The sequence below is a fragment of the Lacrimispora sp. genome (assembly GCF_046972725.1).
Taxonomy (GTDB): domain Bacteria; phylum Bacillota; class Clostridia; order Lachnospirales; family Lachnospiraceae; genus Lacrimispora.
In genome coordinates, this window is record NZ_JBKVXF010000008.1 from 30,107 (window position 1) to 87,777 (window position 57,671).

Consider the following 57,671-nt stretch of genomic DNA (forward strand, 5'->3'; position numbering starts at 1 on the left):
AACTGTTCAATCAAGCGATAAAAATACAGTCTGACAACCTGGCTCGTTAGAACTACCGGTTTTTGATTCAGATCACTGAATTTCTTAATCTGCTCACCCATCTGTCCGATTACCGATTGCATCACATCAGGGCTTAGGGCAAGATACACGCCCTGTTCTCCCTTAGCCATACTGCTGATAATATTTTTTTCCAGATCCGCGTCCAGGGTCAGAACTTTCATCTGCCCTCCTTCGCAGAACATTCTGGTAATTGTTCTTTTCAAGGCGATTCGAATGTTTTCAGTTATGACATCAATATCCCTGGTTGTGGGAAGTGAATCGACGATCGTTTCCAGAATCGTCTCCATGTCCTTAATTGGAACTCCTTCTTTTACCAGGTTATTAAGGATCTTTTGGAGATTTCCATAGGTGAATTGATTGGGAAACAACTCGTCCACCAGTTCTGCTGAATGTTTCTTTACATTATCCAACAGCTGCATCACCTCCTGCCGTCCCAGAAGCTCATGCGCATGCTGCTTAATGGTTTCAGACAGATGTGTAAGCATTACGGAAAGCGGATCAATAACCGTATATCCATAGATTTCTGCCATTTCCTTATTCTCCGGGCGAATCCACTTGCTGGGGATTCCGTAGGCAGGTTCAATGGTCTCGATACCGTCTACTTCACCAGCAAGCACCGGCGGTTCAAGAGCGAGATAATAATCCACCAGGATTTCTCCTTTGGACACTTCTTCGCCTCTGATCTTAATGACATACTGGTTCGTGTTTAAACTGGAACTGTCTCTAAGCCTGACAGAGGGAATGACAAACCCCATATCCTGAGCATACTGCCTCCGGAAAATAACAATCCGGTTAATCATCTTACCGCCGCTGCTCTCATCAATCAGGGGAATCAGACTGTATCCAAACTCCATTTCAATAGGTTCCACATGAATCAAAGAATAAACATTATTCACATCCCGGTAATAGGATTCTTCATCTGAAGGAGGCTGAGCCATTTCTTCCATAGCTTGTGCAGCCTCAGAAACTTCCAGCTTGACAGCTGCCTGTTTCACTTTCCGTTCCAACTGGATCCCGCTTGCAACAAGTACGACTGCCATAACTGCAAGCTGCAATTTAGGCATTCCAGGAACCAGCATGAGCACTACCATAACGATACCGGTAAGCATGATTGCCTTGGGCTGAGCCAAAAACTGTGCCGACACATCCTCATTTAAGCTTCCTTCTGATACGGCTCTGGTTACAATCATACCCGTGGCAGTCGCAATCAAAAGAGAAGGAATCTGAGAAACCAAACCGTCACCTACCGTAGCAATGCTGTAAATCGTCATTACTTCAGTAAAAGGCAGATTGGACTGTACCATACCGATAACGGCGCCACCGATAAAGTTAATGAAGGCAACAACGATGGCCATGATCGCATCACCTTTTACAAACTTGGTCGCACCATCCATAGCACCGTAAAAATCGGCTTCCTTCTGAATCTTATATCGTCTTAGTTTTGCCTCCTGCTCATTGATCAGGCCGGAACTTAAATCTGCATCAATGGCCATCTGCTTACCTGGCATGGCATCCAGAGTAAATCTGGCAGCAACCTCTGATACACGCTCTGTACCCTTGGTGATGACAAGAAAGTTCACCAAAACAATGATTATAAATATAATAAAACCGACAACGATATTCCCCTGTAATACGAAATCTCCAAATGCCTTGATTACCAGACCGGAGGATCCCTGATTTGCCAGAATATTACGTGTGGAAGATACATTTAATCCCAACCGTAATAATGTAGTAATTAAGAGCAGGGAAGGAAATATGGAAAATTCCAAGGGCTCTTTAATATTCATGCTTATCAGTAAGATAATCATGGATAGGGCAATATTTATGATAATCATTACATCCATGAAAAATGGTGGCAATGGGATAATCAACAGAAGTACAATCATAATGACAAATACTACAACGGAATTTTTCAGTAAATTCTTCATTCTTTTACACCATTTCTTTCAAGTATCTCTTCTGCTTTTTTCTATTCTATGATTTTGTTATTCATACGGTATACGTAAACCAGAATTTCTGCAACCATACCATAATACTCCGGAGGTATCTCCGCCCCCACTTGCGTACTGGCAAAAATCCCTCTGGCTAAAGGTTTATTTTCCAGTACATATACTCCATGTTCCTCACCAACCGCAACAATCCTAAGTGCCAGCTCATCTTGTCCTTTTGCGACCAGCATGGGAGCGTTATCTTTCTCAAGATCATAGCGCAAAGCCACTGCATAATGGGTTGGATTACGGACAATTACATCTGCAGTAGGAACCGCCTGCATCATACGAGATCTTGCTCTTTCCCTCTGCAGGTTACGGATTCTTCCTTTGATTTCCGGATTTCCTTCTGTCTGCTTATATTCTTCTTTTAGCTCCTGCTTGGACATCTTAATCTGGCGTTCATAGTCCCACCATTGATAGAGATAGTCAAAAGCAGCAACACCCAGAAATATGATAGAAACTTTAAAGACCATGCTCATAACTGAATTGAGAATATAGACTGCAGAATCCTTAATATCCATGTCAATGGTTCTGGCTACCCCTCGCAGTTCTCCCATTATAATCTGATAGAGAATGGTTGCTAGAATTAGAATTTTTATAATACTTTTCAGCAGTTCTACCAGACTCTTTAATGAAAAAAGCTTTTTTATTCCGCTTATGGGATTCAGCCGGCTAAACTGAGGCTGAAGATTTTTCTTTGTAAATATAAATTTCGTCTGTAAACCGGTTCCGATAATTGCCAGCAACATGGATACAACAAGAATCGGTACTGCTCCCTTTAAAACAGCAATTATACTATCTTTGTATGCACTGGTCGTATAATCAGACAGCGTCTCGACTGCAGGCGCAAGGCTTAAATACTTTACCATATAATCCCGCATGGTCCGATAGATAAGTGGAAACAGCATCTTAAGCATCACAAAGATTCCAAGCAAAGAACCTATCATGACCACATCTTTACTTATTGCAACATGTCCCTTTTTTCGCTCATCCCGCCGCTTTTTCGGGGTGGCCTTCTCGGTCTTTGATCCTTCAGCCATTTACCTTCCTCACATCCTTTGCATTCATAAAAGTCTAATCGTACTCTCCACTGTCAAAAGCATCTGACTTATAATATCTCCCAGATAATCCGACATAGGGGAAAACAGGAAAACAAGCATCAGTAAACCAATGAGGAGCTTTGCCTGTATGTTAATAACAAACACATTGATCTGAGGAATGATTTTCATTAATATTCCAACTGCAATTTCTGTCAGAAATTGAATGGCCATAATCGGTAAAGCAAATTTGACAGCCATAACAATACACTGGATAAAAATTTCCACCATAGCCCAGGCGACCTGAGTGCCAAAAACCACCTGCCCATAGGGAACCGCTTCCGCTGATGTTATGAGAAGCTTAAAAAGTGCCAAATGACCATCTACGGCAAAAAACAACAGCATAAAATAGGTGTGGTATATACTGCCGCTCAAAGCAATCTGAGCATTGCTTTGAGGATCGAAAATTGTAGCCATTGACAAGCCCATCTGGTAATCAATAATGGAACCGGCGAAGGTAATGACCAGAAAAAACAATTCCATTACAAACCCGATAACATAACCCATGGCAAATTCTTTAATCAGTAGTACTGCATATTCAATGGAATTGACCGGCTCCGGCACCTGAGCAGAAGAAAATGAATAAACGAGAAGCGTGAATACAATAACCATTCCACCCTTCACCTGTACCGGAATGTTCTTTCTTCCTAAAATGGGATTGAGCAGGATAAATCCTGACATTCTCATCAAAATCAGGGAAAACAGCATCATTTGTTCTATGTCAGGCATTTAAATCTTCCTTTCCACTGCTTCCACTCATCCCAGCATAGTATTAAAAATATGTATCGTATAATCACAAAGCATCTCCATCATATTACTTCCCATAATCAAGAGTATCAGGCCTATGACCAACAGTTTTGGCACAAAGGTAATGGTTTGTTCATGAATCTGGGTAGCTGCCTGCAAAATAGATATTAAAATACCAACAATCATACTAACGATTAAAACCGGGCCGGCAAGCCTGACCGCTGCCCCAAACATCTCATACATCATGCTGCTAAGCGCAACTTCTGTCATTTATATTCCTCCTGTCAGTAATGAAAGCTTTTAACCAGATTTGTAAACAACAGTTCCCAGCCATTAACCGTTACAAATAAAAGAAGCTTGAACGGAAGGGAAATCATTGCCGGCGGAAGCATTACCATACCCATTGACATCAGCGTACTGGATACAATAATATCCACCAGCATAAACGGCAGGAAAATCATAAATCCTGCGGTAAACGCTCTTTTCAGCTCAGAGGTCATAAAGGATGGAATTACAACTGTCATCGGAAGATCTTCTAAATTCTCAGGCTTTTCTATTTTTGAAAGATCCACAAAAACATTTAAAGTCGATGTCTCTGTCTGTTTTAACATAAACCTTTTCATGGGAACCTCTGCCCGCTTCAGTGCCTCTTCCTGCTTTATCTCTTCCCGGACATAAGGCTGGTATGCATTTGTATTAATATCCTTAATCACAGGGTCCATGATGAACAGCGTTAAGAACAATGCGATTCCTACCAAAACCATGTTTGGAGGTGTTTGCTGAATTCCAAGTGCATTTCTGGTAAAAGACAAGATAATGACAATCCTTGTAAAGGACGTCATCATCACTAAAATTGAAGGCATCAATGAAATGATGGTCAGAATGAGAAAAAGCTCCAGGGTTGGCACCCGGCCGCCATTAATATTAATCAAGGCATCTGTATTCATTCTGTTCCTCCTTACTCATCTTTCCTGTGTCTGTCCGTATATTTTTTCAACAATTTCTTAAAATCAGGGTATCCTTCTCCTCCTGCTGGCAGTGAGGATTCAACCGTTTTCAAATTTATGTCTTCTCCTGATACTTCTGCAAGAAGTGTAATCTGTGAAGAGGCGATACCAATGAGGTAATAACGACTGCCCAGCCGAACAACAGCGACCGCTTTATCCTGTCCCAGCGGTAGCCTGTCCAGCATCTGCATACATGTTCCCCCACGTTTCAATCCGATGCCCTTCCCCAGGCTCTTTGTAAATACATAGCTTAAGTACAGAATCAGAATGGTAAGAATCAGCACTGATGCCAGACTAATCACACTGTTCAACGACTGCCACTTCCTCTCTACTCCATATTGCCTTTAACAATTTCCGTAATCCGAATACCAAAATTGTCATCAACAACAACAACATCACCTTTGGCAATGCAACGTCCATTTACATATAAATCAACCTGATCACCTGCTAATTTATCAAGAACGACCAGAGATCCTTTTGTGAATTCCAGAATATCCTTTACCAGCTTCCGGGTTCTTCCTATTTCTACGGAAACTTCCAGCGGTACTCCCATAATCAATTCACGGTTTTCTTCCTGCTCCTCATAATTACCTGCTCTGTCCTGTAAATTCTTCTGAGGAACTGGTTTAACATTTATCGTTTTCGGTTCAGGTACATTCTTATTTACGCTCTGCTGACTGTTCTGCAGCTGCAATATCATCTGCTGCATCTGATTCATCATCTGCTGCTGCGCCTGTATCTGATCCATCAACTGCTGCATGGATGATTGATCGGCTCCTAACATCTGTCCTCCTGTTATAGGTGCAGCTGCTACCGGCTGTACCGTATTAGGTTCTTTGGCATTTTTACTGCCGGCCAAAAGTCTTTCGATCTCGTCCTGAGACATCACACCGCCTGATGATCCTCCACCCGGCTGCGATTCCGCTTTTGGCTGCGGTTCTGGCTTTGGGTCCGGTTCTATTTTGGATTCCGGTGCTGCACTACCGGCTAAAAGTTTTTCAATTTCAGCCTGTGACAGCATACCGCTGCCTGATGATGCAGCTGGTTTTTCAGGTTCTTTCACCGGTTCCGGTTCGGAATCCAGAGTTTCCTGAGTGAAAAATCCACCAACCAGTTCTTTTGCAAGGCTCGGAGGCATTACGTTAATAAACTCACTTTCCAGACGGTCCGCAATTTTTAATGTAAAGCCGACTACAACCATTACCTCATTTTCTTCATAATATTTAATCTTAAAATCATCTATATCCCCAATCTCAAACGATGTGGGTGTGGAAATATTTACTGTTTTTGTCAAAAACTCAGACAACGCTGTTGCAGATGAACCCATCATCTGATTCATAACTTCACAGATCGCACTGATATTCAGTTCGTTTAACTCAAACTCTTCTTCAGGGGTTTCCATCCCCATCATCATATCCACGATTATTTTTACATCATGTTTTTTAAGAAGCATAATATTGCTTCCGCTTAATCCCGCAGTATACTGAATCTCCACCCCAACTGCCGGCTCCAGGTTTGAAATTTCAAATTCTTCCCTTGTTAATACCCTAACCACTGGTGTAGTAATATCAACTCTGGCATTGAGCATGGTAGATACTGCAGTGGCTGAGGCACCAAGGCTTATATTTAGTATTTCACCTATGGCATCAATCTCAAATGCGCTAAAATTCTTCGAATCCATACAACTTTTCTCCCTTTATACTCATTTAGCCCTCTATGCCATATTTTGCCTTATTTCCCGATTTCCAATGCCTTGGAAGCCATCATCTTTATGGCATTAAATGCAGTTATGTTGGCTTCATAGGACCTGGTTGCAGACATGCTGTCTACGGTCTCCTTAATTAAATCCACATTAGGCATCTGTACATAGCCATCTTCATCCGCATCCGGATGTTCCGGGTTATAAACAGACTTTAAAGGACTGGTGTCATCCACAATCTGTGATACCCTGGCACCCCCTGTACTTTGCTGCAGACTCTTGCCTGCCGCGTTCATCAGTGCTTTTTTAAAACTATTTTCATTTCTGGCTTCAAGTACTACCATTTTTCTTCGATAGGGGCCGCCGGCTTCTGTCCTTGTAGTATCAATATTGGCGATATTCTCAGATGCGACATCCAAACGAAGGCGCTGTGCGGTCATCGCTGACGCACTGATGTTCATAGAACTTAAAAATGACATATGTACCCTCCTCAAATATCAGCCTTAGCCGATAATGCCAGTGACTGTCTTAAGAATACGGTCTGGCTTAAATGGCTTTACAATAAAATCCTTTGCACCGGACTTAATCGCTTCAATAACCATACTTTCCTGACCCATTGCAGAACACATAACAACAGCTGCATCTGGAGCTTTTGCTTTGATTGCTTTTAATGCTTCTAATCCGTCCATATTCGGCATGGTAATATCCATGATAACCAGATCCGGATTGATTTCGGAAAACATCTGCACTGCCTGCGCCCCATCAGATGCTTCGTACAGATCCGTATAACCGTTTTTAGATAACGTGTCCTTAATCATCATTCTCATAAATGCTGCATCATCTACTAATAATATTTTTGCCATTTCTTTACATCTCCTTTTATTATCCTATATTACTTTATATAATCCCCGACTCAGTTTTCACTGGTCTGGTAATTTCCCTTATCAACTAAATCATTAATCTGTACCGCAACATTCCGTTTGTGGACACCTAACTGGCCTTTGAACCATGGCTGACTCTCTACAAACAATTCCACGTCGGATTCCTTAGGAGTATTCAGATTGACAACATCACCGACATGCAGGTTATAGATATCATCAAGAGTTATCACAGCATCGCCGACTTTTGCACGAACCAGCAAATCAGATCCTTTAATACTGTTAAAGATCTCCTGTCGGTTGTCCTGGCTCTTATATTCATCGCCCATAGCACTGTGTTTCTTCTTATCCATAATAGCAAATATGTTCATAAGCAATGACCCCGGAATACAAACATTCAATCTGCCAGTACATTCCTTTAATTCCACATCGATTACAACGATTACAATGGTTTCATCAACACCAATTTCCTGAAACATTCCCGGGTTCTCTTCCAGCCTGTCCAATTCAAAATTCAAATTGACATAACTGGACCAGGAATCTTTAAGAGCTCCTATTAAGTACTGAATCACCTTTCGGTACAGAGCCATTTCGATCTCTGTATAGGTATAATATTCATCAACGTCTGCTTCTTCCCCTACGCCTCCAAGCATGCGGTCGATAAGGCTTAACATCAGACTCATACTGGCATTTATTAAAAGAGGCGGACTCTGAGGAGCATTGGGCACTGTTACGTTGACAATGGTCAGCACATCATTATCATTGAGCGCATTTCCAAATTCATAATAACGCTGTTCCTCCACCGTAACAACAGATAATTCACTGGAGGTCCGGTATAAGCCGTTAATCTGGGAACCGGCAATTCTGGAATAATTATCAAATATGCTTTTTAATATTTTCAGTTTATCTTTTGTAAACTTTTTAGGACTGTAAAAATCATACTTCCTGTATTTTGCTTCATTTCCTTTTTTATCAATCTTATCGATAGACTCATCAGTTCCCGAAAGGGAATTGAGCAGTGCATCAATTTGACTTTGGGATAATACTTCAGCCATCTGTTTCACTCCCGCTTTTTATTTGATTGTCCGTTTCTAACTGATCCTGATGATATACCTGATTATAGTACTCTTCCAGGGATTTCTCCACTACGTTGCTTTTGGTGATCAAAATCTCCATGCGGCTATTTTGCGCCCTCCCATCTTCTGTGTCAGATGGTGCGACCGGGCGGTACTGGCCGAAACTCATACTCACCAGTTTTTCTGGAGAAACTGCATTTTTACTCTGAAGATATATGATTACTTCCGCAGAACGCTGCGCTGACAGCATTCGGTCATTACGAATATTATTCGGTCTTTCCGGGTTCCACTGAGACGTGTGTCCCAAAACCTGTACTTCTTTTATCATGCCGTCCGCTTTATGAAAAGCAAATGCAAATTGATCCAGTACTTCTTTTCCTTCCTGCCGGAGAATGGAACTGTCTCCGTCAAAAAATACTTTATCACGAAATGATATAAATGTGAAGCCATTGCCAGGAGTAATCTCGACAGAATCCTGTAAATTTCGCGATTCAATTATCTGTTTTAAAACCAGATACAGTTGATTAAAATCTGTAATATCATCATTCTCAGAAGGAGCATATTGAGCGGACTCTCCCTCATTTTCACGAACCGGAGGTATATCTTTACCGTTTTCTTCCGATGCAATGGGTTTAAAGCTTCCAACTAACATCTTCCATTTGTTCTGGTCAACGTAAGAAACAGAATACAGCAGGATAAAAAAGCACAAAAGGAGCGTAACGATTCCACCATATGTATCCAGCCAACCTCCGGATTCTTCCTGTTTCTTATACTTCTTAATCATATAACCACCTGTTTTTAAAATCCCCTAGTTGGAATTCACCCTACGATGCACCATTTCAGCCGGATCCCCCCATACTTTCATTTCTTATAAACTTTTTCTGCTGGCTCTGAGACAGATAAGAAAAAAGCTTTTCCACCAGAAATTTGGGATTATCTCCAGCCTGAATCGACAGTACACCTTCTATTATAATCTGCTTGTATATCACTTCTTCTTCATTACGAATCCGAAGTTTTTTTGCCATCGGCGCAAAAAACAGATGGGCCAGTATGCAGCCATAAAAGGTTGCCATCAGTGCCAGGGACATGTCTGCACCAATGTTTCCTGCACCTTGATCCATATTCACTCCTTTCAGCATTTTGATTAACCCAACAAGAGTTCCTATAAGACCAAAAGCAGGCGCCAGCGAAGTGCATTTTTCATAAATACTGATCTGCTGTTCGTGGCGGTCAATCAACGCATTCACTTCTCCTTCCAGAATCTCCCGGATCCGTTCCGCATCGACTGCATCCACAATCAGCATGACACTCTGTTTCAAAAAGGGATCCTGTATCAAAGCAGCCTGCTCCTCCAGTACCAGAAGCCCCCTTTTTCTGGCAGTCTGAGCCATATCTGAAAACTTATAGATGACCTCACCTGCATTGTATTTCTGGGCCCCCAGCATGATTGCCATATGTTTGGGCATCTGGACCAGCATTCTAAATGGATAACTGGCAATAAGTGCTGCCATCATGCCTCCGATAACGATGATAACACTGGGTACGTCAACAAAATCAACTACCTTTTCCACTCCAATCCCAAAAACGATCAGAATAATCCCCAGTATCCACCCCACTATCAAAGATACATCCATGAATAACCTCCCATGTTCACTTAAGCCCAGCTCATAGCTTCAGCCTCTGAACCTCTTTTAAAATTCGTGCATTGTATTCCACTACCCGGTCAATGATCTCATCCACACTTTCCTGCACCACATAGTGCTTGCCATTCATTAATATGACATTGGATTCCGGTATGGACTCAATACGTTCAATCTGTGCACAGTTGACCACGAAATCCTCATCATTTAACCTCGTTAAATGTATCATTGCATAATCCCCCTAAATCCGGAGAGGCAGTTACTGCCTCTCCAAATCATGATAATGACTACCGCTTCATATTAACCAGTTCTTCAAGCATCTGGTCGGTAACTGTAATGATCTTTGAGTTTGCCTGGAAACCTCTTTGTGTAGTAATCATGTCTGTCATCTCAGTCGCAAGGTCAACCTTTGCCATCTCAAGAGCATTACTACGAATCTTTCCCTGGGTGCCGCCGCCTTCATATACGCTAACATTACCAGCACTGGCACCAACTGTATAATAATAACCGCTGTCCTTTTCAAGACCTCCAGTGTTTGTTACTCCACCCAGTGCGATTTTACCGATGACAACACTTTTACTATCCAATGTTGTTCCCACAACAGAACCATCCTCCAGAACCTTATAGCTGTCAAACTTGGCTAAAGCATCTGCATCTGCTGCACCTTTTTCCTGTGTAGTCATGTTCGAGGTCTGCGCATTGGTATATTGGGTTTCTGCAGCTTTCTGGCTTCGTTCCGCATCATCTAATTTTGCACCAGCTGCCTTTTCTGCTAGGACAGCTGCATCACGCTTTCCTTCAATAGAATCAGGATCAACCTTTGCCAGTTTTTCCTGTATATCATTTAATTCTTGTTTTGCCGTATCCAAAGCACTTTTCAAAGCCGGATAGTCAGGGTCTGTTTCTTTTTTTCCTTCAATAGCTGCATTTGCATTTCTGTATGCTTTAATTGCGTCTGTTAATTCACCAGCCGCATGACTAGCACTTGTAGGTGATTTTCGAAGTTCAAACTGTGCAACAAGAAGGTCTGCATCAGCCAATTCAAATTTGTCTAAAGCCGTTTCATAAACAATTTTTAACGAATCTGCCTTAACTGGGTCTGTCTCACTTTTCCATTTGGAATAAGCTTCATCTGCTGCGTCTTTCGCATCATTACGAATCGTTAACTTATCTAATATTCCATTTTTTTTATATGCTAACTCATATTTCTCCCTGGCATCAATGCTTGCAGCTCTGGCATCCGCCAATGCCAAAGAAGCTGATTGGTAAGCTACTTTCGCTTCCTCTAATTTTTTTCTGGCTGCCTCTAGCTTATCGTTTGAGTCCTTACCAGCCACACTCGCCATATCTCCATTAGTGGGAATTCTTAAAGGAGACAAAGCCCCTTTATCAAAATCTGTGTTTCCGTTTATATCATTGTTTTTAAAACCATATACATAATTACCGCTATCATCAGTCAAGTATCCGTTAGGATCGACCTTAAATTTGCCGACTCTGGATAGATATAAACCGCTGGACTTTATAGCATCTTCTGAATCCAAAGAAACGTTTCCGCCATTAATCATTGGTCCTACAAGGAAAAATCCGGTTCCTTCTATCATGCAGTCCAGACCACTGTTGGAGGGGGATATTCCTCCCGTACTAAAATCATATGAAATAGAGCCGGTAGTTACACCATACCCAATCTGATTAGCATTGACGGCACCATATCCTCCATCTTCCGTACTACCGGAAGATCCTGCTGAAGTAGACTGATACATGGCATCCTTAAAGGACATATTAGCAGCCTTATACCCCCATGTATTAACGTTAGCTATATTGTTACCGATAACATCCATTTTTGACTGATGAGCTCTAAGCCCTGCTACACCAGCGAACATTGATTTGACCATACGCTTTTTCCTCTCTGTACTTTATTCACCATTCTCCTGCGATCAATCGGACCCACAGGATAAGCCTCCATAATGGTCCGGCTATAATAAAACGGCACTGTCAATTTTAGTAAAAATATTATCCTTCATTTCCTTTCCTGACATGGTGGTAACAACCGTATTGTTTGGAACATTTACAATAAATGCCCCTCTTTCACTTATGATCACCACATCTTTTGCACCTTTTGAACGGGCTTTTTCAACAGCGGACTGTAAGTCATTTAAAAATGAATCCGACATCTCGATTCCTCTTTCATTTACCCGTTCTGCCGCATGACGGGAAAATTGAAGATTCCCTTTACTGTTTATGCGGCTATGAAGCAAATCACTAAAGCTGTTGCCGCATTCTGAAATTGCAGCAGAGCTCCGCAGTTTTAACTGCCGGACGTCCTCATATTGGTTTAACTTTTCAATCATGCAGCATCACCTGTCTTAATTATTGTTGCTGGTATCTGCTATATCGGTATCATTTATACGCTATTTGCTTTCACCAGTTTTTTCTGTGCCATCTGTGTCTGTATCTGTATCCGTATTGGTATCTGTATCCGTATTTGTGTCTGTATCCGTATTGGTATCCGTTACATTCTTGTCGTATACGCTCATAATGCCGGAAACAGGGTAACCATTGGTTGAATCATTTTCAAGATAGAGAGTAGGACTGCCATTGTAGATATCTACTCTGGATACGATACCTTCTTTCTTAACCATATTCCCATCTTTGTCGGTAGTGGCAATCAAAACCTTCTTGCCGATCATAGAAGTGCCATAGTTAATGGTATTAACTTTAGCAAAGTCATCCATGGCTGTCGAGAAATTATCCATCGCCTGCATCATGGCAATCTGAGTCATCTGAGTCATCATCTCTGAGTTGTCCATAGGACTTGACATATCCTGATTCTGCAGCTGGGCCGCCAAAAGTCTGAAAAAGCTCTCCGTACTCAGTTCGCTATTTTTTTTGGCCGTGGTTGCTCCGGTTAACGCATTCGTTGTTAAACCACTTACATCAATTGCCATACATTATCTCCTTATTAATCAATTACTCCTCTGTATAACCGCTATCCGCTCCAAAAATCCCAAGCCTCAGTTTCTGAAGGAAGTCCTCTGCATGATCATCGGCCTGTTTCTGCTGTTGCTGATGCTGGTCCTGTCCCCTGTCCTGCCGGTTATCCTGCTGGTTCTGCAGATAATCAGGTTCCTGCTTGTCAACAACAACATGGAACGGGCGTTCCACATTGGCTTCTAATATAGAACCGATTTCAGCGGCTGAATGCGAAAGCAGTTTTAGAGTCTTACTTTCGGAACAGATAATTGACACATTCACCTGGTTTTCTTCATAGGAAACTTTTAAAAGTATCTTTCCTAAATTGTGGGGCTCCAGCTGAAGCTCCAGATTATTTCTTCCTGTTTTTATCTGGCTTAATATTTGCCCGGATAATTTTGCATCCAGTTCCTCCGGATTGCTTTCATTTACGGTTACTGTGACAGCCTTGTCTTCCTCTGTCCGAATCACATGAGTCGGTTCATAGTTCTTTTCCTGAATACTGCCAAAGGTGTTTTCAGATACTTTATCTTCTTTCTCTAAATTTTCCTTTTCGGAAAGTTTACTACCTTTTGCTGCAGCCAGCCCTTCTGCCTCTTTACCGGTTTCAGCCACGACTGCCTCTGTGAATGATTCATCTGATAAAGCAGTAGCTTTCACGGATTGGTCTGCGTTTTGTGACTGGTCCAAAGCTTCTGTCATCGCTGTCTGGTTTCCAGCCTTCTGTAAGTTCAGACCTTTAAGAAGAGATAAACCCGGTGTTTTTTCTGATTTCTCTGGGAAAAGATCAACAAAACCATTACTTCCAGCGATGATGTCTTCCTCTCCATCCGCCTGATCTTTTATGTTCATTGAATGTAACATCTGCATGGGGCTGATGGTGCGTAAAAGATTTGCAGAATCCTTATTAACCGGTACTGCCCCGGCAGTAGTTGTTGTTTCCGACTGTGGACGGAACAATTCCATTCCTGATACAGAAAGGGCTGTTTCTTCATTTGGGACTTCCAATGCCTTGCCATTCATATAAAGCATTGCTGTTTCAGCTGCAGCTGCCTGGGCTTCTGTTCCCTGATCTTCTGCTCCCGTCTGTTTCTTCTGGTTCTTATCCTTTAACAGGTTTTTAAAACCGGAAATACCTTCCTCCGTTTTCCCCTCTTTTTTTCGGGTGCCGGATATCTGCCTGTCAACAAGATCTACATAACCAGTCTTCATATCCATCTCATTTCCCTCCTTTCTTTCCTGCCATAAGGCATTTTTATCTATGGCAACTGTCTGAGTTTCGTCAGACAGATTACCGGCTTCCCTGTACTGACATTTTGTTGGAAACAAATTCCTCAATGAACAGTTCTTCGCTGCGAAGTACCTCTTTGTTATACTGCACAAGCTTCTTCTCTTTTAACTTCTCAATAGAGGCCTTTTCTTTTCTGGCTTCTACCACTTCATTGCGTTTCAGCTCTTCTCTTTTTCTAAGCTTCTTTAATTTTCCTTCCTCTAAAAGGATCCTTTGCTGCATATAAGTGATGTAGCACTCATATTCACGCATAACATTAATTGCCATACCGCAATGGGTTTCTTCCTGAAACCGGATACAGGCAGCTCTCCTTTGTTCTGTAAGGCTGCTGACCTTTTCTTCCTGCTGCGCCACCAGAGCCAGGATCTGGGCATGTTCACTTTTCAAATTATCCAGAGCCTGGTCTTTATAACTTAAAACAGTATCTAGAGGGAAATTAAATTTCTTCATCTGTAGCCCGCTTTCTCAACTTTATGTTAAAATTTCTTTCATTTTGTCAAGTATTTCCTCATAGCTGTCATTTTCCTGCACACCCTGACACAGAAATTCATTGATCTTATCAATCTTTGCGATTGCTATATCCAGCTTCGGATTGGTTCCGCTTTTATAGGCACCAATGGAAATTAAATCTTCATTTTTTTCATACACACTTAAAATATCACGAATCCGGGAAGCCATCGCCCGATGTTCCTCTGAAACGATATTGGTCATCAAACGGGAGATACTGGCACTTATATCTATAGCCGGGAAATGGTTTGCGTTAGCCAGTTTTCTGCTGAGCACCACATGTCCATCCACAATCCCCCGCACCGTATCGGCGATAGGTTCATTGGTATCATCACCCTCCACCAGAACCGTATAGATCCCTGTAATGGAGCCCTGTTCAAAATTACCGCTTCGTTCCAGAAGTTTAGGAAATTCAGCATAAATCGAAGGCGTATATCCACGGGCTACCGGCGGTTCTCCAATGGCAAGTCCAATCTCCCGCTGGGCCATGGCAAAACGGGTAAGAGAATCCATCATAAGCAATACATCCTTGCCCTGGTTTTTAAAATATTCTGCAATCGTCGTAGCAACCAGCGGACACTTCATCCGAAGCATAGCCGGCTGGTCAGAGGTAGCAACTACCAAAACGGAACGTTTCATTCCTTCAGGTCCAAGATCCTTCTCTATGAATTCCCTGACCTCCCGGCCTCGCTCTCCAACCAGAGCCACCACATTGATATCTGCTTTTACATTCCTGGCAATCATACCGAGCAGAGTACTTTTACCAACACCACTACCTGCAAAGATTCCGATACGCTGACCTTTTCCTATGGTATTCAGGCCATCAATTGCCTTAACTCCAAATTCCAGCTTTTCTGAAATGGGCGGCCTGGTCATGGGATTTATGTACGGATTTTCCACATAATAAAAACGGGGTGATTCAAAAGGCCCTTTTCCATCCATCGGCTCTCCTTTTGCATCAATAATCCGCCCTCTCAAAAACTCGCCTACCGGTATCTTCAAACGGCGCTTGGTGTTTCTTACAAAGCTGCCGGCTGCAATACCGCTCATGTTTTCATAAGCCATCAGCTGTATCTTATCATCTTTGAATCCGACCACTTCCACCGGAATCTGTTCCTGCTTGTCCTCATTGTAAATATATGCAATATCACCGATGCTGGCCTTTCCGCCAGATGCTTCCATGGACATTCCTACAATATTCTCAATCTTACCAATATGGTCTATGGTCTCTGTCTTCATTATAAGATCGGAAAGTTCCTTAAACATACGGGCTCCTCCTGCTACAGTCTGGCATTATTCAGTATCCCCTTAATATTTTCAATCTGGGTGTTGACACTGACATCGATAATCTCTTCCGGCAGTTCAATGATACAGGTACCGTCTTCTGCATGATCCATGGAAATGATTTTGATATTACTGGAGATGTGAGACAGCTCATTCAGCAACCCAACATCTCCCTGTATCATCATCCCGGCATCCTTTTGGGATACATAGATTTTTACCCATTGGGTTTTTTTCAGCTTTCCGGCTGCCCCTACAATCATTCGTTTTACGATCTCTCCGCTTGATTTCAAGCTGGTCTGAATTACCTTTTCTGCAATTGTCAAAGTGATCTTCTTTAAATCATCAATATATTTTTCCAGAAGCCGGTCTTTTTCCTGAGTAACGCTCTCAATGGAAGCTTTCATGGCAGAACGAAATTCTTCCAACTGCAAGTCAAGCTCTGTCTTATGATCCCCGTATGCCTTTGCACTTCCTTCCCGAAGTCCTTCCTCATACCCTTCCTGATATCCGCTTTCTCTTGCTTCTACCCGGATTTTTTCAGCATCTTCCCTTGCCTTTGACAGGATCTCCTCTGACTGCCTTAGCGCTTCCTCATATGCTTCTGAAGCCTGTCTGTGCAAATCTTCAGCTTCGGCTCTCAGCTGCTCCGCTATATGATCAGTGACCGGCTCAACGACCAGTTCCTCTACCGGCTCTTCTACCTTTTCTTCTGCCGCTTCCTTCTTTTTAGGAATCATAATGATATCATCAAATGTCTTGTCAAAACCATAGTCCAAAACACGGTCTGCGATCTGCATCCCTTTAATAATATTAGGCAATGATATCATCCTTTCCGCCCTTGCTGATTATCAGCTCGCCTTCTTCTTCCAAACGCCGGATGGTTGCAACAATTCTCTGCTGAGCTTCCTGAACATCCTTCACACGAACGTTAACAGTTACTTCCATATCTGACTTGATGCTTTCTCTCATACGGCTGGACATGTTGGCGAAAATAACATCGGCAATCTGTTCCGTCGTTCCCTTAAGCGCATAAACCATATCCTTTAAATCGCACTCGCGGATAAAACGCTGGATCGAACGGTTGTCCATAGTAACAATATCTTCGAATACGAACATCTTCTTTCGAATGGTATCTGCCAGATTTGCATCCTTTTTCCCCAGTTCCTCGAAGATAAGTTTTTCGTTTCCACGGTCCATGCGGTTCATGACGTTTGCAATATAATCGATACCGCCTACGGTTGTATAATCCGTAGTAATAATTCCTGAGAACTTCTTCTTGATCTCATCCTCTACAATCTTAATGCCCTCCGGAGATGCACTTTCCATTCTGGCAATTGCTTCTACAACCTTAAACCGTTTGTCCGGCGGAAGTTCAGAGATCAGTTCCGCAGTCATATCTTCTGTGGTGTAAGAGAGAACAAGTGCAATGGTCTGCGCTCTTTCATGCTGCAGAATCGAAAACAGATTTTTTGAATCGCTTTTCCGGATAAATCCGAATGATCTGGACTTTAATGATTGAGTCACCTTTTGAAGCAGATTGTTGGCTGTGCTTTCCCCAAAAGCCTTTTCCAGCACCGTTCTTGCGTACTCCAGACCTCCGTCTGTCACAACCTTTTGAGTCAGACAGGTTTTATAAAACTCATCAAGTATTTCCTCTGTTGCTTTCGCTTCCACATGACCAAGCTTTGCCACCTCGACGGTCAGCTTCTCAATCTCTTCTTCCGACAGATACTTGTAAATCTTGGACGCTTTATCTACTCCGAGCGAAACAATGACGGTTGCTGCTTTTTGTTCTGGTCTCATACCAGCTGTCATACTAGTTGTCATTATTGTTCCCTCCGTTCAACCATGTTTTCAGCAGCTGGGCTGAAATCTCCGGATTCTGTTCAGCAAAGTCACGGATGTTCTCACGCAGTTCTGCGCCCCGATCCACTTCCGGAACAAAAATCTCGGGCTCTTCCTCCTTCTCCTCCTCTGCCATCTCTTCCTCTACTTCCTCTACTACTTCTTCTTCCTCTTCTTCCGGAATTTCAGGAAGAACAGGAACATCCTCCTGGCTATCCTCAAAATCAGCAATCATTGCCTTCTTCTTATTTCTGTGTCTTATTGCCAGAACAATTAATAATATAAGCAATAATGCGCCGGCTGCTGCCGCTATGAGTATCCATTGATTAATAATAAGACCATTCCCCCCTGTCTCAACCGGGGTATCCGGCTCTGTCGGGACGTCAACCGTGTAAAACGGAGCTGCTACTGCCGTAATCTTTTCCCCTCTGTCCGCCTGTGCAATACCGGCTGCATTCCCTGCCAGATTGCGAATATCATCTACCGTCAATGTACCAAAATCAGTTCCATTCACCACAACTGAAACCGTGAGGTTCTCAAGACTTCCCGGATTCACCTGCCCCTGTTCTTTAATCTGATTAACAAGAAACTTTCTGTCCAGGCTGCTGGAAGCGTATGCATTATCTGCTCCCGTACCGGTCCCTGCTGCATTATATTCAGGAATGTCAGCATTTGCCTCTGATCCGGCGACACCGGATGCAGTCTGACTGTCTCCGGAAAACTCTCTGCCAATGGATTCTTCTGAAATAATTCCTGTCTTATCTCTTTCATCAATCTTATCCGGAGTATTGTAAACAATGCTCTCGCGGATCAGCTTATCCATATTGACAGTGACCTTGGCAGAAACCTTAACGTTTCCGTTTCCATATACAGGCCCTAAAACATTCATGACCTTTGCGGCTATCTGATCCTCAATAACCTTTGCGATCTCCTCACTGGCTTTTCCATTATCAATGTCATCTTCTTCGGAACTAACAGAGACCTCCCTGCCGTTACCGTCAAATACAGAAACATTATCGATAACCATGCCTGGTATGCTTCGTGAAATCAAAAGCTGGATGGATTTTGCCTGCTCCTCTGTAGGAGAGCCTCCATCCTTCATAACGACAACAGCCTGGGCACTCGCTTCCTTAGCACTGTCCTCAGACAGCGCATACTTAGAAGTTTCTCCCAGGGCTATCGTAACATATGCTTCTTTTACGCCATCGAAAAGTTGAATTGTTGATCCGATTCTTGTCTCCAGATCATAAAGCTTAAACGTCTGACGATCGGAATCCGTGGTCATCAAATTTACATTGTTTTTAAATACATCATAGGTAAAACCGCTTTTTGGATATCCTTCTGAAACCAGTTTTGCTCTGGTAATATCCATTTGCTCTACAGGTACCATGATGTCTCCACCTTCATATTGGTAGGAGACTCCGTCCTCCTGAAGCTTTCCTATGATCTGCTTTGCCTCTTCACTGCCAACACCAGTAAACATTACTTCATAAGGTTTTTCCCTCATTGACAATGCTATGATTACCGATCCTGCTACAACGAAAACACCTACAACTCCAGCTAAAATAATCTTTTTTGTTCTGCTGTTAATATTGCCTAAAAATTCCTTAATTTTTTCCATCGCATTAGTCCGCCCCGTTATCCATCTTAAATACCAATTCTAATGATCTCATTATAAGACTCCAATGCTTTATTTCGTAGCGCGGCCAAAAGATCTACCGATAACTGGGCTTTCGCTGCCGCTGCAGGCACCGTATGGGGATCGTCAATCTGTCCCGTAGACAATAAATATTCCTGTGTCGCCAAATCTGCATCCGTATCTTTTACATTCTGAATTGCTTCTTTGAAGATATCATGAAATGCAGCGCCTCCGGCCTGGCCGTAAGTTACCTTTTTGTCATTTCCTATATCCCCAATGGAATTAAGCGGATTGATGGGTGTTATGAACATCTGTTCCATTTTATGTACCTCCTGTTTTAGCCTTTAATAATCGTTCTAAGTCTGCTTATGTCGCTGTTTAAAGCATTCAGTTCATATTGGTACTGTAACGTAGTCCTGGCCAGTTCCACATTCTCCACGTCCATATTGACGTTATTCCCATCCAATCTTGCAGATTCATCATTCGTATTCCGTACAAGGTGCCTGGAACTTCCTATGATATTGCTTATCTCCTGAGATGTGCCTTTTTTCCCTGCCATCAGACGCTTGCGGAATTCATCTTCAAACGTCACATACTGGGCTTTATACCCAGGGGTATCTCCATTGGCAATATTGTTAAGGGTTATCTTTTGTTTCGACCACAGATAATCCAGACTTTTCTCCGCCATGGAAATATTATTTCCAAATATTGAATTCATCGGATTGTTCCTCGCTTTCACTTCTTTGGTAAAAGTACCTTTCATTCGTACCAGACTGTCAAATTACTAAAATGTAGTTAAATTTCGACAACCTATTCCAAAATTATTATTTTTTTGTAATTTTTAACTTACTTTATTTTACATTTTATTACAAATATTGTCAAGAAAGTTCTAGTAAGCCAATATCCAAATACTGGTTATATTCGGACCTTCTATTTGGCAATTTGTATAATCTTTATTTTACGAAAGCAGAAACAGAAAATCTTTCCCTCTGCTTTTGCATTTCTTCTTCTATTATAGATAAATCACTTCATGATTTCAGAAAGCACCAACCACCTCCAAATCAAATTACATCCCGCCCACATTCTTTTCCTGTCATCTATATTAAACAACTCCATATATTTTTTTGAGGATAATAATTTTTCTTAGTTTTCCTTAAATTCGGTTATAAATTTCAATTTATTACCATTTCTATACATATATCGAAACCTGATTCTAAAATAATAAGTGTTTTTCGTCGAATATTGTCTTTTTATCAAGATTTTTACATCCCGCTTTTTCTGAATAAAAATAAAACAAAACATGGGCTTTCTTATATTAAGGGTAAACTTTACTTTTCACGTTTTTATTTTTTGAAATCTGATTCAAATATTTTTGCAAATTATCCGAAGCCATTCACTGGCTTTCGCCTGAAAACTTCCGGCTGCAAACACACCTTATATTCAATAAATCAAATTATGGTTCATATAATATAACAATAAAGAAAAATCCACCCACAGCAACCTGTTAATTTATATCATTCAGGCATAATGAAAGACACTTATAGTCAAAGGGCTTAGCAACGAGGAAAAGCCATCATTCTGATGATATCTTTGTTTTGAATAAGAGGACGTAAAATGAATACAGAATCTATAACCACAGAAATTACTACCGCAGCAGAAGAGAAAGAATTATATAAAAAGGCAGTCAAGCTCCAGGAACTTCTCATAACCATTGCCCATGAATTGCATATTTCCTTATCTCATCAGGAAATAGCTTACAGCCAAAGTCATTTAAGGATCATATCCATTGTTCTGTCAGAATTACAACCGGTATGCTCCCATCAGAAAGTGCTTGATCTGCCTGTATCCTACCGTGCTATGTACGAAAACATCAAATGGACCATTGATATGATCTCTGAGCAAATAGAGGCAGGACTTATAAGCAAAGCTGAGGATTTTATTGAATTTCAATTGATTCCTTTTTTGAAGGAGTGGAAGGAAGATACTTATTTCTGGCTTCTGATCTATCCGGACAAGGAAAAGATGGCCCACTATTATGAACATGAATTTATACCAAACCACAGAAACACATATGAAAACCGGGGTTCAAAATACTTAGTATCCATATTTATTCCGGTTTATAATAAGGTGGAGTATACAAAAAAGTGCCTGGAAAGCCTTTTTAGAAATACAGACCTGTCAAAAAACTCCTGCGAGCTCATCCTTCTTAACGACGGCTCCACCGACGGGACCGAGGATTATTTCAAGGAACTGGGGATCCGTAAGGTTCTGACATTAAAAGAAAATGTAAAAGCTATGATCTTTTCCCTGATGTATCGCGTCTGCGAAGGAAAATATGCGGCTTTTGTTAATAATGACACCATATTAACAAGCAACTGGCTGGATAATCTACTGACCTGTATCCAGTCTGCCCCTGATATCATTTCCGTAGCACCCAGCACTCCAAACACCAGCAACCGCCAGGGAATGGTGGCGGATTTCACTCCGGAAAACGCAGAAGAAGAAGCAAGGAAACATAATACTCCATGCCCATACTTATGGGAAGAACGCTGCCGGCTCATGCCTGTCATTGCGCTTTACGATATGGATAAGGTGGATACCATTGGTTTTGCAGACCGGTATTTTTTTACCATGGAGTTCTGGGATGATGATTTCAGCCTGCGGGCAAGAAGAGCCGGATACAAACAGATTTTATGCAAAGATACCTGGTGCTATCACTTTGGAAGCATCTCCGGGCGGGAGGATCAGTTAAAAAACCGGACTTTGCATAATGGAAGAAATTTATTTATACAAAAACATGGCGTTGACCCATGGGGGAACAATTTCTGCTATGATCCTTACCTGCTTGATCATCTGGAAACTACATTTGCAGACCAGCCTGTGGATATTCCCATTCTTGGAATCGATCCCGGTTATGGGGCTGATGTCATACAGTTAAAGACCCTTTTAAAAAGACTGGGGAAAAATGTTTCATTGTCCTTTGTGGTCAGTGACCCAAACCTGAAAGAAGACCTAAAACCATTAAATGGCGTGATCTCCCTGCCTGAATCGGTTTTAGAACTGCACAACCATATTCCAGAAGGAAGCTATCAGTATATTATAATAGGAAGAGAATTATCCGTTTATCCGGATTTTGCAGAACTTTTAAAGGAATGTGCCTTACGGCTGAGGGCCGGTGGAGTGCTGGCATTTTATGTAAATAACCCTTATTCTTTTGGCTTTAAAAAAGCATTGGAGGAGGAAAGACTTTTAAACGAAAAGCATTCTGTCACTCTGATCCCTATTATAGAACCCATTTCCATATTAAACGGATTGGGGATCCATACACAGTTAAATGCAATTCTGGAACCCAATCTTCCGGCAGAACTGAGACCTAACCGGACGGAACATTTAAACAGGTATTTTGTCCTCGCCACAAAAAAAGAATAAGTTCCAAACTTTCCTGTAACATAAAAAATCCCCGTTAAGGCAGCGGACGTAATCCACCTTAACAGGGATTCATTTATTTATGCTCTTACATCAATAACCTGTCCCAAACCGCTTCCGGGAGCCTGAACCGGCACTGCCTGATCCATCATGGCAATCAGCCCGGCAGCCTGCTGTTCCTGATTATCCATCGCCTTTTTTGCTACACTGAGACTTGCGCTCTGCTGTATTCTGGAGGTACTCATCTCCATACTGACTGCTGCAATATCCATATTTTCTCCTTTCACAAACGTACACTTTATGGCACTATCTTTTACTTGCCTGTACATAACTATCGGCTTACGGATATCCTATGATAAGAGGAAATATCTAAAATCAATTTTCCCTATAACAATCCAAGGTAAACCAGAATTCCACTCCGCCAACCACATTCCGTACACCGCAGGCCTGCTTATGGGAATCCATGATGGCTTTTACAATAGAAAGTCCAATGCCGCTGCCTCCGTATTCCCTGGTATGCGCCTTATCCACCTTATAGAACTTGGTCCATAATTTTGATAAATCTTCCTCCGGTATGCTTTGACCTGTATTAAATACCGTTACCAGAGCTTGTTCCCCATTCTCCTCTGCAGTTATTACAATTTTCCGTTCACCAGACAGATGATTGAGGGCATTGTTTAAATAATTGGTAATGACCTCCTCGATTTTAAACTCGTCGGCATATACATAGATAGGGCCGCAATCCTCCAGCTTTACGGTTGCTTCCTTATGCTGGATCAAAATTCCGGCAGAACTAATGACTCCCCGGATCAGCTCTGTTAAATCAAACCGTTCCAGCTGAAGGTTATCATTGCCGAATTCAATGGCCGTGAGATTTAAAAGCTGGCGAACCATCTTATTCATCTTATTGGCTTCATCCATGATAACTTCACAGTAATAATCACGGCTTTCCGGGTCTTCGGCCATTCCTTCCGTAAGTCCCTCCGCATATCCCTGAATCAGGGCAATGGGAGTTTTCAGTTCATGGGATACATTGGCAATGAAATCCTTTCGCATCTCATCGATCTTTACTTTTTCTTCTATGTCCTTTTGCAGTTCTTCATTGGCTGTGCGCAGTTTGCCTATGGTATCCTTTAACCGGTCGGACAGTTTATTCATGCTGTTTCCAAGCACGCCGATCTCGTCTTGTTCTGTTCCGTTGTATTTTACATCAAAATCAAGGTCTGACATCTTTTCCGAAAGATTGGCAAGAGTGAGAATGGGGGAAGTGACCCTTTTGGTGGTCAGATATATAATAATACTTCCTATAAAAAGTGCCACAACGCCTACGTAAGCCAGGAACCGGTTGGATAGGGATACGCTTTCCCGGATGCTGGCAAGAGGGATGGATATGAGAAAAATGGTTTTATTGTCCGAAAAATATCCCCAGCTTTCCAGATAGTAGGAATCCGACCGGTGATCATAGGTCTTTTGAATCACATAATTATCATGCTTTTTCAGTACACTGGCATCGGGCATATCCTTTCCAAAGATGTAATCTTCCACCTTGTTTTTCAGAAACTGACGGTCGCCGCTGGTTGACATAAGTGCTTCATCGGTGGTGCTGTCAATCAAAACCAGCATTAAGTTGTATTTCTCCCCCATGGTTCGGAACAGCTTTTGGGCAGGACCTTCATTTTGAAAATCCTGATCATAGGTATCTTTATAATATTCAATGATCCCTTTGCCGCTTTCATTGGCCTGTGTTACCATACTGTCGATCTCTGTATAGGCCTTTTCCAGAATGTGTACCTTATCACTGGTGTAAAAGCGCTCCAGGAACCAGCTGTTGACACACCATGTAGATATAAGAACAAATGCCATCAACCCCACAAAGATGATGGCGTATCGTACTTTTATGGAATGTTTCATTGAGTCACCTCGAATTTATAACCCATTCCCCAAATGGTTTTGATATAATCTCCTTTCTCACCCATCTTGCTTCTTAATTTTTTCACATGAGTATCTATGGTTCTGGCATCTCCAAAATAATCATAATTCCAGACATTATTTAAAATTTTTTCCCGTGACAGAGCGATTCCCTGGTTTTCCAGAAAATAAGCAAGCAGCTCAAATTCCTTAAAACTCAACTCAATGTTTTTTCCGTCAATGGTCACCTGATGGGCCGCTTTGTCAATACAGATTCCTCCGATCTCCACTTCGTCTGCAGGCACTGCATTGCTTCTTCTTAAGATCGCCTCCACCCTCGCTACCAGAATTTTGGGACTGAACGGCTTTGAGATATATTCATCCACGCCCAGATCAAAGCCCTGTAATTCATCCCGCTCTTCTCCTCTTGCCGTCAGCATAATAATCGGAACCTGGGAATACTTGCGGATGGTTTTAAGAGTCTCCCAGCCGTCCATTTTCGGCATCATCACATCAAGGATAATAAGCACAATATCTTTCTGTTCAAAAAATACATCTACTGCTTCTTCCCCATTGGAGGCTTCAGCTACCGTAAAGCCTTTTACACTCAAAAAGTCCTTAACCAGCTTTCTCATTCTTGCTTCATCATCTACTACTAATATTTTTAACTGTTCCATTGCAACCTCCTGAAATCAGATCCTGTTTCAATCAATGTATTTCTGAGACATATTGTAACAAATGAAACTATGAATTTCTACATTTTCACAGAGATTTCACATGATTTAGATAAAAATGACTGTCCATATGATACTTCCCGGAACAATGACCTGCTATTCCGTTTTATGACAATTAGAAGGAATCCGAATGTACGATTCTTTTAGAGGATTTTACCGTATAGGACGAAATTTCCGGTACAAGAAAGAATCCCGTTTGTAGGATTCTCCCGGATTTTTTTATGGTATAGGACGAACTTTCCCATAGCACAAAAAAACAGATGCATCCCGAAGAATGCATCTGCCAATCAAGAAAAACTATCTTAATTCAGTGGTAGGAATGGTATCCATATCATCGAACGCCTGATTCTCTCCGCCCATGGCCCAGATAAAGGTGTAGTTGCTGGTACCTGCACCGGAGTGAATGCTCCAGGAAGGACTGATAACTGCCTGCTCATTCTGCATAACGATGTGTCTGGTCTCATTGCCTTCGCCCATCATATGAAATACTACATTGTCCTTTGGAATCTCAAAGTACATATAGATTTCCATACGTCTCTCATGGGTATGAGATGGCATAGTGTTCCAAACGCTGCCCGGGTCTAACACAGTCATACCCATGGAAAGCTGGCAGGTCTCCAATACGTCCGGATGAATGAACTGGTTGATAACACGTTTGTTGGCTGTCTCCATAGCACCGAGAGGCCTCTTGGCTGCTTTTTCAATCGGAATAAAAGTGGTTTTGCATGCCTTATGAGCAGGAGCACTTACCATATAGAACTTTGCCGGATTTGATGCATCTGCACTGGCAAAGGTAACTTCTTTTGTTCCTTTGGTGATATATAAGCAGTCTTTATATCCCATCTTGAATTCTTCCCCGTCTGCTGTGATAGTTCCTGCTCCGCCAATATTGAAAATACCGATTTCCCTTCTCTCGAGGAAATAACTTGTCCCAAAATTTTTCCAAATATCAATACCCTTGTCAATGGAAACAGTCTCTGTTGTCGGCATGCAGCCCAAGGTAACCATACGGTCTACATGAGAATAAACAGCAACCACTTCATTGGCAACGTATAAATTATCAATTAAAAACTCTTTTCTGGTTTCTTCTGTTGTATAACGCTTAAAATCTTTCTGATTCGCTGAATAACGAATATCCATTTATTAAAACCCTCCTTCTTAATATTTGAAATAACTGACCACTCTCATGGTATCACAAGCAAGTTTTTTATTCAACAGCTTCTTAGATTTATTGTGAAAAAAGTACAAAAAACCACAAGAAAGCCAGTGTTTTTTTCAACACTGGCTGGCTGTAATCTTATATATTATTTGAATAAATTCATATAATTAAACATTTTATACAATCTTGAATTTTTCAACTTCCTCACGCAGTACATTGGCCTGTGCGGAAAGTTCCTCACTGGAAGCAGAACTTTGTTCTGCGGTGGCCGCATTGCTTTGTACCACTGCAGAAATCTGGTTGATTCCATAGGTAACTTCATTCATAGCCTCTGTCTGTTCTCTGGAAGCACGTTCTACGGTTTCCATAAGTACCTTTACCCGGTTCGCCTGACTGGTCACTTCACCAAGAATCTCTGCATTTTCTTTTGCAGTATTCAAACCGCCTTCCACCGCATGGGTTGCATTTTCAATCAGTACTGTGGTCTTTTTTGCAGCTTCCGCTGCTTTTGCCGCAAGGCTGCGGACTTCCTCAGCCACAATCGCAAAGCCTTTTCCTGCCTCGCCTGCACGGGCCGCTTCCACGGCTGCATTTAAGGCAAGCAAACTGGTCTGTGAGGCAATTGCGTCCACGTCCTTTGTGATCTTTCCAATCTCATCGGAAGTGTTTTTGATCTCATCCATAGCGCTTAGCATCTGCTTCATCCTGGCATTGCTTTCTTCCACCCGCATAACGGTCTGTTCCACATATCCGGTTGCTTCTTCAATATGAGCGGTACTCTGTTCCGCCTTGGCAGAAACTTCCGTAATGGAGGAAGACAGTTCTTCTATGGTCCCCGCCTGCTCCGTAGCTCCTGCTGCCAGTGCCTGGGCTGCATCTGCCACCTGAGAAGAGCCTGCATTGACCTGCTCCGCTGACTGCCTGATGGTTTGAAGCGTTCTGTTTAACTGCTGGTAGATCAGAATCAGGCAATCATGGATTGGGGCAAAGTCACCGGCATAGGTTTTGTCTACCGGAAGTGTCATATCTCCCATGGACATGCTTTTCATATGTCTGGTAATATCATTAACCACCTCCCGCATTTCCGAAATAAGCTCACCGGTGGCACGGGACAATACTTCTATCTCATCCCCCGTCTGGCTGATGACGGCTGGAGGTGTATGCACATCTCCTTCCGCCAGCTTCTTTAAACGGCCGGCAATGGGGGGTAAAGGTGCTGTGATCCGGTGCAGTAAGGAAGCCAGGATGAGAAGTCCCAGGGCACATACAGCAGCAGCAGCCACCAGAAGCACCACTACCTCTATGATTTTTTCCTTTTGATGCTCCGCAACGGCCCGGTCAATATCATCGATATAATTTCCGGTACTGATGTACCAGTCATAGGGCTCAAATTTCAAAGTATAAGCCCGCTTTGCAAACATTCCATCCTGACCGGGTTTCGTAAAATAAAAATCCGTATATCCGCCTCCGGATTTGGAACCACTCTCAAGCAGCTTGCGGATATAATAGTCTCCTTTCATATCCTTCTCATCATAGCGCTCCCTGCCCTCGTATTCCGGATTCATATGTACGGCGCAAACACCTTTGGAGGTATCGGCCCAAAAGTAGCCCTTTCCTCCGTCATACCTGGAATCCCTTACAATACTCTCCGCATTTTTCCGGGCTTCCTCTTCTGTAATTTCTCCACTTTCGTACCGCTTATAATTGACTTCCAGCACACTTACCAGATTTTCTACTGCTGTTTTGATATTCTGGTCATAGCTTTTATAGCTTTCATTGATCCAGTTCTGGTATGCCCGGTCCAAACTTACATAAAATATTGCGGTTAATACGAAGACCGTAACAAAAACCATAACACTGACAAATAAAATCAGCTTCCCTTTTAACTGCAATCCATGCTTGCTCCATTTTATCATTTGTATATCCTCCGTGATTGCACAAACGTTTTAATATCCAATATAATACATCTAATATAATTTTCACGCAACGAAAGTTTAAGGAATGCTTGTATGACTTCTCCATTTTTTATGGTATTTTGATAAATTAATTAAACAATATGTCATATTTTGCCAAAACATTAATCCAAAATATTTAATATAGGCTGTTTTTTATATTAATAAATTATAAATATGCATTTTAGACAAATAAGAAATAGATACAATATGTATATAAAATGGAGGATTTTATTCAAAATATAACCACAATAAAATACGCCTTGAGAAAGCTTTCAGCCTAATCAAGACGTATTTGTATCCTCGTCTTTTTCCCTATTTCTTTTTCGCAGAGACGATCAACTTCAAATTATTCTGCAGACGGGGATTTTCCGGTGCATGCTCCAATGCCTTTATGGCATGCTCCTCTGATACCTCCAGCATACCCATCCGATAGGCTGCAATCGCACACAGATCATCAGGCGTATGGTCCCAGGAATATCCCATGTTGACAAAGGTTCTTGATTTCTCCTTGATCTTCAAGGCTTCTTCCGCAAGAAAATAGCTCATGGGCCAGTCTTTCAGTTCATAACAGATTTTAGAAAATTCCACATATGGATCCCTTAGAGCCGGAACCTCTGCAATCGCCCTGAAATACCAGCTGTACGCTTCTTTCGTATTTCCCAGACGATAATAGGATTTTGCAATCCACCGCATGGCTGCACACCTCTCGTCATTCCAGCCTGCGGAAGGAAGATTTAAATAATCTTTTAATGTATCAATGCATTTCTGCCACTCACTTTTGTACATATACTCTCTTCCCAGATAATAACGCATTCTTTCATCTTCCGGCGCTTCTTTTACTGCAAGCTCTAAAAGGGGTAAATAGGAGCCGCGGGATTTTGTGGGGTCCGGATAATGGCTGAGAACCATTCCTTCTATATAAATGGTCTCAAGCGGCGCTTCCCCAAAGTACTGAACAAATTCATGAACGGGACATTTCCACCGGAAGCCTTTGCGTTCATGAACCTTGAAATAATAAAACTGGATATCCGGAGTTCCGTCTGCCTTAAGGCTCCAGTTATAAAGATAGCGTCCGGTTTTCGCGATGGGCCCCTGGTGTGTGGGTTTATGGTTCAGCCATGCCTCCTCCAGCTTCTGCCGCCAGCCTTGGTTAAACCGCTCATCGAGATCGGTACAGACACAAATATCCACATCCTCCGGAACATGATCCAGAGAAATATTTCTGGCTGTATCAAATCTCCATGGCTTAACAATATCCACATAGACGATGGCTCCACGCTCTCTTAACTTCTCTACCGTCCCATCATCTGATCCGGTATCGGTGACTACGATCAAATCAGCCTCACTCATGGAATCCATCCATTCATCCACAAATTTAGCTTCATTTTTACAAATGGCATAAACACATATTTTCAGTTTGCTCATGATGATACCCCCTCACCATGGACTTCTTTTACTTTATTTTCAATCAGCACCAGATTATTTTTAAGCCTCTCATTGGCAGGGTCCGCCTCCAGAGCCTTTTTCGCATATTCCAGGGCTTTCTCATACATCCCCATACGATAAGCGCTGATTGCACAATAATCATATAATGTATATCCCCAGCTTGCCGGGTCCACCAGATAACTTCCGGTGCTTTCTGTGATTGTCAGTCCCTTTTCGGCCATGGCATAAGAAAGAGGCCAGTTTTTTTCCAAATACCCGGCTTTTGCAAGAGCAAGATAAGGCTCCCGGACATTCGGACACTCTGCAAGCGCACGGTACAGCCAGGATCTAGCTTCTTTTTTATTGCCTTTTGCCTCATAGGAGTGCGCAATAAAGCGCATGGAAGCACTTCGTTCTTCCGCCCAGGTTGCTGACGGCATCGTAAGATGATGCTTTAACGTTTCGATTGCTTTGTCATACTCTTTATAAAAAACATATTCCCTGCCAAGCCAGAAGGTGGCCCGGTCATCTTCCGGGTTCTCTTTCACGGATAACTCCAAAAGAGGAAGGTACTGGCTCCTCGGCTTTGACAAATCCGGGTAGTGGTTAAGCACAAGTCCATTTACCCAGCCCGATTTTTCCGGCTTCTCACCGCTGTATGCTAACACTTCATGAACCGGATGGACCCAGCGGTACCCGTGCCTTGCATGGATCTTCTCCATGGGAAACTGCTTTTTGGGAGTACCGTCCGGATTGCTTGTATACGTAAATAAATAACGTGCCCGTGTCTGATCCGGTTTCCAGGATGACTCAAGCTTTTGTCTCCAGCCTGGTTCAAAAACCTCATCAAGATCATTGGATACACAAATATCTGCATCTTCAGGCACATGATCCATCGCCACATTCCGGGCAGTATCAAAACGCCAGGGAGATATGATTTCTTCGTAAACTACAGCTCCTCTTTCCCGAAGCTTTTTTACGGTTCCGTCTGTGGAACCGGTGTCTGTTACGATCACTTCATCTGCTTCGGATACCGCATCCATCCAGCGGTCTACGAACTGCTCCTCATTTTTACAAATGGCATATACACATATTTTGTAACGATTCACTTTGAACAACTCCTTCCGGGGATCTTAGATTCCCTACAGGTAACCGGATTTGAACCCCATTTTATTCTGCTAAATTAAATATATGCAATTAGGACTTGTTCTGTGAACTCCGAGGAACAGATAAGGCTAATTCACCCCGTAAACCATACGGTATATTTCCTTTTTATAAATATCAAATTCTTTTTCCGTAACCGGACTTCCATAACTCATGATCATAAGCTTTATCGGTTCATCTTCCGGCTTCAGCGGCATCTGCAGGTAATCAAAGGAATTCAGATGAAAACCAAGCCTTTTGTAAAATTCTGCCCTGCGGCCTGTCACAGGATTTGCTTCTGTTACAGGTTCGATTTCAAGGAAAACCGGTTTTTCCGTTTCTTTTAGTACCTCCTCAACCAATAGTTTCCCATATCCTTTTCCCCGGCAGCTCTCTAAAGTGGCCAGATGTTCCAGAAAAACGCAGCCCGGCAGGTCCCAATATCCAAGAAAAGCAAGGATTTCTCCTTGTTCCTCTATAATGCGGATTCTGTAATCCGGATTGTAAAAGACTTTTTTCTGTCCCTCTCTGGTCCGGCGCTCTATATCTGGAAAGGATTCCTTGTATATTTTGTATATTTCCTCAAAGCGGGATTGAGGGTTCTTTAAAAACATGATTTCATCTCCTGTGCATTCTTTGCTTATTTCCTTACCAGTGTACCATCCCCCTGAAAAAAGAACAAGCCTGTCCCGGAAAGCCGGAACAGGCAAAGGTATGCTGCGCTTTATTGAATGGTAATTCTTCCCTGACCTGCAGGATTTTTATAAGCCTCTCCTACATTGCCGCCTAACTGATTGCGGATATAGGAGGAGAGAAGATCCACATCTGTAATAACCTCATCACGGAGAATCTTGCTTCCTTTGAACATGGTCATTCCGTCTCCGCCTGATTTTAACATGTAGTTATGGGATGCAACGGTATAAGTCCTGTTCACATCAAGAGGAGCATCTCCTACCATAATATCCGAGACACGGTATGCGCCATTTACTTTAACAAAATTCCCCTTTTCGTCTAGCTCTACATTAGAGGGCACCTGGGAATGAATGGTATAGGTAAGACCGGAAACCTGAAGGAATCCGCCGCTTTCCTTCGGATAATTCCTGGACGCCATTTCAAGTGCATCCTTGATCTGCTGTCCCGTAACTTCTGCCACACAGCCCATGTTGCCGAAGGGAAATACCGTAAGGGTATCGTTATAGGTAATATTTCCTGCTTTTATACTGGCTCTGATGCCGCCGCCGTTTGTCAGGCCAATATCAGCACCCAGTACGTAACGGTATGCGTCCGCACTTAAATCACCCAGATTCGTCTCTCCGTTTCTGACTAAACGGTTACCGGTCGCCGGATCATTCACGGTCAGTTCCACATCCGTGTGTCCGATCACCGTTTTTAAGGTTTCGTTAAACTGTGCCTGAATGGATTTGATGAACTGATCCGTATCATAATCAACGGCTTTCCCCTCTGCTGTTACCGAACGTTTTGCAGGTATTACAAGCTGAGTCCCAACAGCCAGAACATCCGGGTTTTTGATCTTATTTCTGTTTGCTTCATAAATTTCCCGGTAACGGTCATAAGAGCCTAATTCCCTTTTTGCAATACGGCTTAAGGAATCTCCCTTTTTCACCGTATAGGTACTTGTGACCACACCCTCCGGAACCTGGGAGACCAGCTCGCTTGCAATGGTTCCATCTGTTTTAATGGTCAGCTTTCCAATATTTTTCAGTTTTGTACCTGTCTGGGTAAGAAGCACATCCTTACCATCTTTATTTTTCACGTACTTGTTATATTCTTCATGGGAATGGCCGTCAACCAGCACATCGATTCCATTTGTATTTTTAATCACATTGTCGGAAGTCCACTGTTCTGTGGTTCCGTTTTCCCCAAGGTGTCCTACTAAAACCACATAGTCTGCACCTTCTGCTTTTGCCTGATCCACCGAAGACTGGATCTGGGTGTAAAGCTTCTTCCCGCTTTCATCTTCACAGAAACCATAGATATAGTTGCCGTTTCCGTCCTGGAAATATGCCGGTGTGGATTTTGTAAAGCTTTCCGGTGTGGTGGCACCTACAAATGCAACCTTGGTATTTCCATATGTAAACATCTTATATGGAGCAAAGACTGGCAAGCCTGTCCGAAGATCAATAAAGTTGCTGGAATAAAAACCGCAGTTTAACTTACCTGCCAGCTCCATAAAACGGGGCATACCGTAATCATATTCATGATTGCCGGGTACTGCAAAATCATAGCCTACTTTATTCATGATATCAATTAAATTCCCGCCGTCTGACAGCGTTCCGATGGGGGCCCCCTGAATGGCATCACCGCCATCGATCAGCGTCACATACGGGGTCTGGGCCTGCATCTCTTTTTTATAGAGAGCCAGTCCGGCGTATCCAATATTTTCATCGATTCCGCAGTGGACATCATTGGTATAGAGAACCACAATATCCTTGTCCGCTGCCAAAGAAGTGATGGACATGCCTGTTGTTAAAGACAGAACCATTAACAGTGACAGCAAGAATGACAGAAACCTTCTTTTCATACTTCCCTTCATTACCAGAATCCTCCTTTTGATAAGTACTTTTATTTATTATATCAGATATATGTAAAAAGAATATATTATTTTATTAAAATTTACGAGTTATCTGATATCTTTTTGAAGGTATTTTCTAAAGAATGGTAAGTGCCGGGACTGGAATGTAGTTCTTACAAACAAAAAAAGAGTTCCTCTGCCTGGATTATCACTTTTTGCAGAGGAACTCTCTCTATTTCTTATTCACTATCTTCACTGATTCCGATTCCCAATTCCTCCAGCTGCTTTGGATCTACGGGAGCCGGAGCTTCTGACATCAGACAGGAGGCGTCCTTTACTTTTGGGAATGCAATTACATCGCGGATGCTGTCTGCACCTACCATCAGCATGACTACGCGGTCAAGACCGTAGGCAAGACCTGCATGAGGCGGAACTCCATACTTAAACGCATCCAGCAAAAAGCCGAACTGCTCCTGTGCCTGCTCTTTGGTAAAGCCCAGCAGCTCCAGCATCCTAGACTGAATGTCACTCTGGTGGATACGGACAGAACCTCCGCCAAGTTCCGTACCGTTTAACACGATATCGTATGCCTTGGCACGGACAGCCCCTGGATCGCTGTCAATAAGAGCCCAATCCTCATCCATAGGCATCGTGAATGGATGGTGCATGGCTGTATACCTGCCCTGTTCTTCGTTATACTCTAAGAGCGGGAATTCCGTTACCCACAAAAACTTAAAGTCATCCTTTTTAAGAAGATCAAGCTGTCTTGCAATCTCTAATCGCAGATTGCCCAGTACGTCAAATACTACCTTGTCCCTGTCTGCTGCAAACAAAAGAAGATCTCCCGGCTTTCCGTCCATGGCTTCTGCCAGTGCATGAAGCTCTTCTTCGGTCATGAACTTGGAAAAGGAACATTTGTAAGTTCCGTCTTCGTTAATGGCAAGATAAGCAAGGCCCTTTGCCCCGAACCCTTTTGCATATTCCACAAGAGCGTCAATTTTCTTACGAGGCATGGCTCCCTGGCCTTCTGCATTGATGCCGCGGACAGACCCGCCCTGTTCCAATGCGCCTTTGAATACAGCAAATTCTGTATCTTTCACCACATCAGAGACATTTTTCAGTTCCATGCCAAAACGCATATCCGGTTTGTCAGAACCAAAACGCTCCATGGCTTCCCGCCAGGTCAGCCTTAAGAGAGGGCCGTCGATATCATAATTACAGATTTCTTTAAATAACTTTTTTAACAGTCTTTCATTGACTTCTATTACATCATCCACATCAACAAAGGACAGCTCCATATCGATCTGAGTAAATTCCGGCTGCCGGTCTGCACGAAGGTCTTCATCGCGGTAGCATCTTGCAAGCTGGAAATAGCGGTCGTAACCGGAGCACATTAACAGCTGCTTGTAAAGCTGGGGCGACTGGGGAAGGGCATAAAAGGAGCCTGGATGAACACGGCTTGGCACCAGATAATCCCGGGCGCCTTCCGGTGTACTCTTAATGAGGGTCGGAGTTTCAATCTCTAAAAATCCCTCGTCTGCGAGAAATGCCCTGGTCAAGGTCGCAACCTGGCTTCTTACCTTGATATTCCTTTGAATGTCAGGTCTTCTTAAATCCAGATAACGGTATTTTAGTCTCAGTTCTTCCTTTGTCTTGCTGTTCTCTTCAATCGGGAATGGAGGAGTTTCAGATTCGGACAGGATTCTTAAGCTCTTAGCACGCACTTCGATTGCACCGGTAGCAAGATGTTCATTGACACCGCCGGCCCGGTTCTCAACAATACCGGTAACTGCGATAACGAATTCACTTCTTAACTTTTCAGCCTTTGCAAAGCTTTCTGCTCCGCAGTCGCTCTCTTCAAAAATAACCTGCAGGATTCCGGAACGGTCTCTTAAATCAACAAAGATGATTCCGCCCTTATTCCTGCTTTTCTGAACCCAGCCCATAACAGTAACTTCACTGCCTGCATTTGCTGTGGTAACCTCTGTACATCTATGGGATCTCTTTAACCCCAACATTGACTCTGCCATAATTTCCTCTTTCCTGCCCATGTTATTTGGGCATACAGGTATGTCCTTTGGGCGTTCCTCTTTCCTGCCCATGCTATTTGGGCATACAGGTATGTCCTCTGGGCGTTCCTCTTTCCCGCCCATGCTGTTTGAGCATACAGGTATGCCCCAGGGCGTTTTTTCTGATATCCTTATTTCAGTCCTTCTTTGTAAAATTCCTTGAATTGGGTATAGCCTTCTTTTATAAGACTTTCTTTCTGGAATTTTTTATTCTTATTCATCTGGGAAACCAAAACGGTCATTCCCCTGGCGCGCTTTTCCATGGCCTCTTTCATCGCCTGATCGGCCACTTCATCACTTACGCCCTTTTCGATGAGAAATGCTGTTTTTTCACCACTTCCAGGTACGGTAAATCCTTCATCCATCAAGATCGTGATGATCCGTTCAAAACCGATGGAAAAACCGCATGCGGGAGTATCCATTCCGGTAAACTTACCGATCATCTTATCATAACGGCCTCCGCCGCCTACGGAACCCGGGAACCCATCGACCTGGATCTCAAAAATGGTTCCGGTATAATAGGACATTCCTCTTACCAAAGTCGGATCAAACTGAATCTTGAACTGGCTGGTGGATATTGCGGTCACGCTGTCAATAATCGCCGCCAGATTCTCTGCTTCATCCTGCTTTAAAACATCCTTTAACAATGCTCCAAGACTGCGCACTCCTGCAGAATCCATAGTCACAGACTCAAAAAGAGCCAGATACTTCTTTATCTTCTCTTCTTCATATCCTGCCTCAGAAAGCTCCTTTGCAACGCCCTCCATGCCGATCTTGTCCATCTTATCCAGAATGATAAATACCTGTTCATAGGATTCTTCCGGGAAACCGCAGTAAGCCGCCATTCCCTTTAAGATGTTCCTGTCATTGATACGGACGGTATATCCCTTAAAACCGATCTTTCCAAGCAGTGTGGTGGTCGCAAGGATCAGTTCGATCTCTGCCAGTCTGGTGGAATCGCCAAGGATATCGATGTCGCACTGGACAAACTGTCTGAAACGGCCTTTTTGCGGACGGTCTGCTCTCCATACACTTCCCATCTGAAGAGACTTGAAGGGAGACGGCAGACTTGCTGCGTTGTTGGAATAATATCTGGATAAGGGAACCGTTAAATCATAACGGAGTCCGCTGTCTACCAGGTCATTTTCCTCTCTGGCCTCTTCTAAGTTTAATTTTTCTCCGCGCTTCATGATCTTGAAGATCAGCTTCTCATTGTCACCGCCCTGTTTGCTGGAAAGATTCTCAATATGTTCCACACAGGGAGTTTCAATGGAATGAAAGCCAAAGCCACCGTAAGTTTCACGGATCTGTTTGGTTACGTATTCACGTACCTGCATTTCAGCGGGGAGAATATCCTTCATTCCGGTAACCGGTTTCTTTTTTAATGCCATCTTATTCACTCCGTTTTTCTAAATTTATATAGTTATCCTGCCTCTATTGTAAATTACATTTCCAATTTTGCAAGCATTTTTTCTTTTCTTTCCAGCATTTCATCAATCCTTGTAATGTACTGCTCCACATCTTTTACATTTTCCACCCGTTCCAGACGGTTTTCTGATGGAAATACCACTTTTGTGGTGGTTCCTGCCCCCAAAGCTATGATGGTCTGTTTTTCTTCCATGATTAAGATGTTGTAGATACAGGCTTTGCCGGGAAGAGAATATCCCACATTTTCAAAATTCCCTGCCATATTCTTCTGGCGGTACAGGTAATAAGGTTCCTGTCCCATCTCCCTGGCACAGGCAGCTGTTAGATCGATCATCTCCTGGGTATTGGTGATTTTTAAGTCTCCGTATTTGTCCCTGAACATATTGAGACGTGCCGCACGCTTGATGGCAAGGGAATGAACGGTGATGCTGTCCGGGCCTAAGGCTTTTATTTCTTCCATCGTATGCTTTACATCTTCCATATCCTCTTCCGGCAGGCCGATGATCAGGTCCATATTGATGTTGTCAAATCCCAAAGACCTTGCCAGAAAATACTGCTCCTTTACCATATCCACCGTATGCCGCCGTCCAATAATCGAAAGGGTCTCCTGCTTCATGGTCTGGGGATTGATGGAAATACGGGTCACTCCATGATTCTTTAACACCTTTAGCTTGTCCTCTGTGATGCTGTCGGGCCGTCCGGCCTCCACCGTAAATTCCCTGACAGTATGAAAATCAAAGGTCTCTTTCAGCCTTTGAATCAGACGCTCCAAATGGCCGGCGGAAAGAGAGGTGGGGGTACCACCTCCGATATAGACGGTATCCAGCGTCCTTCCTTCCATCTTTGCCGCCGTATAATCCATTTCCTTAAATAACGCCTCCAGATACTCCTCCATCCGTTTTTCCCACTGTGCGATGGGAAAAGAGGTAAAGGAACAGTACAGGCAGGTGGTTGGGCAAAACGGAATCCCCACATATAAACTATACCCGCGGGCATAATCAATGCCGGAAAGAAGTTTCAGTTCCCGCTCTGCAATTTCAATGCTCAAATCAACCTTTGCATCACTGGTTAAGTAGGTATCCTTCATATAAGCTGTGACAGCTTCTTTTGAATATCCTTCCATAAGCTTTGTCATGGCGATCTTGGTGGGCCGGATTCCGGTCAGGGTCCCCCATGGAAGCGTTTTCCCTGTAAGTTCTTTTGCCATGCCGTAAAGCATCCGCTTGATGCGGTTCTTTGTCTCAAACCGGTCCAAGTCATGGACCGGAGTGCTTTCTGAGCATTCCCTCCCGTTTTCCACATCCTTTATCCAAAGCAAAAAGCTGTCCTTACCGGTCTGGCTGCGGACCAGAAGGCGGTAGGTCTCAGTTACATCTTCCTCATGAACAAAGCTCTCTCCCGGGTAAAATGCCATTAGCAATTCCCTGATATCCTGTTCAAAGGACAGGTCATCTAATATTAATCCTATCATGTTCTTATTCCTATCCTTTGTATAATGCAACCGGATTGAAGGCTTTTTCATGGCCGATTGTGGTCATATCACCGTGTCCCGGATAAACAAGAGTATCACCTGGCAGTGTAAACAGCCTTTCCCGAATGGAATTTATGATCACAGACTGATCTCCGGTAGGAAAATCAGTTCTTCCCAGAGACTCTAAAAAGAGAGTATCTCCGCTGATCAAGACCTCCTCCTCTGCAAGAAAGAAGCAGATGGAGCCCACCGTATGGCCCGGCGTATGGATTACCTGAAAGGAGATTCCTGCAACCTCTAAAATCTCCTGGTCTTTTACGTATACATCCGCATCCAAAGAACAGGCTTCTCCAAACCCGGCAGATAAATTAACTGACGGATTCCGTAAGACTTCCTTTTCCTTTTCTCCGGCATAAATGGGGATCTCGGGAAATTCCCGCCTGATATCTTCCACTCCAAGAATGTGGTCAAAATGTCCGTGAGTTAAAAAAATCGCTTCCGGTGTTACGGAAAGTTCCCTGCACCTGGCAAGGATATCGGTTCCCTGTGCGCCCGGATCTACAAGGACTGCTTTCTTATAGGTCTCCCGGTAAAGAATGTAACAGTTCGTACCGATCTGTCCTACCGGATAAGTTTTGATTCTGAAATCACTCATGCTATTGTCTCCTTACTGATATTATCTGCATGTATTCCTGTCTTATAAGGAAAAAACCGGAATATCCGTACCATATTGCAGCTTCACATTATAGTGGTACGCATATTCTGTCCATAATAAATTCTTTTCCTGTCTCGTGGTAACAAAGTAATCTGCTGCTGCAAACAGGCTTCTTATGTCATCTTCTGCGTTTCCTTCCTGTAACAGGATATGGGCACCTCCGTCTTTAAAATCCTTCATAAATTCTGTAATAATATCGTGATATCCTTTTTCCGCCAAAGCAGGCAGAAGATACAAGATAAGCCTTGTGCCCGCCCAAAGCTCCGGAGAATAAGCATACTCTTTGATTACCTTCTGCCAGACCGGAAAGGGCTCTAATGCATCCGGAATAAAAAGTATGTTCTTCCGGTCATCTCTTTCAAATGCCGGAACAGCCTGATTCCAGATTTCGTCTGCTTCCTTTTGATAGGTCTCAATAAAATACTCCACCGGCTGAAAGAAATCCTCTTTCCGTTCTGCCAGCTTATCCGGACTCCAGTTCCACCATGCAATTGCATTCATGGCCTTTCTCTGTTTCTCCGGAAAACGGTATCCGATGATCTTTGCCGGATTTCCTGCAACAATTGCATAGGGCGGAACATCCTTTGTAACCACACTTTCCGCGCCAATGATGGCTCCGTTACAGATGGTGACCCCGCTTATAATGGTAACGCCGTGACCGATCCATACGTCATTCTGTATCAGAACAGAGCCCTTCCGTTTTAATCGGCTTTTCTTACTTCCGCTTATAAATGCCGGACTTCCCTGAAAAACGGATTTATAATCATGATTCAAATTCACCAGGAATGTTATTTGTTCTGCAAGTGCAGAATATTTGCCTATTTGTATACAATGAACACCTTCCGCGTAGTTAAAATTGATTCCTGACTGAACCTCAGCTCCCACAATATAACTGTCTACGTCAATCTGTAACAATGGAAACTGCTGCTCCGATCCAGGAACCGGCAGCGGACAAACCGTTGCCTGTCTGATGGTATAAGGGTTGTAGCGCACACCCTGTATCATCCAAATTCTCCTTTCCATCACGGATCTTCGGCTAAAATTAAGAAAACTGCGCTATCCCGCAGTCCTCTCAATGTCTATAACTCCCTCGATTTGTCTCAGCTTATCTACCAGTTTTCCCAGTTCCTCCACTCCGTGGATATCAAAGGTCATGGTAATGGTAGCCTTGCCCTGTTTGTTGGTCCTGGAATTCATGGAAGTAATGTCGATCTGCCGTTCCGTAAATACCTTGGAGATATCAACAAACATGCCGATTCGGTTATTGGCAAATATTTTGATTTCTGTGGAATACCGTTCTTTGGTATCGTCGCCTTCCTGCTCCTGCCATTCGGCATCGATCAGCCGGTTTCTCTCTTCTTCCGGCAGGTTAAAGACATTGACGCAATCGGTTCTGTGAATGGAGATTCCTCTTCCTCTTGTCACAAAACCAACGATCTCGTCTCCCGGCACCGGGCTGCAGCATTTGGAAAAACGAACCGCAAGATCATGGATTCCTTTCACGACGATGCCGCTTCCGGAACGCCGTTTGATCGGAAGCTTGTTACTCATATCTTCAATATCATTTAAAATGGTATTGTCCGTAACATCCTTCTTTAGTTTCTTATCCCTCTCATCGATCATCTTATTGATGACCTGGCCCTCTTTTAAGCCGCCGTGTCCGATGGAGGCAAGAACGGACTCCCAGTCACGGAACGCATACCGCTTCATGACCTTGGCCTGGTATTCCGGCTTGTTGATATCCGAATAAGTGATTCCCTTTGCCTTGCAGTAACGGTCCACCATTTCCTTCCCGCGGATAATGTTGTCTTCCTTAAGCTCGGTCTTGAACCACTGGTTGATCTTATTCTTGGCCTGAGTGCTCTTTACCATATTCAGCCAGTCCCTGCTGGGGCCCTTGCTGTTTTGTGAGGTAATGATCTCTACCTGATCACCGTTCTGGATCACATACTCGATATTGACAAGCTTGCCGTTGACTCTGGCACCTACCATCTTATTGCCTACCGCACTGTGGATGGAGTAAGCAAAATCAATGGGCGTGGAACCGCTGGGCAGATTCTTTACATCACCGGAGGGAGTAAAGCAGTAAACGCTGTCAGAGAATAAGTCCAGGTCGCCCTTTACCATATTTAAGAATTCCAGGTTATCGGACATATCCTTCTGCCATTCCAGTATCTGACGCAGCCAGCTAAGCTTCTCCTCTTCTTTTGCTGCCGCTACCTGTCCGCTGCCGCTTTCCTTATACTTCCAATGGGCCGCGATTCCGTATTCTGCCGTACGGTGCATCTCATAGGTACGGATCTGAATTTCAAAAGGCTGACCATTGTTGCCGATCAGGGTCGTATGAAGGGACTGGTACATGTTGGGCTTTGGCATGGCGATGTAATCCTTGAAACGGCCTGGAATGGGCTTATACATCTCATGGATCACTCCAAGAGCCGCATAGCAGTCCTTGACACTTTCCACAATGATCCGAACCGCAAACAAGTCATAGATCTGGTCCAGAGTCTTGTTCTGATTCACCATCTTTTTATAAATACTGAAAAAATGCTTCACACGGCCATCCACCCGTCCTTCGATTCCGGAAGTACGCAGATGTTCCTGCACCTCATCAACAATGCTCTTTACAAAGTATTCCCTGGCATCCTTTTTTAGTGATATTTTCTCTGCCAGTTCGTAATAAGTATCCGGGTGAAGATATTTTAAGGATAAATCATCCAGTTCGATCTTAATCTTTGAAATACCCAGACGATGGGCAATGGGAGCATAGATTTCCATGGTCTCCCTGGCCTTATCCTTCTGCTTCTCCGGCTTCATGTACTGAAGCGTCCGCATGTTGTGCAGACGGTCAGACAGCTTGATGATGATGACACGGATATCCTTTGCCATGGCTAAGAACATCTTTCTCAAGTTCTCTGCCTGCAGCTCCATCTTATCCATGGACCAGGATATCTGGGTCAGCTTTGTTACGCCATCCACCAAAAGAGCCACTTCTCCGCCGAATTCCTCTTTCAGCTCATCTAAGGACATAACGGTGTCCTCCACCACATCATGGAGGATGCCGGCTGCAATGGTTTCCTTATCCATCTCTAAGTCCGCCAGTATAATGGCAACGCAAAGAGGGTGAATAATATAGGGTTCACCCGATTTCCGCTTTTGGTCCTTATGCGCATCGTATGCGATTTGATATGCCTTTTTGATCATGGTAAGATCATCGGATGGATGGTATCTTTTAATGCATTGCACCAGTTCTTCATAAAGAACCTCGGGGCTCGTAAAATCTGCCGGAGCTTCCAGTTCTGCATCCAGCCTCCGCTTCTCCTGTTTTCCCATTTCCAAAGCTCTTATATTGTTTTTTTCCATGATTGGATAATCTGCCATATACCGTCACCTTTTTTGTTGCATTCCCAGTATTCATTGTTTTTTAAACGTAGTTATCATTCATTATAAGTATTATTGTCGAAAATTGCAATTATTTTTTCTTTCTCCGTTTCATCTAAAAAAGCTCCTTCCAGAGCATAACGGTTCATCTGTCTTAAATCTGCTTCTGTAAATCCCATATATTTCTTGATAAGTTCCGCTTCCTTTTCAAGGGTCGTATCAGATACGGTAATGTTATCCGTATTGTAAGTCACCCGGATTCCTCTGTCATAAAAAGCCTTTAAAGGGTGTTCGCCGATGGAAGCAACCGCCTTAGTCTGTAAGTTGCTGATCACACACATCTCTAATGTAATCTTTTCCTTTTTTAGAAGGTCCATACACGTTTCAGACTGAATGGCAGCACAGCCATGACCAATTCTCTTCGCACCGTAAGAGACCGCTTTTAAAATATTCTCACTATCCCCGCATTCCCCTGCGTGAATGGTAAATGGAATATCTTTCTCATAAGCCTTTCTAAAAAGGGGTTCAAAATGCGACATTGGAATCATTCCTTCCGGTCCGGCAATATCCACACCTACGACTCCCTTTTCTAAATATGCACCGGCGATTTCAAAGGTTTCTTCATTTTCCCGGTCTGAGCCGTTGACCATGGAGCAGAGAAGGATTCCGGCCTTTATGGAGGATTGGCTCATTCCCTTTTCTGCTCCCCGTATGACTGCTTCCACCGCTTTTTCCTTAGAAAGCCCCTTTCTCATATGAAGCTGGGGTGCAAACCGGATTTCGGTATAAATAACTCCCTGCTCTGCCAGCCGCTCCACCAGATCCTTCGATGCCAGTTCCAGCGCCTCTTCTGTCTGAAGAAGCTGCCCCGGTAAATCAAAGCACTTTAAATAATCCGCCAGGCTTTCACAATTTTCTCCTACAGAAACACTTTCCTTTATACCTCTCCCTTCAAAATCGTATCCTGTCTCAGCCGCCAGCCGCTTAATCACTTCCATGGATAAAGAGCCGTCTAAATGCAAATGGAGATCTGTTTCCGGTCGTTTCATACACGATCCCTCCTTCCTTCATTGGAAACATTCTATCATATTCCTGATAAAGCAACAATCAGTTTCAGGCATTATCTAAAATGGCAGACGGATCATCCGTCTGCCATTTAAAGAAACATACACCATAAAGGTATGGTGATCAAAGACAACAGAGTGGTCACTACCACACACTTTGTTGCAAAAATATAATCTCCGTCATACTTTGCTGCCAGTATGGCGGTGGTGCTGCCAGCCGGCATTCCGGTAAGAAGTACGGATACTCCCGAAAGCAAAGGATCCACAGAGAACAGACGGCAACCTGCAAGCACCAGAAGCGGGATCAAAAACAGGCGGATCACCGTATATTTTATGATTCCTCTGTCAAAAACCGTTCGTGGATTCACCTCTGCCAATATGGTTCCGATCAAAACCATGGAAACCGTAGTCGTACAGCCGCCTACATTCCTTACTGTGTTCTCCAGAAATACCGGCAGTCTGAGCTGAGTGATCATAAAGAACATGCCGATGTATACCGCAACAATACAAGGATGGGTCACAACCTTTCTTATCACAGTCTTCCGGTCCGGGCTTTCCGTAAAATAGGATACACCGGCCGACCACATAACAATCCTTTGAGGGATCAGAAATACAGAAGCATACATCAGGCCTTCGCCCCCATAAACTCCTTCGGCAATTGGATTTCCCATAAATCCGGCATTGGAACACACCGTACCATATTGAAGCACCTTTTTCCGCCTGTCCGGTTCCCTGTTATAAAAAGTATTGGCAAACAGCAGACAGCCAAATTGAATCAATGAGGCAATCGCTAAAATAACAGCAAATCCTTTTAAAATTCCCATATTAAACTCAATGAAAAAAGAGCTGATGATATTGCAGGGAAGGATTAAGTAAATGACCAGATCCGTCAAAACGGATTTAGCATTTTCCCGTAAAATACCTTTTTTTCGCAGGATAATACCTGCTGCCACAAGAAGAAAAAGCATCCCCTGCAGATTTATGAGACTGCTGTAATCCATTCTAATCACTCTTCTTTTGATTTCATATATTCGTCCATGGCATGGGCCACGGTTTTGGAATAGGCTACCGCCTCTACCACAGTCCTTGCTCCTAATACCACATCTCCGGAGGCAAAAACTCCAGGAATGGTGGTACGTCCTTCGTCATCGGTCATGAGAAGACCGCTCTGACTGGCTTTCAATCCTTTTGTCGTGCTGACAAGCTTGCTCTTTGGTCCCTGACTGATGGAAATAATTGTGGAATCGGCATACACCTGTTCCCGCTCCTCAGCAATACCGATTTGTTTTCCTTCTTCGTCATAAATAATCGTTTCAAACACCGGACCGTCATCCGTAATCTCTACGATCTGTTTTCCAAACTGAAATTCTGCACCGTCAAGTTTTGCATACGTAGTTTCATGTTCGCTTGCATTGCTGTGCAGGCCTCTTGCATAAAGAGTAACTCTTCTTGAACCATGGCGGATCACAGTTCTTGCTACGTCCATGGCGGAATTTCCCATTCCAATAATTGCCACCCGGTCTCCAAGATCATAGGCATCCGGGTTTGCCAGATAGTCAATGGCATAGTGAACGTTGCCCAGGGACTCTCCTTTTACGCCCAGCGTCTTTGGCCTCCATACTCCGGTTCCGATAAAGATGCTCTGATACCCGTCACGGACCAGATCCTTAATCTCTAACGCTGTACCAATGGCTGTATTGGGACGTATCTTTACGCCGATTTCCAAAAGTTTTTTCCGATAGCGTTCCAAAATAGTTTTCGGCAGACGGAAATCCGGGATGCCATACTGGAGTACGCCTCCCACCTTATCCTTTGCGTCAAATATGGTTACGCTGTAGCCTTCCTTTGTTAAAAGAATGGCAATCGTGATTCCTGCAGGTCCTGCGCCGATTACTGCTACCTTTTTTCCATTCTTGGGCTTGCATTCGATCTTTAACTTATCAAAAACCGTATCCGAAATATAGTTTTCGATACTGCTTATATGGACAGATTGCCCCTTTTTTCCAAGAATGCAGTGCCCCTCGCACTGTTTTTCATGATTGCATACCAGAGAGCATACCAGGGACAATGGATTGTTTTCAAATACCATCTCTCCTGCCTGGTTGATATCTCCCCCCTTAAATGCCTGGATCATCTGGGGAATCGGGGTATTAATCGGACAGCCTTGCCGGCACATAGGCTTTTTACAATTCAAACATCTGTTAGCTTCATCAATTACATGTACGGCCATATGAGTCTTCCTTTCTATCTGCTGTTTATGAAATTGCTGCAGTCTGCACACAGCATTTTTTTTATTTCATATCATAGCATAGGAAAAATCATAAAAGCAATAGGCCCTGCAGATGTATCGAAAAAAATAAATTTTGATAAAAATATATCGATTATTACACTTATTTTCCTTCGTAGATGATCAAGGATTCCACGTCATAACCTGCAAGCTTTTCTCTTCCTTTTAATCCGGCAAGTTCCATAATAAAACAGATTTTTACCACTTCACCGCCAAGCTCTTCCACCAGCTTAATAATGGCTTCAATGGTTCCGCCGGTAGCAATCAGATCATCGATAATGACCACTTTCTGTCCAGGCCGAATGGAATCCTTATGAATCTCAATGGTAGCGGTTCCATACTCCAGTTCATAATCTGCGGAAAGCACTTCTCTTGGAAGTTTTCCTTTTTTACGGATGGGGATAAAGCCTTTATGCTCTGCATAGGCCACCGGAACACCGAAGATAAAGCCTCTTGATTCCGGACCGATGACAGAATCATATTCCACACCCTCAAGCATCGTGCGAACGCCGTCCACTGCAAGGGAAAGTCCATTGGGGTCTTCCAGTATGGTAGTAACATCCCGAAAGATAATTCCCTCCTCAGGGAAATCAGGAATGCTTGTCACATATTCTTCTAACTTTTTCATTTCTTATACCTCATTATTATATTAATTTTCATAGTTTAAGAGCACAGCCTTACCCATTATAGCGCAAACCTGCCGCACAGGCAAATGCTGTTTTTACGGTTCGGCATTTCATGCACAACGAATGCCTCCCGCAATATATGACGGAAGGCATGTCAAAGTTCTTAATCACCCCTAACTTCTTGGGTGGACTCCTGTATAAGAGCGGCGGACCGCTTCTTTTTGAGTATAATTCATATACATCTGGGTGGTGGCCATATCCGAATGTCCCAGCATGGCTTGTACCACATGGATATCCGCTCCGTTACGAAGCAGATGGGCCGCAAAGGAATGGCGGAGGGAATGAGGTGTAATATCCGCCTTAATTCCTGCTTTATCCCCATAAAACTTGATGATTTTCCAAAATCCCTGCCTGCTCATGGGCTTACCGTTGCAGTTGGTAAACAGCCATTCCCCATCCTGCTCCTTCAATAAATACCCGCGTCCCCGCTCCATATAGGCAGAAAGGGCAAGCTTTGCCACTTTTCCAAAGGGAATCATACGTTCTTTATGCTCGTCCCTGCAAGTGATATAGCCTACCATAAGATTTAAATCGGTCTTTTTTAAATTGATTAATTCCGACACCCGGATGCCGGTGGCATAGAGAAGCTCCAGCATGGCCCGGTCCCTGAGTTCCTTTGGCGAATCTCCGTCCGGCTGGCTTAAAAGGCAATTCACTTCATCCACCGTCAGGATGGTTGGGGCCTTCTTCTCCACCTTGGGCGCTTTGATCATCTCTGCCGGGTCCTTACCGATCTTTCCCTCTGCACATTCATAATGAAAGAACGCCTTCATAGATGCCAGTGTTCTTGAAATAGTAGTCGTTGCCCTTCCCGCCTTTTCCAGGTAAAGGATATAGGAATTAAGGCTTGTCTTAGTGACTTTGCCTACTTCCACGATCCCCTGCTGACCCAAAAAAGAGGCCATCTGCATCAAATCCCTCTGGTACGATACCTCGGTGTTCTTTGATGTTTTTTTTATCTCTCTCAAATAATAAATAAATTGATTAATCTCAACTACCATTTGCATATCCCCTAACCGTTCGGTTTAAAAAACGCCTTAAAATAAGGCTTCATTCTACCATTATATAGACTATTTTCGATAAAATCAAACACATTTTTCCCACTTTTAAGGTATTTTCCGGCCACTTTACATAATATATACAAGATGTTGGCCAAAGGGGCGAATTATTCGCTAGATATGGTAATATGGGGGGAATAATTTTTCTGTTATTTTTCTCTCATGAAAGAACAAATTTCAAAAAAGCCGGGTTGACCCAGGCTTCCAGGGCGCTTCCGGCAGCCGTCAGGAGCAAAAGCAGCAAAAATGCAGGAATCCGGAAACGTCTTCCTTTCTGCACGCCCCAAAACAGCAGAATGCCGAAAACAGGAAGGTAGCAAAGGCACTGGGGCATAACTGTCATTAAAAATACCGGAAGACCCATAAGGCCTTTTTGTACGGTTATGACGGACAGTACAAAACCCATGGAAAAGCCTGCCAATACGGTAAATATACAGAACAGAGGCAGGGCATACGCAGTCATACCCACAAGCCAGACGATCCACACCTCCATCATTCTCTGGCTTAATACCTGTCCGAAGAGCAGCATGCGCTCATCCTTTGTTATGTTTACATTTCTGTCCAAAAGCCCCAGATAATAGCCTGCTTCATCCGTGAAGGAAGAATACCAGAAATTTGCCATGACCGTTCCTGCCGCCAGCCCTGCAAAAAAACAGAGAAGAAACACGTCCCAGGCCCTTGTGCTCCGGCTCACTGTCACATAGTTCCCTCCCGGTGCCTTTAAAGGCTTCACTTTTAATGTACGTAATAAACTGGGCATAAAAAATCCCCCTACAGGTCTTGTCACAATTTATGCCTGCAGAGGGATATTTATTCAGGTTCTTATTTCACATCGTATTTCCGGGCGTAGGCAAGGATGGCGGCAATGGTCTTTCCATCGGTGATTTCTCCCCGGTATATCTTATCTTCCAGGTCTTTTACGGACCACGCTTCCACCTCGATGCATTCCTCTTCATCAAGATTCTGCACAGATTCTTCCAGATCCCTTGCCACAAAAATATCAATGGCTTCGTCACAGAATGCCACCGTGGTATTGACACTGATTAAGTATTCCAGATTTTCCTTCCGGGTCTTAAATCCGGTCTCTTCTTCCAGCTCCCGGTGGGCACAGTCGATCTTTGGCTCCATCGGATCATCAAGTGCTCCGGCTGGGACCTCCAGAGTATACCGGTCTAAGGCGTTGCGGTACTGGCGGACCATAAGGATCTTTCCTTCTCTTGTTACGGGCACCACTGCCGCTGCACCGATGTGATGGATAAAATCCCAGTGGGCTTCATGACCGTTGGCCAAAACCGTGTCTTCATAGATTTTTAACATGTTTCCCTGATATTTCAGTTCTCTGTTTAAGCGTTTTACAGGCTGCTGTTCCATTTTATTTCCTCCTGTTCGTTTTACAGTTCCGTACATCTTTTATAACAGGCATCAGCTGCTTTTATGACAGCACTTCTGAAGCCGGATTCTTCCAGGGCAGAAACGGCTGCAATGGTGGTTCCCCCCGGTGAGCAGACCTTATCCTTTAATGCTCCCGGATGCTCCCCTGTTTCCAGTACCATCCTGGCACTTCCAAGAACGGACTGGGCTGCCATCTCATAAGCCGCATCTCTTGGCAGTCCGTACTTTACGGCGCTGTCAGCAAGGGCTTCTATGAACATGTATACGTAGGCCGGAGAGCTTCCGCTGACGCAGACCACCGCATTCATCAGACGCTCCTCCACGATTCTCACCTTTCCCAAAGAGCAGAATATGTCTGCAATTGCCTGCTTTTCCTCTTCGGAAAATGCCTTTTCCTCATAGCAGACTCCGGTCATTCCTTCTCCAAGAAGGGCCGGGGTGTTGGGCATGGCGCGGACCACCCGCTTTTCAGCTCCAAGCCTTTCTTTTAACTGAGCGGTAGTGATTCCAGGAGCGATGGATATGATAACATTCTTCTCTGTTACTGTATTCCTGATATCAGAGAGCACCGGATCAAAATACTGTGGCTTTATGGCAAGAACGATGTATGCTGCATTGGCTGCCAGTTGTCCGTTGTCAGCCACGTGTTCCACTCCCATAGCTTTTGTGATTTCTTCACACCGGCTTTTATTCACATCGGTAAACAAAAGGTCTTCCCTGCTGTATACTCCCAATAATCCCTTTAATATTGCCAATCCCATATTACCAATTCCTATAATACCGATCTTTGCCATAAGAAAATCCTCCTGTTTACTATGTTAAATTCTGCAATCAATTAGCACCATTCTAACACCATTTCCCGAAATGTCAATGAGGAGAAACCGTTTGCATAAAAATAACTGTTGACATTTTAATCCACATCTCATATACTGTAGCAAAACAAAGCGATAAACTGTTGAGCAGGAGTAAGTAAGATTTTTTCATCATGCACAGAGAGTTTCCGGCCGGTGAGAGGAAACGTTGATGTCTGATCCGAATGGACCTGCGAGGGCGGCTTGAAACCGGAATTCTCCGGGAGTAGATGCTGACGGGTTTCCTATCCGTTATCAAGGGGAGGCACATGTTGGTGTGCTTAAAGCGGGAGAAGTCTAACTTCTCCAATCAGGGTGGTACCGCGGAAATCAGATTATGAAGCTTCCGTCCCTCTTTCCATAGCAATATGGAGGAGGGACGGGGGCTTTTTTTAATTCCAGAAAGGAGTATTGAAAACCATGAACATCACACCGGACTGCAGGGAAATCGGAGCACTGGCTGCTTCCTATCCCGTAATCCCAGTCTGCAGGGAAATCTTTGCAGACACTGTAACACCTATTACCCTGCTGCAGAAAATTGCAGCCTTAAGCAGCCGCTATTATCTGCTTGAGAGCATTGAGGGCGGAGAGACCTGGGGACGCTACTCCTTTCTGGGGTACGACCCGGTCATGAGTGTTACCTGTAAGGACGGGACCGTCACGATCCGTCATCTAAAAGAAGGGGCTGAACCGGTTCCTGAAAAGACCATAAAAACGGACGCTCCCTATGACGTTCTCCGTGAAATCCGAAAGGAGTACCGGGCCCCGAAAATTCCCGGTCTTCCTCCCTTTACCGGCGGATTTGTAGGGTATTTTGCCTACCGGATGATCGGTTATGCCGAGCCGGTATTATCCATCAAGCAGGGGGACTGTAATGATTTTGACCTTATGCTTTTTGATACCGTCATTGCCTACGACCATCTGACGGAAAAAATCAGCATTGTGGTAAATATGAAAACGGACCGGGTCATGGAAAATTACGGGATCGCCTGCGCCAGGCTGGAAAACATTGCCCGCATGATATTTGAATCGCCTCCCCTGAAAACGTCTTCCCCTGGGGGAAACCTTGAGTTTCACTGCAATGTGACCAAAGACGACTACTGCAAAATGGTGGAACGGGCAAAGGAATATATCGTAAACGGAGATATTTTCCAGGCCGTCCTTTCCAGGCGGTTTACCAGCGATTACCCGGACAGTCTCTTAAATGCGTACCGGGTGTTAAGAACCACCAATCCCTCCCCTTACATGGTGTATTTAAGTACAGGAGATATGGAGATCATGAGCACTTCTCCGGAAACGCTGGTCCGGTTAAAGGAAGGGCGGCTTACCACCTTTCCTGTGGCCGGCTCCAGACCAAGAGGCAGCAATGAAAAAGAGGATAAAGCTCTGGAAAAGGAACTTTTGGCAGACGAAAAGGAGCTGGCGGAGCACAACATGCTGGTGGATCTGGGAAGAAATGATCTTGGCAAAATCTCGGAGTTTTCCACCGTGGAAGTAACCGGATACCAGATGATCCACCGTTATTCCCGCATCATGCACATCTGCTCACAGGTGGAATCCCGGATCAGGAAGGACCTGGATGCCTTCTCTGCCATTGAATCCGTTCTTCCTGCCGGCACCTTATCCGGTGCTCCGAAAATCCGTGCATGCCAGATCATTGACGAACTGGAAGCAGAACCAAGAGACATTTACGGCGGCGCACTGGGTTATGTGGACTTTACCGGAAATATGGATACCTGCATCGCCATACGGATGGCGGTCAGAAAAAACGGAAAGGTAACGGTTCAGGCAGGAGGAGGCATCGTTGCCGACAGCATTCCGGAACAGGAATATGAAGAATCAGAAAATAAGGCAAAGGCAGTGATATATGCACTGAAACAGGCAGTGGAGGTGAATAACCGATGATTCTCTTTATAGATAATTATGACAGTTTTACTTATAACCTGGTGCAGATGATCGGCGGATTGGATCCCAATATCCGTGTGATCCGAAATGACGAACTTTCGGTGGAGGAAATCAAAGGATTATCTCCCAGCCACATCATACTCTCCCCAGGGCCCGGTTATCCAAAAGATGCAGGGGTATGTGAAGAGGTGGTGAGAACATTTGCAGGTTCGGTCCCGGTTCTGGGGATATGCCTGGGGCATCAGGGAATCTGCGAGGCATTCGGAGCGAGGATAAAAAAGGCCGGAACGCTGATGCACGGGAAGCAGAGCATGATTACCATTGACCCAGCCTCCCCCATATTTCAAGGGCTTAAAAAACACATTCCCGCTGCCAGATACCACTCGCTCATTGCCGAAAAGGACTCTTTGCCTTTCTGCTTACAGGTAATCGGAACGGAAGCAGCCGGAGAAATCATGGCGGTAAAGCATAAGGATTATCCGGTCTATGGCCTTCAGTTTCACCCGGAGTCCATCTTAACACCGGACGGCGAAACCATTTTAAAGAACTTTTTATCCATAGAAATCAGACATGAAGGAGGAAAACAAAATGATTCAGCAGGCAATCCATGAAGTAATTGAAGGTCAGGATTTAAGCTTTGATGCTGCAAGAGAGGTCATGAACGAGATTATGAGCGGAGAAACTACTCCCGCACAGATGGCCGCATTTCTCACCGGACTTCGGATGAAAGGGGAAACCATTGATGAGATCACGGCCTGCGCCACGGTCATGAGAGAAAAGGCCCTCCGCCTGGAACCGGATTTTCCGGTGATCGATATCGTGGGAACGGGAGGTGATGAGGCCGGGACCTTTAATATTTCCACCACCAGCGCCTTTGTGGTGGCTGCCGGAGGTGTTCCGGTGGCGAAACACGGAAACCGCAGCGTATCCAGCAAAAGCGGGGCTGCCGACGTTTTAGAGTGTCTGGGAGTCAATTTAAACCTTACGGCTAAGCAGTCAGAGAAAATATTAAAAGAAACGGGTATGTGTTTTCTTTTTGCACAGGCTTACCACTCTTCCATGAAATATGCCGGTCCTGTCCGGAAGGAACTGGGGGTAAGAACTATCTTTAACATCTTAGGTCCTCTGTCCAATCCGGCAGGCGCTACCATGCAGCTTCTTGGCGTTTACGACAGAAAGCTGGTGGAGCCTCTTGCCCAGGTACTGAGTAACCTTGGCGTCAAACGGGGACTGGTGGTGTGCGGCGATGACGGACTGGATGAGGCCACCGTCACCGGCCCCACCCATGTTTGCGAAATCCGTTTCGGAAAACAGATCCCCTATGACATCACACCGGAGCAATTTGGACTGCACCGTGCTTTACTTTCTGACCTGACTGGAGGCTCTCCTTCCGATAACGCCCAGATTACCAAAGACATTCTGGCCGGAAAGCTCCATGGACCAAAACGGGATATTGTGTTATTAAATTCCGCATTAAGTCTGTATCTGGGAATTGATGACTGTTCCGTCAGCCAGTGTTTAGAAACAGCCGCCGATTTGATCGATTCCGGTAAGGCTTTGAAAAAAATGGAGGAATTCGTATCCGCCACCAGGGAGGCAGCCCTATGATCCTTCAAAAGTTAGCTGCGGCTTCAAAAAAACGGGCGGAAAAAGCAAAAGAAAGAATTCCTTTGGAAGAAATGAAACGGCTGGCCTATCTGGCAGTTGAAGGTTCGGAAAAGAAGAATCCTCCTTCTTTGAAACAGGCACTATCCGCTCCGGGAGTCTCCTTGATCTGTGAAATCAAGCGGGCTTCCCCTTCCAAAGGGCTTATCTCTCCCGAGTTTCCCTATCTGGAGATCGCTAAGGATTATGAGCAGGCGGGAGCCGATGCCATTTCAGTTCTTACAGAACCGGAATACTTCCTCGGAGCAAATGAGTATCTTTCCCGGATCCATGAACAGGTCTCCCTTCCTCTTTTAAGAAAGGATTTTACCGTAGACCCTTATCAGGTCTATGAAGCAAAGGCAATCGGTGCCTCCGCCGTATTGCTCATCTGCGCCCTTCTGGATACAAAGGAGCTGACGGAATATTTAAAAATCTGTGAAAGCCTCGGTTTAAGCGCCCTGGTCGAAGCCCATGACGAAGCGGAAATTCATTCTGCGCTTTCGGCAGGAGCCAAAATAATCGGAGTAAACAACAGAAATTTGAAAAACTTTGAGGTAAATTTTGAAAACTCCCTTCGGTTAAGAGCAATGGTTCCTGAAAGTGTACTCTTTGTTGCAGAAAGCGGAATAAAAACGGAAACAGACATCCGCACGCTGGCAGACGCAGGTGTTGACGGTGTCCTGATTGGGGAAAGCCTGATGCGCGCTCCTAATAAAAAAGAGCTGATCAGCCGTTTTCAGAGGGCCTCACAATGATAAATAAACGGATCAAAATATGCGGGCTGACCCGTCCGCAGGATATAAAAGCGGTGAACTTATGGAAACCGGACTATGCAGGCTTTGTATTTGCACCGGGAAAACGGCAGATTTCCCCATCCGCTGCCCGTCAGCTAAGGGATCTGCTGCTTTCTGAAATCCCCTCGGTGGGCGTCTTTGTAAACAGTCCCATAGAAGAGATTATACCTCTTATCAGGGATCACACCATTGGACTAATACAGCTTCATGGAGATGAAGATGAGGAATATATAAAAGCCTTAAAAAAACATCCGGACTTTCAGGCACCCATTATAAAGGCTGTAAGAGTCCGTTCCAAAGAAGATATCTTGCAGGCCAATGAATGTTCTGCCGACTTTCTGCTCTTTGATACTTATTCCAAAGACTCCTACGGCGGAAGCGGCAGAGCCTTTGACTGGACCATGATCCCAGATATCAAAAAGCCATGGTTTTTGGCGGGAGGTCTTGGGGCCTCCAACATAAAAGAAGCAATGAAAACCAATGCCTTCTGTCTGGATTTAAGCAGCAGCGTGGAAACAGAAGGCCTTAAGGACCCTGTAAAAATAAAAGAAATCATACAAATCGTAAGGAGTGAAAATCAATGGGAAAAGGAAGATTTGGACAGCACGGCGGACAGTTTATCCCCGAAACGCTGATGAACGCAGTGGCAGAGCTGGAGGCGGCTTATGAAACTTACAGCCACGACGAAGCCTTTTTATCAGAGCTTAAGTCTCTGCATGAAACCTATACCGGAAGGCCTTCTCTGCTTTATTATGCCCAGCAGATGACAAAGGATTTAAACGGTGCAAAAATTTATTTAAAGCGGGAGGATTTAAACCATACCGGCTCCCATAAAATCAACAATGCGCTGGGGCAGGTCCTTCTTGCAAAAAGAATGGGAAAGACCCGGGTTATTGCGGAAACAGGCGCCGGGCAGCATGGAGTGGCCACTGCTACTGCCGCTGCTTTGATGGGAATGGAATGCGAAATCTTTATGGGAGAAGAAGATACGGAGCGGCAGGCTTTGAATGTGTTCCGCATGGAGCTTTTAGGCGCCACCGTCCACCCGGTAAAAAGCGGGACCAGGACCTTAAAGGATGCTGTCAATGAAACCCTTCGGGAATGGACCAACCGGGTGGAAGATACCCACTATGTGCTGGGCTCTGTTATGGGCCCTCACCCCTTTCCCACCATTGTAAGGGATTTTCAGAGCATCATCGGAAAAGAGGTCCGCACCCAGATTTTAAAAGAGGAGGGCAGGCTTCCGGATCTGTTGATCGCCTGTGTGGGCGGCGGCAGCAATGCCATGGGACTTTTTTATGAGTTTCTGGAGGAGCCTTCCGTAAAGCTGGTAGGCTGTGAAGCGGCAGGACACGGAATCCATACGGATAAGAATGCCGCAACCTTAGCCACCGGCACACTTGGCATTTTTCACGGAATGAAATCCTATTTCTGCCAGGATGAGTACGGCCAGATCGCTCCCGTATATTCTATTTCCGCAGGTCTTGATTATCCGGGGGTGGGGCCGGAGCACGCAGCACTTTTTGACTCCGGCCGCGCACAATACGTTCCGGTAACGGATCAGGAAGCAGTGGATGCCTTTGAATACTTATCCAGAAAAGAAGGAATCATTCCGGCCATTGAAAGCGCCCATGCAATCGCTTATGCCAGAAAAGTGGCTCCTTCCATGGGAAAAGATCAAATTATTGTTATCAATCTATCCGGGCGGGGCGACAAGGATGTGGCTGCCATCGCCCGTTACAAGGGGGTCGAAATCTATGAGTAGGACATCAAAAGCATTTTCAAAGGGGAAAGCCTTTATCCCATTTATCACCGCAGGAGATCCGGATCTTGCCATTACCGAACAGCTGATTCCCGCCATGGCAGAAGCCGGGGCTGATCTAATCGAAATCGGGATCCCATTTTCTGACCCGGTGGCGGAAGGCATCGTCATCCAGGAAGCAGATATGCGTGCGCTCTCAGCCGGCACCACCACGGACAAAATCTTTGAATCCGTCAGGAGAATCCGTCAAAAGACTGATGTTCCTCTTGCCTTTATGACCTACTTAAATCCGGTTTTCGTATATGGAAGTGAACGGTTTGTGAAAAATATGGCAGAGTGCAGCATCGATGCTCTCATTGTTCCTGATATGCCTTTTGAAGAAAAAGGGGAGCTTTTGCCCCTGTGCCGCAAATACGGAATTGATTTGATATCTCTCATCGCTCCTACTTCAAAGGAACGTATCCGGACCATTGCATCGGAGGCAGAAGGCTTTGTATACTGCGTTTCCTCCATGGGCGTAACCGGTGTGAGAAAGGAAATAAACACCAATCTGGAAGAGATGGTTACTCTGGTGAAAGAGACAAAAAATATCCCCTGCGCCATTGGATTTGGTATCTCCACGCCGGAGCAGGCAAGAGAGATGAGCCAGGTGGCAGACGGTGTAATCGTGGGCAGCGCCATTGTAAAGCTGGCGGCAAGATACGGAACCGGCTGTGTGGAACCCATCTGCAGCTATGTGAAGGAAATGAAAGAGGCCATCACAGATATTACCTGATTTTATTCTTGACAACCGTCTAACCCGGTGCTACACTAATGCCACAAGAGGGAGCTCGTAAGCGGGCTGAGAGGAAGTAATCAAACTTCGACCTTTATAACCTGATTTGGGTAATGCCAACGTAGGGATTTATACGAGACGGATGTATTTTCCGAGCCTGTACCTGTTGGTATGGGCTCTTTTTTTGTAATTTTCTAAAAAAAGCCCTCGTATATCCCTCCGGATAACAAAAGGAGGATTAAAAAATGAATTACACCACACAAATGGATGCAGCAAGAAAAGGCATTCTGACAAAGGAATTACTGGCGGTCGCTAAAAAAGAGCAATGGGAACCGGAAAAGCTTCAAAAGCTGGTTGCAGAAGGGAAGGTTG

General features: G+C 44.0%; 56 protein-coding genes, 1 riboswitch and 1 other annotated feature (1 of these 58 cut by a window edge). Of the genes, 9 read left to right on the forward strand and 47 right to left on the reverse strand.

Annotated features, from left to right (window positions below; genetic code table 11):
- The 24 genes from flhA to flgB form a co-directional block, all read right to left on the reverse strand.
- Positions 1–1,988, reverse strand: a 1,988-nt coding sequence (gene flhA / locus ACLTWA_RS19150) for a flagellar biosynthesis protein FlhA (RefSeq protein ID WP_412329511.1), incomplete at its 3' end; no start/stop codon positions are given.
- Positions 1,989–2,029: 41 nt separating this feature from the next.
- Entirely contained in the window at positions 2,030–3,091 is a 1,062-nt protein-coding gene (gene flhB, locus ACLTWA_RS19155) for a flagellar biosynthesis protein FlhB (RefSeq protein ID WP_412329512.1), read from the reverse strand.
- 24 nt (positions 3,092–3,115) lie between these two features.
- Positions 3,116–3,877 (reverse strand): flagellar biosynthetic protein FliR, encoded by a 762-nt coding sequence (gene fliR / locus ACLTWA_RS19160; protein ID WP_412329513.1) that lies wholly within the window; start codon positions 3,875–3,877, stop codon positions 3,116–3,118.
- 27 nt (positions 3,878–3,904) lie between these two features.
- Positions 3,905–4,165 carry a flagellar biosynthetic protein FliQ gene (locus ACLTWA_RS19165; protein WP_412329514.1) on the reverse strand — a complete coding sequence of 87 codons (261 nt, stop codon included), beginning with the start codon at positions 4,163–4,165 and terminating at the stop codon, positions 3,905–3,907.
- Positions 4,166–4,179: 14 nt separating this feature from the next.
- The gene (gene fliP / locus ACLTWA_RS19170) at positions 4,180–4,842 is read right to left on the reverse strand and encodes a flagellar type III secretion system pore protein FliP (RefSeq protein ID WP_412329515.1); all 663 of its coding nucleotides are present in this window, start codon (positions 4,840–4,842) and stop codon (positions 4,180–4,182) included.
- Between the two features lie 11 nt (positions 4,843–4,853).
- Complete coding sequence (locus ACLTWA_RS19175) at positions 4,854–5,204, reverse strand: flagellar biosynthetic protein FliO (protein ID WP_412329613.1); 351 nt, start codon at positions 5,202–5,204, stop codon at positions 4,854–4,856.
- A 26-nt stretch (positions 5,205–5,230) separates the two neighbouring features.
- Positions 5,231–6,583, reverse strand: a complete 1,353-nt coding sequence (fliN, locus tag ACLTWA_RS19180) for a flagellar motor switch protein FliN (RefSeq protein WP_412329516.1) — start codon at positions 6,581–6,583, stop codon at positions 5,231–5,233.
- Between the two features lie 50 nt (positions 6,584–6,633).
- Complete coding sequence (flgC, locus tag ACLTWA_RS19185; protein WP_412329517.1) at positions 6,634–7,080, reverse strand: flagellar basal body rod protein FlgC; 447 nt, start codon at positions 7,078–7,080, stop codon at positions 6,634–6,636.
- A gap of 24 nt (positions 7,081–7,104) precedes the next feature.
- Positions 7,105–7,464, reverse strand: coding sequence for a response regulator (locus tag ACLTWA_RS19190; protein ID WP_394523127.1), 360 nt, complete (start codon positions 7,462–7,464; stop codon positions 7,105–7,107).
- A gap of 50 nt (positions 7,465–7,514) precedes the next feature.
- The gene (locus ACLTWA_RS19195) at positions 7,515–8,534 is read right to left on the reverse strand and encodes a flagellar motor switch protein FliM (RefSeq protein WP_412329518.1); all 1,020 of its coding nucleotides are present in this window, start codon (positions 8,532–8,534) and stop codon (positions 7,515–7,517) included.
- Positions 8,527–9,339 carry a flagellar motor protein MotB gene (locus tag ACLTWA_RS19200; protein WP_412329519.1) on the reverse strand — a complete coding sequence of 271 codons (813 nt, stop codon included), beginning with the start codon at positions 9,337–9,339 and terminating at the stop codon, positions 8,527–8,529. Before ACLTWA_RS19200 ends, ACLTWA_RS19195 begins: the two co-directional genes overlap by 8 nt.
- A gap of 55 nt (positions 9,340–9,394) precedes the next feature.
- The gene (locus tag ACLTWA_RS19205; protein ID WP_412329520.1) at positions 9,395–10,189 is read right to left on the reverse strand and encodes a motility protein A; all 795 of its coding nucleotides are present in this window, start codon (positions 10,187–10,189) and stop codon (positions 9,395–9,397) included.
- 31 nt (positions 10,190–10,220) lie between these two features.
- The gene (locus ACLTWA_RS19210; RefSeq protein WP_412329521.1) at positions 10,221–10,424 is read right to left on the reverse strand and encodes a flagellar FlbD family protein; all 204 of its coding nucleotides are present in this window, start codon (positions 10,422–10,424) and stop codon (positions 10,221–10,223) included.
- Between the two features lie 58 nt (positions 10,425–10,482).
- Positions 10,483–12,087 (reverse strand): flagellar hook-basal body complex protein, encoded by a 1,605-nt coding sequence (locus tag ACLTWA_RS19215; protein WP_412329522.1) that lies wholly within the window; start codon positions 12,085–12,087, stop codon positions 10,483–10,485.
- Between the two features lie 81 nt (positions 12,088–12,168).
- Positions 12,169–12,543 carry a TIGR02530 family flagellar biosynthesis protein gene (locus ACLTWA_RS19220; protein ID WP_412329523.1) on the reverse strand — a complete coding sequence of 125 codons (375 nt, stop codon included), beginning with the start codon at positions 12,541–12,543 and terminating at the stop codon, positions 12,169–12,171.
- 60 nt (positions 12,544–12,603) lie between these two features.
- A complete protein-coding gene (locus ACLTWA_RS19225) occupies positions 12,604–13,140 on the reverse strand; it encodes a flagellar hook assembly protein FlgD (protein ID WP_412329524.1) in 537 nt (178 codons plus the stop codon).
- 22 nt (positions 13,141–13,162) lie between these two features.
- Entirely contained in the window at positions 13,163–14,383 is a 1,221-nt protein-coding gene (locus tag ACLTWA_RS19230) for a flagellar hook-length control protein FliK (protein ID WP_412329525.1), read from the reverse strand.
- A 73-nt stretch (positions 14,384–14,456) separates the two neighbouring features.
- Positions 14,457–14,906: a flagellar export protein FliJ gene (fliJ, locus tag ACLTWA_RS19235; protein ID WP_412329526.1), complete on the reverse strand. Its 450-nt coding sequence runs from the start codon at positions 14,904–14,906 to the stop codon at positions 14,457–14,459.
- A gap of 21 nt (positions 14,907–14,927) precedes the next feature.
- Positions 14,928–16,229, reverse strand: a complete 1,302-nt coding sequence (gene fliI, locus ACLTWA_RS19240; RefSeq protein WP_412329527.1) for a flagellar protein export ATPase FliI — start codon at positions 16,227–16,229, stop codon at positions 14,928–14,930.
- Positions 16,230–16,243: 14 nt separating this feature from the next.
- Positions 16,244–17,065, reverse strand: coding sequence for a FliH/SctL family protein (locus ACLTWA_RS19245; protein ID WP_412329528.1), 822 nt, complete (start codon positions 17,063–17,065; stop codon positions 16,244–16,246).
- Positions 17,058–18,074, reverse strand: a complete 1,017-nt coding sequence (gene fliG / locus ACLTWA_RS19250) for a flagellar motor switch protein FliG (RefSeq protein ID WP_412329529.1) — start codon at positions 18,072–18,074, stop codon at positions 17,058–17,060. The genes ACLTWA_RS19245 and fliG overlap by 8 nt, the downstream gene beginning before the upstream one ends.
- On the reverse strand, positions 18,064–19,713 hold the full coding sequence (gene fliF, locus ACLTWA_RS19255; protein ID WP_412329530.1) for a flagellar basal-body MS-ring/collar protein FliF: 1,650 nt from the start codon (positions 19,711–19,713) through the stop codon (positions 18,064–18,066). The genes fliG and fliF overlap by 11 nt, the downstream gene beginning before the upstream one ends.
- A gap of 26 nt (positions 19,714–19,739) precedes the next feature.
- Positions 19,740–20,051, reverse strand: coding sequence for a flagellar hook-basal body complex protein FliE (locus ACLTWA_RS19260; RefSeq protein ID WP_412329531.1), 312 nt, complete (start codon positions 20,049–20,051; stop codon positions 19,740–19,742).
- Between the two features lie 17 nt (positions 20,052–20,068).
- Positions 20,069–20,449, reverse strand: coding sequence for a flagellar basal body rod protein FlgB (gene flgB, locus ACLTWA_RS19265; RefSeq protein WP_412329532.1), 381 nt, complete (start codon positions 20,447–20,449; stop codon positions 20,069–20,071).
- Between the two features lie 896 nt (positions 20,450–21,345).
- Between flgB and ACLTWA_RS19270 the strand changes: the two genes are divergently transcribed.
- Positions 21,346–23,160: a glycosyltransferase family 2 protein gene (locus ACLTWA_RS19270; RefSeq protein WP_412329533.1), complete on the forward strand. Its 1,815-nt coding sequence runs from the start codon at positions 21,346–21,348 to the stop codon at positions 23,158–23,160.
- A gap of 77 nt (positions 23,161–23,237) precedes the next feature.
- On the opposite strand, the gene ACLTWA_RS19275 is transcribed toward ACLTWA_RS19270, so the two are convergent.
- The 23 genes from ACLTWA_RS19275 to proC all read right to left on the reverse strand — a co-directional run bounded on the left by ACLTWA_RS19275 (position 23,238) and on the right by proC (position 50,359).
- Positions 23,238–23,429, reverse strand: coding sequence for a YjfB family protein (locus tag ACLTWA_RS19275; RefSeq protein ID WP_412329534.1), 192 nt, complete (start codon positions 23,427–23,429; stop codon positions 23,238–23,240).
- A gap of 103 nt (positions 23,430–23,532) precedes the next feature.
- Positions 23,533–25,068, reverse strand: a complete 1,536-nt coding sequence (locus tag ACLTWA_RS19280) for a sensor histidine kinase (RefSeq protein ID WP_412329535.1) — start codon at positions 25,066–25,068, stop codon at positions 23,533–23,535.
- Positions 25,065–25,742 (reverse strand): response regulator transcription factor, encoded by a 678-nt coding sequence (locus ACLTWA_RS19285; RefSeq protein WP_412329536.1) that lies wholly within the window; start codon positions 25,740–25,742, stop codon positions 25,065–25,067. The genes ACLTWA_RS19280 and ACLTWA_RS19285 overlap by 4 nt, the downstream gene beginning before the upstream one ends.
- Before the next feature lie 354 nt (positions 25,743–26,096).
- Positions 26,097–26,939: a 5-dehydro-4-deoxy-D-glucuronate isomerase gene (gene kduI, locus ACLTWA_RS19290; RefSeq protein ID WP_412329537.1), complete on the reverse strand. Its 843-nt coding sequence runs from the start codon at positions 26,937–26,939 to the stop codon at positions 26,097–26,099.
- Between the two features lie 195 nt (positions 26,940–27,134).
- The gene (locus ACLTWA_RS19295) at positions 27,135–28,874 is read right to left on the reverse strand and encodes a methyl-accepting chemotaxis protein (protein WP_412329538.1); all 1,740 of its coding nucleotides are present in this window, start codon (positions 28,872–28,874) and stop codon (positions 27,135–27,137) included.
- Positions 28,875–29,225: 351 nt separating this feature from the next.
- Positions 29,226–30,338 carry a glycosyltransferase gene (locus ACLTWA_RS19300; RefSeq protein WP_412329539.1) on the reverse strand — a complete coding sequence of 371 codons (1,113 nt, stop codon included), beginning with the start codon at positions 30,336–30,338 and terminating at the stop codon, positions 29,226–29,228.
- On the reverse strand, positions 30,335–31,447 hold the full coding sequence (locus tag ACLTWA_RS19305) for a tetratricopeptide repeat protein (RefSeq protein ID WP_412329540.1): 1,113 nt from the start codon (positions 31,445–31,447) through the stop codon (positions 30,335–30,337). Before ACLTWA_RS19305 ends, ACLTWA_RS19300 begins: the two co-directional genes overlap by 4 nt.
- Before the next feature lie 126 nt (positions 31,448–31,573).
- Positions 31,574–32,095 carry a GNAT family N-acetyltransferase gene (locus tag ACLTWA_RS19310; protein WP_412329541.1) on the reverse strand — a complete coding sequence of 174 codons (522 nt, stop codon included), beginning with the start codon at positions 32,093–32,095 and terminating at the stop codon, positions 31,574–31,576.
- 110 nt (positions 32,096–32,205) lie between these two features.
- Entirely contained in the window at positions 32,206–34,035 is a 1,830-nt protein-coding gene (locus ACLTWA_RS19315) for a 5'-nucleotidase C-terminal domain-containing protein (protein ID WP_412329542.1), read from the reverse strand.
- 218 nt (positions 34,036–34,253) lie between these two features.
- Positions 34,254–36,044, reverse strand: coding sequence for an aspartate--tRNA ligase (gene aspS / locus ACLTWA_RS19320; RefSeq protein ID WP_412329543.1), 1,791 nt, complete (start codon positions 36,042–36,044; stop codon positions 34,254–34,256).
- Between the two features lie 170 nt (positions 36,045–36,214).
- Complete coding sequence (gene hisS, locus ACLTWA_RS19325; RefSeq protein WP_412329544.1) at positions 36,215–37,474, reverse strand: histidine--tRNA ligase; 1,260 nt, start codon at positions 37,472–37,474, stop codon at positions 36,215–36,217.
- A 53-nt stretch (positions 37,475–37,527) separates the two neighbouring features.
- Positions 37,528–38,982 (reverse strand): coproporphyrinogen dehydrogenase HemZ, encoded by a 1,455-nt coding sequence (gene hemZ, locus ACLTWA_RS19330; RefSeq protein WP_412329545.1) that lies wholly within the window; start codon positions 38,980–38,982, stop codon positions 37,528–37,530.
- Between the two features lie 10 nt (positions 38,983–38,992).
- Complete coding sequence (locus ACLTWA_RS19335) at positions 38,993–39,637, reverse strand: MBL fold metallo-hydrolase (protein WP_412329546.1); 645 nt, start codon at positions 39,635–39,637, stop codon at positions 38,993–38,995.
- A 42-nt stretch (positions 39,638–39,679) separates the two neighbouring features.
- On the reverse strand, positions 39,680–40,702 hold the full coding sequence (locus tag ACLTWA_RS19340) for a CatB-related O-acetyltransferase (protein ID WP_412329547.1): 1,023 nt from the start codon (positions 40,700–40,702) through the stop codon (positions 39,680–39,682).
- 51 nt (positions 40,703–40,753) lie between these two features.
- Complete coding sequence (locus ACLTWA_RS19345; RefSeq protein ID WP_412329614.1) at positions 40,754–43,030, reverse strand: RelA/SpoT family protein; 2,277 nt, start codon at positions 43,028–43,030, stop codon at positions 40,754–40,756.
- Between the two features lie 104 nt (positions 43,031–43,134).
- Positions 43,135–44,127: an adenosine deaminase gene (add, locus tag ACLTWA_RS19350; RefSeq protein WP_412329548.1), complete on the reverse strand. Its 993-nt coding sequence runs from the start codon at positions 44,125–44,127 to the stop codon at positions 43,135–43,137.
- A 107-nt stretch (positions 44,128–44,234) separates the two neighbouring features.
- Positions 44,235–45,143, reverse strand: a complete 909-nt coding sequence (locus ACLTWA_RS19355) for an AEC family transporter (RefSeq protein ID WP_412329549.1) — start codon at positions 45,141–45,143, stop codon at positions 44,235–44,237.
- Positions 45,144–45,148: 5 nt separating this feature from the next.
- The gene (locus tag ACLTWA_RS19360) at positions 45,149–46,372 is read right to left on the reverse strand and encodes an NAD(P)-dependent oxidoreductase (protein ID WP_412329550.1); all 1,224 of its coding nucleotides are present in this window, start codon (positions 46,370–46,372) and stop codon (positions 45,149–45,151) included.
- A gap of 160 nt (positions 46,373–46,532) precedes the next feature.
- Positions 46,533–47,057, reverse strand: coding sequence for an adenine phosphoribosyltransferase (locus ACLTWA_RS19365; RefSeq protein ID WP_412329551.1), 525 nt, complete (start codon positions 47,055–47,057; stop codon positions 46,533–46,535).
- Positions 47,058–47,228: 171 nt separating this feature from the next.
- Positions 47,229–48,116 carry a site-specific tyrosine recombinase gene (locus tag ACLTWA_RS19370; protein ID WP_412329552.1) on the reverse strand — a complete coding sequence of 296 codons (888 nt, stop codon included), beginning with the start codon at positions 48,114–48,116 and terminating at the stop codon, positions 47,229–47,231.
- A 217-nt stretch (positions 48,117–48,333) separates the two neighbouring features.
- Positions 48,334–48,933, reverse strand: a complete 600-nt coding sequence (locus ACLTWA_RS19375) for a stage II sporulation protein M (RefSeq protein WP_412329553.1) — start codon at positions 48,931–48,933, stop codon at positions 48,334–48,336.
- 62 nt (positions 48,934–48,995) lie between these two features.
- A complete protein-coding gene (locus ACLTWA_RS19380) occupies positions 48,996–49,544 on the reverse strand; it encodes an NUDIX hydrolase (RefSeq protein WP_412329554.1) in 549 nt (182 codons plus the stop codon).
- Positions 49,545–49,564: 20 nt separating this feature from the next.
- Positions 49,565–50,359 (reverse strand): pyrroline-5-carboxylate reductase, encoded by a 795-nt coding sequence (proC, locus tag ACLTWA_RS19385; RefSeq protein WP_412329555.1) that lies wholly within the window; start codon positions 50,357–50,359, stop codon positions 49,565–49,567.
- Between the two features lie 152 nt (positions 50,360–50,511).
- Positions 50,512–50,773: a binding site (T-box leader), on the forward strand.
- Between the two features lie 63 nt (positions 50,774–50,836).
- Here proC and ACLTWA_RS19390 point away from each other — a divergent pair.
- The 8 genes from ACLTWA_RS19390 to thiC form a co-directional block, all read left to right on the forward strand.
- Positions 50,837–52,321, forward strand: coding sequence for an anthranilate synthase component I family protein (locus ACLTWA_RS19390; RefSeq protein WP_412329556.1), 1,485 nt, complete (start codon positions 50,837–50,839; stop codon positions 52,319–52,321).
- Entirely contained in the window at positions 52,318–52,932 is a 615-nt protein-coding gene (locus tag ACLTWA_RS19395) for an anthranilate synthase component II (RefSeq protein ID WP_412329557.1), read from the forward strand. Before ACLTWA_RS19390 ends, ACLTWA_RS19395 begins: the two co-directional genes overlap by 4 nt.
- The gene (gene trpD / locus ACLTWA_RS19400; RefSeq protein ID WP_412329558.1) at positions 52,910–53,929 is read left to right on the forward strand and encodes an anthranilate phosphoribosyltransferase; all 1,020 of its coding nucleotides are present in this window, start codon (positions 52,910–52,912) and stop codon (positions 53,927–53,929) included. Before ACLTWA_RS19395 ends, trpD begins: the two co-directional genes overlap by 23 nt.
- Entirely contained in the window at positions 53,926–54,723 is a 798-nt protein-coding gene (gene trpC, locus ACLTWA_RS19405) for an indole-3-glycerol phosphate synthase TrpC (RefSeq protein ID WP_412329559.1), read from the forward strand. The genes trpD and trpC overlap by 4 nt, the downstream gene beginning before the upstream one ends.
- Positions 54,720–55,397 (forward strand): phosphoribosylanthranilate isomerase, encoded by a 678-nt coding sequence (locus ACLTWA_RS19410; protein WP_412329560.1) that lies wholly within the window; start codon positions 54,720–54,722, stop codon positions 55,395–55,397. The genes trpC and ACLTWA_RS19410 overlap by 4 nt, the downstream gene beginning before the upstream one ends.
- A complete protein-coding gene (gene trpB, locus ACLTWA_RS19415) occupies positions 55,343–56,527 on the forward strand; it encodes a tryptophan synthase subunit beta (protein WP_412329561.1) in 1,185 nt (394 codons plus the stop codon). Before ACLTWA_RS19410 ends, trpB begins: the two co-directional genes overlap by 55 nt.
- Positions 56,520–57,299: a tryptophan synthase subunit alpha gene (gene trpA, locus ACLTWA_RS19420; RefSeq protein WP_412329562.1), complete on the forward strand. Its 780-nt coding sequence runs from the start codon at positions 56,520–56,522 to the stop codon at positions 57,297–57,299. Before trpB ends, trpA begins: the two co-directional genes overlap by 8 nt.
- Before the next feature lie 37 nt (positions 57,300–57,336).
- A riboswitch (TPP riboswitch) is annotated at positions 57,337–57,445 on the forward strand.
- 99 nt (positions 57,446–57,544) lie between these two features.
- Positions 57,545–57,671: the beginning of a phosphomethylpyrimidine synthase ThiC gene (thiC, locus tag ACLTWA_RS19425; protein WP_412329563.1), read on the forward strand. It continues 1,181 nt past the right edge of the window; only the first 127 of its 1,308 coding nucleotides appear in the window; its start codon is at positions 57,545–57,547; its stop codon lies beyond the right edge, outside the window.

What these genes read in the sequence shown, in the direction of transcription:
- flhB (WP_412329512.1), bottom strand. Translation starts at nt 3,091, where the DNA reads ATGGCTGAAGGATCAAAGACCGAGAAGGCCACCCCGAAAAAGCGGCGG.
- fliR (WP_412329513.1), bottom strand. Translation starts at nt 3,877, where the DNA reads ATGCCTGACATAGAACAAATGATGCTGTTTTCCCTGATTTTGATGAGA.
- ACLTWA_RS19165 (WP_412329514.1), bottom strand. Translation starts at nt 4,165, where the DNA reads ATGACAGAAGTTGCGCTTAGCAGCATGATGTATGAGATGTTTGGGGCA.
- fliP (WP_412329515.1), bottom strand. Translation starts at nt 4,842, where the DNA reads ATGAATACAGATGCCTTGATTAATATTAATGGCGGCCGGGTGCCAACC.
- fliN (WP_412329516.1), bottom strand. Translation starts at nt 6,583, where the DNA reads ATGGATTCGAAGAATTTTAGCGCATTTGAGATTGATGCCATAGGTGAA.
- flgC (WP_412329517.1), bottom strand. Translation starts at nt 7,080, where the DNA reads ATGTCATTTTTAAGTTCTATGAACATCAGTGCGTCAGCGATGACCGCA.
- ACLTWA_RS19190 (WP_394523127.1), bottom strand. Translation starts at nt 7,464, where the DNA reads ATGGCAAAAATATTATTAGTAGATGATGCAGCATTTATGAGAATGATG.
- ACLTWA_RS19195 (WP_412329518.1), bottom strand. Translation starts at nt 8,534, where the DNA reads ATGGCTGAAGTATTATCCCAAAGTCAAATTGATGCACTGCTCAATTCC.
- ACLTWA_RS19200 (WP_412329519.1), bottom strand. Translation starts at nt 9,339, where the DNA reads ATGATTAAGAAGTATAAGAAACAGGAAGAATCCGGAGGTTGGCTGGAT.
- ACLTWA_RS19205 (WP_412329520.1), bottom strand. Translation starts at nt 10,189, where the DNA reads ATGGATGTATCTTTGATAGTGGGGTGGATACTGGGGATTATTCTGATC.
- ACLTWA_RS19210 (WP_412329521.1), bottom strand. Translation starts at nt 10,424, where the DNA reads ATGATACATTTAACGAGGTTAAATGATGAGGATTTCGTGGTCAACTGT.
- ACLTWA_RS19215 (WP_412329522.1), bottom strand. Translation starts at nt 12,087, where the DNA reads ATGGTCAAATCAATGTTCGCTGGTGTAGCAGGGCTTAGAGCTCATCAG.
- ACLTWA_RS19220 (WP_412329523.1), bottom strand. Translation starts at nt 12,543, where the DNA reads ATGATTGAAAAGTTAAACCAATATGAGGACGTCCGGCAGTTAAAACTG.
- ACLTWA_RS19225 (WP_412329524.1), bottom strand. Translation starts at nt 13,140, where the DNA reads ATGGCAATTGATGTAAGTGGTTTAACAACGAATGCGTTAACCGGAGCA.
- ACLTWA_RS19230 (WP_412329525.1), bottom strand. Translation starts at nt 14,383, where the DNA reads ATGGATATGAAGACTGGTTATGTAGATCTTGTTGACAGGCAGATATCC.
- fliJ (WP_412329526.1), bottom strand. Translation starts at nt 14,906, where the DNA reads ATGAAGAAATTTAATTTCCCTCTAGATACTGTTTTAAGTTATAAAGAC.
- fliI (WP_412329527.1), bottom strand. Translation starts at nt 16,229, where the DNA reads ATGTTTAAGGAACTTTCCGATCTTATAATGAAGACAGAGACCATAGAC.
- fliG (WP_412329529.1), bottom strand. Translation starts at nt 18,074, where the DNA reads ATGACAACTAGTATGACAGCTGGTATGAGACCAGAACAAAAAGCAGCA.
- fliF (WP_412329530.1), bottom strand. Translation starts at nt 19,713, where the DNA reads ATGGAAAAAATTAAGGAATTTTTAGGCAATATTAACAGCAGAACAAAA.
- ACLTWA_RS19260 (WP_412329531.1), bottom strand. Translation starts at nt 20,051, where the DNA reads ATGGAACAGATGTTCATAACACCCATCAATCCGCTTAATTCCATTGGG.
- flgB (WP_412329532.1), bottom strand. Translation starts at nt 20,449, where the DNA reads ATGAATTCAATATTTGGAAATAATATTTCCATGGCGGAGAAAAGTCTG.
- ACLTWA_RS19270 (WP_412329533.1), top strand. Translation starts at nt 21,346, where the DNA reads ATGAATACAGAATCTATAACCACAGAAATTACTACCGCAGCAGAAGAG.
- ACLTWA_RS19275 (WP_412329534.1), bottom strand. Translation starts at nt 23,429, where the DNA reads ATGGATATTGCAGCAGTCAGTATGGAGATGAGTACCTCCAGAATACAG.
- ACLTWA_RS19280 (WP_412329535.1), bottom strand. Translation starts at nt 25,068, where the DNA reads ATGAAACATTCCATAAAAGTACGATACGCCATCATCTTTGTGGGGTTG.
- ACLTWA_RS19285 (WP_412329536.1), bottom strand. Translation starts at nt 25,742, where the DNA reads ATGGAACAGTTAAAAATATTAGTAGTAGATGATGAAGCAAGAATGAGA.
- kduI (WP_412329537.1), bottom strand. Translation starts at nt 26,939, where the DNA reads ATGGATATTCGTTATTCAGCGAATCAGAAAGATTTTAAGCGTTATACA.
- ACLTWA_RS19295 (WP_412329538.1), bottom strand. Translation starts at nt 28,874, where the DNA reads ATGATAAAATGGAGCAAGCATGGATTGCAGTTAAAAGGGAAGCTGATT.
- ACLTWA_RS19300 (WP_412329539.1), bottom strand. Translation starts at nt 30,338, where the DNA reads ATGAGCAAACTGAAAATATGTGTTTATGCCATTTGTAAAAATGAAGCT.
- ACLTWA_RS19310 (WP_412329541.1), bottom strand. Translation starts at nt 32,095, where the DNA reads ATGTTTTTAAAGAACCCTCAATCCCGCTTTGAGGAAATATACAAAATA.
- ACLTWA_RS19315 (WP_412329542.1), bottom strand. Translation starts at nt 34,035, where the DNA reads ATGAAGGGAAGTATGAAAAGAAGGTTTCTGTCATTCTTGCTGTCACTG.
- aspS (WP_412329543.1), bottom strand. Translation starts at nt 36,044, where the DNA reads ATGGCAGAGTCAATGTTGGGGTTAAAGAGATCCCATAGATGTACAGAG.
- hisS (WP_412329544.1), bottom strand. Translation starts at nt 37,474, where the DNA reads ATGGCATTAAAAAAGAAACCGGTTACCGGAATGAAGGATATTCTCCCC.
- hemZ (WP_412329545.1), bottom strand. Translation starts at nt 38,982, where the DNA reads ATGATAGGATTAATATTAGATGACCTGTCCTTTGAACAGGATATCAGG.
- ACLTWA_RS19335 (WP_412329546.1), bottom strand. Translation starts at nt 39,637, where the DNA reads ATGAGTGATTTCAGAATCAAAACTTATCCGGTAGGACAGATCGGTACG.
- ACLTWA_RS19340 (WP_412329547.1), bottom strand. Translation starts at nt 40,702, where the DNA reads ATGATACAGGGTGTGCGCTACAACCCTTATACCATCAGACAGGCAACG.
- ACLTWA_RS19345 (WP_412329614.1), bottom strand. Translation starts at nt 43,030, where the DNA reads ATGGGAAAACAGGAGAAGCGGAGGCTGGATGCAGAACTGGAAGCTCCG.
- add (WP_412329548.1), bottom strand. Translation starts at nt 44,127, where the DNA reads ATGAAACGACCGGAAACAGATCTCCATTTGCATTTAGACGGCTCTTTA.
- ACLTWA_RS19355 (WP_412329549.1), bottom strand. Translation starts at nt 45,143, where the DNA reads ATGGATTACAGCAGTCTCATAAATCTGCAGGGGATGCTTTTTCTTCTT.
- ACLTWA_RS19360 (WP_412329550.1), bottom strand. Translation starts at nt 46,372, where the DNA reads ATGGCCGTACATGTAATTGATGAAGCTAACAGATGTTTGAATTGTAAA.
- ACLTWA_RS19365 (WP_412329551.1), bottom strand. Translation starts at nt 47,057, where the DNA reads ATGAAAAAGTTAGAAGAATATGTGACAAGCATTCCTGATTTCCCTGAG.
- ACLTWA_RS19370 (WP_412329552.1), bottom strand. Translation starts at nt 48,116, where the DNA reads ATGGTAGTTGAGATTAATCAATTTATTTATTATTTGAGAGAGATAAAA.
- ACLTWA_RS19375 (WP_412329553.1), bottom strand. Translation starts at nt 48,933, where the DNA reads ATGCCCAGTTTATTACGTACATTAAAAGTGAAGCCTTTAAAGGCACCG.
- ACLTWA_RS19380 (WP_412329554.1), bottom strand. Translation starts at nt 49,544, where the DNA reads ATGGAACAGCAGCCTGTAAAACGCTTAAACAGAGAACTGAAATATCAG.
- proC (WP_412329555.1), bottom strand. Translation starts at nt 50,359, where the DNA reads ATGGCAAAGATCGGTATTATAGGAATTGGTAATATGGGATTGGCAATA.
- ACLTWA_RS19390 (WP_412329556.1), top strand. Translation starts at nt 50,837, where the DNA reads ATGAACATCACACCGGACTGCAGGGAAATCGGAGCACTGGCTGCTTCC.
- ACLTWA_RS19395 (WP_412329557.1), top strand. Translation starts at nt 52,318, where the DNA reads ATGATTCTCTTTATAGATAATTATGACAGTTTTACTTATAACCTGGTG.
- trpD (WP_412329558.1), top strand. Translation starts at nt 52,910, where the DNA reads ATGATTCAGCAGGCAATCCATGAAGTAATTGAAGGTCAGGATTTAAGC.
- trpC (WP_412329559.1), top strand. Translation starts at nt 53,926, where the DNA reads ATGATCCTTCAAAAGTTAGCTGCGGCTTCAAAAAAACGGGCGGAAAAA.
- ACLTWA_RS19410 (WP_412329560.1), top strand. Translation starts at nt 54,720, where the DNA reads ATGATAAATAAACGGATCAAAATATGCGGGCTGACCCGTCCGCAGGAT.
- trpB (WP_412329561.1), top strand. Translation starts at nt 55,343, where the DNA reads ATGGGAAAAGGAAGATTTGGACAGCACGGCGGACAGTTTATCCCCGAA.
- trpA (WP_412329562.1), top strand. Translation starts at nt 56,520, where the DNA reads ATGAGTAGGACATCAAAAGCATTTTCAAAGGGGAAAGCCTTTATCCCA.